Source organism: Achromobacter sp. MYb9 (assembly GCF_002975275.1).
Taxonomy (GTDB): Bacteria; Pseudomonadota; Gammaproteobacteria; order Burkholderiales; family Burkholderiaceae_B; genus Achromobacter.
Genome location: NZ_PCOQ01000017.1, coordinates 1 through 54,182 on the forward strand (window position 1 = coordinate 1; position 54,182 = coordinate 54,182).

Sequence of the window (54,182 nt, forward strand, 5' to 3'; positions counted from 1 at the left end):
GGGGGCGGGGGCGTTGGGGCAGGCGTGGCCGGGTCAGACCAGCGGGTCTTCGGGGCTGGATTCCGCCGGCAGGGGGCCGCCGGTCAGCACACGAACCAGATCAATGACGGTCAGGATGCCCATGGCAACGGACGCGTACAGCGCCGCCGTGTTGAACACCGCCAGGCGCATGCCGGTGACCGGCAGCACGGTGTCCATGCCGATGACGGTCTGCACCCAGCTGCCCTGCGCCATCAGCCACAGCACCCACAGCACCAGCAATTGGCAAAAGATGTGAGACACGCGGCGCGCAGCGGGTCCGAAACGCTCGACCAGCATGGTGACGCCGATGTGCTGGTGTTCGCGCAATGCAATGACGGCGCCTAGGAAGATCAGCCAGACAAAGGCCAGGCGGGATACCTCGTCAGACGCGTTGATGCCGGAATTGAACAGGTAGCGCAGCGCCACGTTGCCGAACAGCAGCACGACCATGACGGCCAGACAGGCCACCATCAGCCAGGTCTGTAGCGCAAAACACCAATCGGCGGCGCGGGCCAGCGGTGACCCGCCGCGCCGCCCGGAAGGGAAGGCTTGCATGTTTGTCTCCTACCCCGTTTTCCGGGGCTTTTTTCGCTTATGCTTTGGCGGATGTTAGCGCTAACATTTCAACTTTGGCAAGCCCCTGTTTTTTGCGTCAGACTACGCGCTTCCCACTCGACCACGAGGGCCAATGTCCGTCCGTAAACCTCGAAGTTCGCACGCTGGCCGCGTCACCATGCAAGAGGTGGCGCGCCGCGCCGGCGTCAGCGCCATCACCGTGTCGCGCGCATTGCGCACGCCGGACAAGGTGGCCGAAGCGCTGCGCCTGCGCATTGCGCGCGTCTGCCAGGAACTGGGCTATGTGCCCAACCACGCCGCCAGCGCGCTGGCGTCGGCGCGGTCGCAAACCATCGTGGTACTGATTCCGTCGCTAAGCAACGTGGTGTTCGTCGACATTATTTCGGGCATCAAGGAAGTGCTGGACCAGCATGGCTATCACATGCTGATCGGGGTGACCGGGTATTCGCCGGACGCCGAGGAAGCCTTGTTGCGCAAGTATTTGCAGCATTCGCCGGATGGGTTGATCTTGACCGGCATCGACCACAATCCCGGTACGTGGGCGTTGCTGCGCACGCAGCGGATGGCCACCGTGCACACGATTGAAACGCTGGCCGACGGCGAAGACATGAGCGTCGGCTTTTCCCAGTTCGACTCGGGCTACGCCGCTTGCCGTCATCTGGTGGAGCGTGGCCGCCGGCGCATCGGCATCATCGGCGCCCAATTGGACCCCCGTTCCTTGCGCCGCTGCGAAGGCGCGCGGCAGGCGTTGCGCGACGCGGGTTGCTACGACGCCACGCTGGAAATCATGACGCCCGAAAAATCCTCCATCAGCCTGGGCGCATCATTGCTGGAAACCTTGCGCCAGCAGCATCCGGATTGCGACGCCGTCTTCTTCTGCAACGATGACCTGGCGCAAGGCGCGGTGTTCCAGTGCGGCAGGCTGGGCGTGCGGGTGCCGGAGCAAATGGCGTTGATCGGCTTTCACGACCTGGCCGGTACGGCCTGGACCACGCCGCCCCTGTCCACCATTGCCACGCCGCGTTACCAGATCGGCGTATCGGCGGCGGGGCTGCTGATGCAGCATCTGTCGGGCGAACCCGTTGCCCTGCGGCACGTGGACCTGGGTTTCACGCTGGTGCAGCGCGAAACCAGCTGAACGGCGGGCCTAGCTTGCGCGGCGCATGGCCAGAAAAACACCCGAAGCCATGATCAGCGCCATGCCCGCCAGCGCCAGGCTGTCAGGGGGGCGCTGGAACCAGAATGTGCTGAACAGCACGGCCAGCAACAGCTGAAAGTAATTCAACGGCGCCAGCGTCGCGGCCGACACCCGCTGAAATGCGGCAATCAACAACACCTGCGCCAGTCCGCTGCATGCGCCCAGCGCGATGATGAGCGCGGTGTCGGCGGGCGTGGGCCAGGGATCCGGCAGGAAGAAAGGTGCTGGCAGCGCCGTGACGACCAGGCAGATGATGGCCGTGTACGCGTACTGCACCGGCCCGGGCACCTTGCCCGACAGCTTGCGCGTCAGCACCTGGAAGATTGCGTAGCAGACGGCCGACACCGCCATCAGCAGCGTGCCCAACAGCGGCAGGTCGGCGCCGGGCCGCACGATCAGCAGCATGCCGGCAAACCCTACGGCCACCGCTAGCCATTGCACGGGCCGCACGCGCTCGCCCAGCAACCAAGGCGACAGCGCCACCATGATGAGCGGCGACGTGAAGTAAATGGCGGTGGCTTCCGACAAGGGCATCCAGATCAGCGCGGTCATAAAGCAGGTGGCCACCGTGGCCAGCGTCACGCCGCGCAGCACCAGCAACGGCTTTTCGGGCGCGTCACGCAGGCGTAGCCCGTTACCGTGACGCCACAGCATGAAGACCGCAAGCACGATCACCGCCAGATACCGCATCACATTCAGGAACGGCGCGGGGTAGCGTTCCAGCATGTGCTTGGACCCCGCGTCAAACGTGGCAAATGCCACCAGCGCGGCGAAAAACAACAGGATCCCGGCGTTGCGGGTGGTGGACGAAGGCGGCAGGACAGCGGAGGGGATGGTGGACATGGCGGGGGACGGGCGTCAGGCGCCGCCGTGTCCCATGCCTTGCAGGAACGCATCCAGCGCCGGGCCGATCGCTTGCACCATGTAGCCGCCTTCCTGCACGACGACGGTGGGCACGCCCAGGCTGGCCACGCGCGCGCCGATGTCGCGGTAGGCGTCGATGTCCAGCTTCAGTACGCTGATGGGATCGTCTTTGTACGTGTCGAATCCCAAAGCCAGCACCAGGGCTTCGGGCGCGTAACGGCCAAGCGCCGTCAACGCCGTGTCCAGCGCGGCCAGGAAGGGGGCGTTGCCCGACCCGTGCGGCAGGGGCAGGTTCAGGTTGTAGCCTTCGCCCGCACCGTGCCCGCGCTCTTCGGCATAGCCCGTGTAGAACGGGTAATAGGCGCCGGGATCCGCATGCAGCGATACGGTCATCACATCCGCCCGGTGATAGAAGATGTTCTGAGTGCCGTCGCCGTGGTGCGCGTCCACGTCCAGCACGGCCACTTTGGACCAGGTCTGCAAGAGCCGGCTGGCGGCCGCGGCGCTGCTGTTCAGATAGCAGAAGCCGCCCGCGCGGTCGCGGTGGGCGTGGTGGCCGGATGGCCGGCACAAGGCATAGGCCATGCCGCCGGTGCTGGCCACGTGATCGGCGGCGGCCACGGCGCTATGGGTAGACCGCAGCGCCGAGCGCCAGGTCTGGGGCCCGATCGGGCAGGACAGGTCGCTAAGGTAGTAGCCCGTCTGCGCCACGATGGACGGCGACGGGCAGGGGCCGCGGCCCGCCTGCTCGATGCGGCCGTTGTAGTACGGAGACAGGTTCGGCAGCACTTCAGGCCCCGGATCCACGCCGGGCGCCTTCTGCGATTGCCAGCGGGCGTAAGCGGTTTCCAGGTAGTTCAGGTAGTCGGCGCTGTGTATGTTCTCTAGCGGCTTGCGGCCGTAGTCGGCCGGCGCTTCGACCTTGATTCCCCTTGCCGCCAGCGCGCCTTGCAGGCTTTCGGCCCGCGACGGCAAGTCGGTGGGCGCGCTGAGGCGGCCCAACCGCATGAATTGCTGCGGGGTGTGCAGCAACTGCTCTTCCGAGAAAAACGCCTTCATGATGGTCCTCGCTGACGCGTCAAGCCTGCTTGATTTCGATTTCGACGAAAACGAACTCGGTTTCGCTGGGGTTGATGACGTTGTGCTCCACGCCAACGGGTCGATAGTAGGCGACGCCGGTCGTAAGCTGGCTGGTGATCGGGCCATCGGGGGTATCCAGCAGCAGGGGGCCGGTGGTTTGCGGCACCACCACGTAGTTCATGCCGTGGCGGTGCCAGCCGGTTTCCCCGCCCGGCGGAAAGCGCCATTCAGTGACGGTGACCTGGTCATTGTCGATCTGCACGGTGGGGACGGCTGCGGGGCGTTGCACGGGGAGTTCTCCTGGTGTTGTGTTCGGGTTCGCGGGGCGTGTTCAGGCCATTGTGGCCTGAGTCGGATCCCAGTGTTGGCCGGGCACGGCGGCGATCAGTTGCCGGGTGTAGGCATGTTGCGGGTTGTCGAAAATCTGCGCGGGCGAGCCGTACTCGACGACTTTGCCCCGATGCATGACCAGTACCGAATTGCAGATCTGCGCGGCGACGCGAAGGTCGTGGGTGATGAACACCAGCGCAATCTGCAGGCGTTGCTGCAGGTCGTGCAGCAGTTGCAGCACCTGGGCTTGCACGGACACGTCCAGCGCCGATACCGATTCGTCGGCGACCAGCACCTTGGGCTCAAGCGCCAGGGCGCGGGCGATGCCGATGCGCTGCCGCTGCCCGCCCGAAAATTGATTGGGATAGCGGTCGAAAGCGGACGGGTCCAGCCCCACCAGCGACAGCAGTTCGCGCACCCGGGTTTCAGCTTGTGCGCGCGGCACGCCGTTGGCGACGGGGCCGTCGCTGATGATGCGTCCGACCGTATGGCGCGGGTTGAGCGACGCGAACGGGTCTTGGAAGATCATCTGGATGTCGTGGCGCAGGGGCCGGAAGCGCGACTCCGACATGGCGGCGATGTCCTGCCCATTGAAGATCAGCTGGCCACCATTGATACCGACCAGTTTCAGCAGGCACTTGCCGATGGTCGACTTTCCCGAACCCGATTCGCCCACGATGCCCAGCGTCTCGCCGCGCCGAACGGCAAAGCTCACGCCATCCACCGCGTGCACCTCGCGCTTTCCACCCAGCCAGCCGTGGCCGATCACATACGTCTTCTTCAGGTCCTTGACCTCGAGCACGGGGTGGTCGTCCGCCGCGGCCACGCGTTCTTCGCCGCGGCGATGCGGCACCGCGGCAATCAGACGTTGGGTATACGGATGGCGAGGGCGGTTCAGCACCTCGTCGGCAGGGCCTTGTTCCACCAGCACGCCCTTTTCCATGACGGCGACGCGATGGGCGATCTCGGCCACGACGCCGAAGTCGTGCGTGACGAACATCACGCCCATGCCTTTTTCCTTCTGAATGCGGGCGATCAGCGCCAGGATCTGCGCCTGGGTGGTGACGTCCAGGGCGGTCGTCGGTTCGTCGGCGATCAGCAGCGCCGGCTCCAGCGCCAGCGCCATCGCGATCATGACGCGCTGCCGCTGCCCACCGGACAGGCGGAAAGGGTAGACGTGATACAGGGTGGCGGGATCCGGCAAACCCACGAAGGCCAGCAGTTCCAGCGTGCGCTTTAGCCGTTCGGCGCCCGGGTAGGCGTTGTGGACGCGCATGACTTCGCTGATCTGGTCGCCCACCGTCATCAGCGGGTTCAAGGCCGACAGGGGCTCCTGGAAAATCATCGCCATGTCTTTTCCGCGCATGGCTTGCAGCGTGGCTTCGTCCTGCCGCAGCAGGTCCTTGCCGCGAAACAGAATGCGGCCTTGTTGCGGTGTCAGGTAGTCGGGCAACAAGCCCATGATGGCGTTGGCGCTCATGGACTTGCCCGAGCCCGATTCGCCGACGATGCACAGGATTTCTCCTGCCCGGATGTCGTACGACACGTCTTGCACGGCAAAGGGGCGATCGCCGCCGCGGGGCAGGGCGATGCTCAGGTTCTGGATGGACAGCAGAGGCGTGGCTTCGGTCATGTCGGCCTCCTATTCGCCGCGCTTGCGCAGTTGCGGGTTCAGGGCGTCGTTCAGCCCTTCGCCGATCAGGTTGATGGCCAGCACGGTCAGCAGGATCGCCACGCCGGGCCAGACGCTCATCCACCAGGCTTCGCGGATCATCGTGCGCGCGGCGCCGATCATGAAGCCCCAGCTCATCAGATTACGGTCGCCCAGCCCCAGGAAGGACAGCGATGATTCCGTCAGGATGGCGGTTGCCACCATGAACGACGCCGACACAATGATGGGCGACATGGCGTTGGGCAGGATCTGAGTGCTGACGATGCGGGCGGGCGTCTGGCCGATGACAATCGCCGCCTGCACGAACTCGCGCTGCTTGAGGGTCATGAATTCCGACCGCACCAGGCGCGCCGCCGGTGGCCATGACACGATGGCGATGGCCCCCATGATGGAATAGACGGACGGGCTCAGGATGGCCACCAGCACGACCGCCATCGCCAGCTGCGGAATGGTCTGGAAGAATTCGGTGAAGCGCATCAGCGCATCATCCACGCGGCCGCCGCAGTACCCTGCGACGGCACCGACCAGGATTCCGAAGAGGAGCGCCACGGCGGTCGACAGAAGACCCACCATCAGCGACACCCGGGCGCCCCATACCAGGCCGGCCGTGATATCGCGGCCCAGCATGTCGGTGCCGAAGGGGTAGTCGGCATTGGTGAAGGGTGGAATCAGCGGGTCCGCCACCATCATCCACGGGGACTCCTCGTACAGCAGCGGGGCGGCCAGCGCCACGACAACCACGACAAGCATGATGGCAAGACCCGCCACCGCGCCGTAGTTGCGCATGTATCGTTGGGCGAATGACTTCATGCGGCGGCTCCTTGCTGCGCACCGGCGCCGATGCGCGGATCGATCAGGCGGTACAGCACGTCGGTCAGCAGGTTGAACACCACCACCATGATGGAGGTGACGAGGAAAATGCCCAGCAGCAGCTGGTAGTCGCGTTGCAACAGGGCGTCGAACATCAGGCGGCCGATGCCGGGCCAGGCGAACACGGTTTCGGTCAGCACCGCGCCGCCGGCCATCTGGCCCAGCTGGATGCCGGCGAATGTGATGACCGGCAGCAGCGCATTGCGCAGCACATGGGTGCGGATGACGCGGCTGGGGCTCACGCCCTTGGCGCGCGCCGTCTTCACGAAATCCATGCCGATGACTTCAAGCATGGAAGCGCGCGTCAGCCGCACGTACACGGCCATGAAGAAGCAGCCCAACGTGATGGTGGGCAAGACCAGGTGCTGGGCGATGTCCGCCGCGCGCGCCAAGCCGGTCAAGCCGGAGCCCACGGTCTCCATGCCGAAGGCCGGCAGCCAGCCCAGCACCACCGAGAACAGCAGAATGCCCATCAGCGACAGCCAGAAGAGCGGCGTGGCGTACAGCAGCAGCGCACCCGTCATGACCGAACTGTCGATCCAGCGGCGCTTGTTCCGGTAGCGGGCCTTTGCGGCGACGACGCCCAGGAAGACGCCCAGCACGATCGAGAACACGAAGGCGCAGGACATCAACAGGAAGGTCGCGGGCAGGCGTTCCACGATCAGGTCCAGCACGGGCACGTGATTGCGGTAGGAAAAGCCCAGGTCCAGCTGGACCACGCCCTTCAGATACAGCATCAACTGGGTCAGGATCGGCTTGTCCAGGCCGAAGGCCACGCGCAACTGATCGACATAGGCGGCGTCGCCCGCGCCGGCCTGGCCCGCCAGCACGGCGGCGGGATCCCCCGGCGCCAGGCGGATCAGGAAGAAATTGATGATCACCACGCCCAGCACGACCACCAGGGCCTTGCCGATGCGAGAAACAAGGAAAGACAGGAATTTCATGCTCTGGGTCCTCTCTGGACGGGCGCGGGCTGCCTGGGCAACCTCCGTCGCGCGGCCGGGATCCGCCGCCGCGGGGACTCCGCGGCGGCGTCTTGCTGCGCTTACTTCTCGATGTACACGTCGTCGAACGACTCGTTCAAGCCGATGGCGGTCTTGACCAGGTTCTTCACGTTGCCGCGATACAGGGTGGGGAACTCCATGTCCACCAGGAAGCCGTTGGCGACTTCATTGACCAGCGTCGTCTGCAGCGAGGTGTAGAGCGCCTGGCGCTTGGCCGGATCGACTTCGGAGGCGGCGGCTTCCCATTGCTTGTCGGTCTCGGGGTTGCTGTAGCCCTGCACGTTGGCGAACGGCGAGCCCTTGACGATGTTGGACGTGATGTACAGCCGCTGCACGCCCAGCGCGGGGTCGCCGTACTGGTAGGTGAAGGTCGTGGTCATGTCGAAATCCCAGTTGCCCGTGCGGCTGGCCCAGCCGCCTGCGTCCGTCGATTCCAGGTTGACCTTGAAACCCAGCTGTTCCAGCGCCTGCTTGGTGTATTCACCCAGGCGGTCCCAGGTGGAGCCGTAAGGGAAGCTCAGCTGGCGGATCGTGTAGTCCTCGGGCTTGATGCCCGATTCCTTGATCAGCGCGCGCGCCTTCTTCATGTCGAAGGGCATGGCCGGCATGTTCTTGTCATAGAACATCTCGGTGGTCACGAAGGGGCTGGTCGACACCTTGCCCAGGCCGAAGAAGATGTTGTTGACGACCATGTTGCGGTTCATCGCGGCCATGACCGCCTGGCGCACCTTCAGGTTGTCGAACGGCGGCTTGCGCATGTTGAAGATCAGGTAGGCCTGCGGCGAGAACATTTCCCAGCCCGCCGTGGTGTATTCCACCTTGGGCAAGGCGCGCAGGCGCTTGATGTCCACGTTGTCCACATCGCCGCCGCGCAGCACGTCCACGCTGCCGCGCTCGAACGCCACGGCGCGCGAAGCCGCGTCGGGAATCACGTTGAACACCAGTTCGTCCAGATACGGCATGCCCGGCTTCCAGTACGCCGGGTTTCGCGTCAGCTTGATGTATTCGCCGCGCTTCCATTCCTTGAACATGAAGGGGCCCGTGCCCACCGGCTTCTGGTTGGCCGGGTTGGTCATGTAGTCGGTGCCGGCATAAAGATGCTTGGGCATCATCGGCGCAAAGCCCGGCTCGAACATCAACATGAAGGCGGGAAAGGGCGTCTTCAGTTTGATGACGACGGTCTTGGCGTCGGGCGCCTGCACCGAATCGACGAACTTGTTCAGGATCACACGGGCGCGTGCATGCGTCTTGGGCAGCATGTCGGCCAGCGAGAACACGACGTCTTCCGACGTGAACGGCTTGCCGTCATGCCACTTGACGTTGTCTTGCAGGTGGAACGTGTAGGTCAGGCCGTCGGCCGCGGCTTCCCACGATTTGGCCAGGCCCGGCTGCGGCTTCAGGTCGGTGGAATAGGTCAGCAGGCTTTCATAGATCTTGCCCGCGACGAATTGCGTGGGGCCTTGCTGGTTGATGGCCGTGACGATCACGGGCGGCTCCGGCTGAACGATCATGTTCAAGGTGCCGCCCTTGGTCTGGGCCAGGGCATGCGTGGCGGGCAGCGCGGCCGCAAGGACCAATGCGCCGAACTTCAAGGAGAACCATTTCTTCGATTTCACTGCGAGCCTCCGGGCTGGAAAGGGACTGACAGGTGACCGCCGTCGCGCGGCGGGATGCCGGGCAATAACAAGCAAACCTCGTGCCACCTGCATTTCTCAGGGGTACTACGGGTGAAGCCGATACAACCATGCTTCATACAGGTGCTGGGTAAGGCGGCCGCGCACCATTGCGGCGAAATCGGCGGTGCTAACGCGCGGCGTTGGCGCGCGCCACCATGGCATCAAGCAGCACGTTGCAGCCTGCTTCCAGATGCTCGGGCTGCGCGTCTTCAATCTCGTTGTGGCTGATGCCGTCCTTGCAGGGCACGAAGATCATCGCCGTCGGGGCGACCGCGGCCATGTAGACCGCGTCGTGCCCCGCGCCGGTCACGATGTTCATGGCGGGCAGGCGGCGGTTGGCCGCGCCCTGGCGCACCTTTTCCACCAGATCCGGGTCGAAGGGCGTGGGAAGGAAGGTCTGCACGTCTTTCACTTCAACCCGCACGCCATGCGCGACGGCAATGTCGTCGCAGGCGCGGCGCCAGGCCTGGTCCATGCGCGCCAGCGTCGCTTCGTCTTCATGGCGAAGGTCCGCGGTGAACCGGACCTGGCCCGGGATGACGTTGCGCGAACCCGGATAGGCGTGAATTTCGCCCACGGTGCCGCGCCCATGCGGCTGGTGCGTGTTTGCAATGTTGATCACCGCTTGCACCAGGAAACTGGCGGCGAACAGCGCGTCGCGGCGAATCGCCATGGGCGTAGGGCCGGCGTGCATCTCCATGCCCGTCACCGTGATGTCGTACCACCGCAGGCCCAGCGAGCCGGTCACCACGCCGATGATCTTCTCTTCATGCTCCAGGATCGGGCCCTGTTCGATATGCGCCTCGAAATAGGCGTCGACCGGCCTTCCACCGACGGGGTCGGCGCCTGCGTAGCCGATCGCCTGAAGTTCATCGCGCACCGCCAGACCCTGGGCGTCTCGCGCCGACAGCGCCGTCTCCAGCGGGAACTTGCCCGCGAACACGCCGGATCCCATCATGACCGGCACGAAGCGCGATCCTTCCTCGTTCGTCCAGATGGCCAATTCCAGCGGCGCTTCGGTCTCGACGCCTGCGTCGTTCAGCGTGCGCATGACCTCAAGCCCGGCCAGCACCCCATAACAGCCGTCGAACTTGCCGCCCGTGGGCTGCGTATCGATATGGCTGCCGGTCATCACGGGCGGCAGATCGTTGTTGCGGCCGGCGCGGCGCGCGAAGATGTTGCCGACCTGGTCCACTCGCACCGTCATGCCGGCGTCGCGCATCCAGCCCGTCACAAGGTCTCGGCCCTGTCCATCCAGCGCGGTCAGCGCCAGACGGCAATTGCCGCCCTTGGGCGTGGCGCCGATCTGCGCCAGATCCATCAGTGATTGCCACAGCCGCTTGCCGTTGATGGAAAGGGAAGACGATGTCATGGGTTGCCTCGAAGGTCTGTGAATGAATCGAAGTCTTCGCGCAGGCGCGCCAGGATGCCCAGCAAGTGCGTATGCATGGCATGCCGTGCCCGGATCGGGTCCCGCGCCACGATGGCATTCAGGATGCGCTGGTGTTCGGCATGGGCGGCGGCCCACGCCTGCGTGGTGACGAAGTAATCCTGCATGCGGCTGTACACCGGGCTCGCCTGGCTGAGATTCCACAAATGCGCGACGGCCGACGCCAACGCCGCGTTGCCGCAAGCGACGGCGATGGCGCTATGGAATTCGCGGTCGTGGCGGCCGGGCGAATCGGTCAGCGACATGTCGGCATGCGCGTCGCGGATGGCGGCGATCTGCGCGGGCGTCGCCTGGTGCGCGGCAAGCGCGGCGCATTCGGGCTCGATCAGCATGCGGGCTTCCAGCAGGTCGAAGGGGCCGAAGTCGTCGCGGTCCGCCGCGGCGTGCGATGCCGAACCGGCGGTCGCTGGAAATCCGGCGCCATCCGGCGCGATGGTCACGAACACGCCAGAACCGACCCGCACTTCCACGTAACCCTCGATCTCCAGGGCGATCAAGGCTTCGCGGATCGACGCCCGGCTGACCTGCAATTGTTCCGCCAGTTCGCGCTCGGACGGCAGCCGCCCGCCGCGGGGGAAATCACCCGCACGGATCCGGCCGGCGATCTGGTCGGCGATCATGCGGTACAGCCGGGTAGCAGCGACAGCCTGGAACGTGCTCATGGCGTGATTGCCAACTTGAATGGCCTGGTGGTCAGGCCACCAATATAGGCATGCCGCCATTGAAATAGAAGAGAAATATCGGTGATTCAGGGAAAACGATCAGAGGGATTTCACGTCTTCCTAGCAAGTGGTCAGGCCAGTTAGGCATGATCTGAAACGCCCCCGGGCTTTACAGTTTTAGAACAATTGGCCAACAAAACCGCCGGGCTTCGGCGGCTCCGCAAATCGATAATTCCGCCGGCCCGATGTCGGGCTGGAGGCCGTCCGCCGATGGGCGGCAGGGAGATGCGGAGTGGGAATGGGGGCAATGCGGGCGGCCCGGCTGGAGGGCTGGGCGATTGGCGTGGGGCTGCTGGTGTTCGCCTTGTGCTGGCTGCCCCTGCTGGACCGGGGGGCGCTGGCGCCGCCCACCGACAATATCGAGCAATTGACCTGGGTGCGCAGCCTGGAATGGGGGTATTACAAGCATCCGCCGTTGCCGACGTGGCTGCTATGGCCGGTGGTCCAGTTGCTGGGATGGTCGGCGTGGGCAACGTATGTCGCGGGTGCGGCGTGCACGTTGGGCGCTTTCGCGCTGCTGTGGCGCCTGATGCGCGAACTGCGCGGGCGCGCCTATGCCATGACCGCTTTGCTGGCCGGCTTGTGCGTCACCTTCTACAACGGCCGCCTGTACTTCTATAACCACGAGATCGTGCTGATTCCGCTGGTGGTGGGCTGCGCGGCTGCCTGTTGGAAGGCCTACACGACGCGCCGTATCGGCTGGTGGCTCGCGCTCGGTGTCTGCCTGGGGTTGGGCGCCTTGGCCAAGTACCAGGTGGCGGTGGCGGGCGTGGCCGTGCTCGTCTTCTGGCTAAGCCAGCGTGGCTGGCGCGACCCGATGCAGGGGTTTGGCTTGCAGGTGGCCGGGCTGACGGCGTTGGCGGTGTTTTCGCCGCATCTGGTCTGGCTGGCAGCCAACGACTTTGAGTCGGTGGGCTACGCCATGTCATCGTCGCTGGCGGCCAGTTTGCCGTGGCCCGCCCGCGCGCAAGAAGTGGTGCGATGGTGGGGCGACCAGTTGCTGAACCGAGCCATGCCGGCATGGGTGCTGTTGGGGGCGGTGTGGCTGCTGGCGCGGCGCCGGCCATGTCGCGGGGTCGTTCCGGGATCGCCAGTCGCTGCGTCTGGCGATCCCGGGCGCGCGCTGTTACTGGCCTTCGGTTTCACGCCGCTGGTCTTTGTCAGCACGATGACGCTGGCCACCGGTTCGCACGTTCAACTGCATTGGGGCACGCCGTATCTGTTGTTCGCGGTCCCGGCCGCGATGGAACTGCTGCGCGGCCGCGCAGGGTGGGGGCGTGTCAGGCCACGGGAAGCAGCAGCGGTGTTCATGCTGATTCAAGTGCTGCTGATGGCGCGCGTGGAACTGACCTCGCCCGCGGGGGCGGGCTTGGCACGCCGTGCGGCGGACTGGCGGTATTTCGATTCCCAGGCGTTGGCGCATGCCCTGCATGGGCGGGCCACGCAAGCCTTGGGCGGGCCGGTCCGGGTGATCTCGGGGCCGCCGGCGGAAGCTGGCGCACTGGCTTTGCGGCTGCCCGAGCAGCCCCTGGTACTGATCGACGGGCAGTTGCGCTTCAGCCCGTGGGTGCCCCCCGGGTTGGCGGCCGCATGCGGAGCGCTGGAACTCAGCATGAATGCGCATCCGCCGGGCTACGAGCCGGTCGGCGCGGGTTTCCCCGGCCTGTACTGGCGGGTGCTTCCGCCCGGCGCCGCCTGCGGCGCAAACGACTAGGCAGGGCCTACTGCGCGTCGCCGTCCGGCTCCGGCGTTTGCGTGAAGGCGCGCACCAGGCGGGCGATGCCGTCCAATTCGTCGTGCGCGCCCACCACCCATTCCGGCTTTTCGAACGGGCTGTCCGACGGCGTCTTGTCCAGGTTCGCCTTCAGGTCATCCAGCAGTTCCAGCGCCATATCGGTCGCCTGGGGGCTGCTGCGGGTGGAAAGGGCGATGGCGATCGCCAACGCCTGGCGCATGGCCAGCAAGCGGCCTTCCAGTTCAGTGTCCATGAGGGTGTCCTTTTTCTGCATCGTGAATGGGCGCATTTTAAGGGCCAGACCGCTCGCGCATTCGCTTGGCTCGAGGTTTGCGCAAGATCAAGGTGGGAAGGGCGCTGCAGGCGAATAATCCGGGTTATGCAAGCCGCCCTACGCCCACTCGTTTCAGAACCACCGGCCCCTGCCGCCGCCGAGCCATTTTTCCCGCCCCAGTTGCTGGCCAGGCTGGACAAAAACGGGCCTCGCTACACCTCTTATCCCACGGCTGACCGCTATCACGCCGGTTTCGGCGAAGAAGACTACCGGCAGGCGTTGCAACAGCGGCGCGCCGCCACGCCCGACGAGCCCCTCTCGCTCTACGTGCACATCCCATTTTGCGATTCGGTCTGTTACTACTGCGCCTGTAACAAGGTGGTGACGCGGCATCACGAACGCGCAGCCCGCTATCTGGATGCGCTGGCCCACGAAATCGCCTTGCATGTTAAGGAACTGGGCGCGGGCGTCCCGGTGTCGCAGCTGCATTTCGGTGGCGGCACGCCCACCTTCCTGTCCGACGACGAACTGACCCGCCTGATGCAAGACCTGCGGGCGGGTTTCCGGTTCGAGCCGGATGCGGAAATCTCGATCGAGGTCGACCCGCGCACGGCCACGCCTGCGCGCCTGGCTCATTTGCGGCAGTTGGGCTTCAACCGGCTGAGCTTCGGTGTGCAGGATTTCGACCCGAAAGTGCAGGTGGCGGTGCACCGGGTGCAGTCCTTCGAAGACGTGCGGGCGCTGATGCAAAGCGCCAGAGCGCTAGGCTACGACTCGGTCAACGTAGACCTTATCTACGGGCTGCCCTTGCAGACGACCCAATCGTTCACGCGCACGATCTCGCAGGTCGTGGCGCTGCGGCCTGATCGCATCGCGTTGTACGCCTATGCGCACTTGCCGGAACGTTTCAAGCCGCAACGCCGTATCAACGACGCCGACTTGCCCGACCGCACCACCCGCGTCGGCCTGCTTAGTTCGGCCATCGACGGCTTCCTGCAGCAGGGCTACACGTACATCGGGATGGACCATTTCGCGTTGAACACCGACGCGCTCGCCATCGCCAAGCAGCGCGGCGAACTCCACCGGAATTTCCAGGGCTACAGCACGCAGCCCGACCGCGATCTGGTTGCGCTGGGCGTGTCGGCCATCGGCCGCATCGGCAATACCTACAGCCAAAACGCCAAAGTCCTGGACGCCTACTACGCCGCCATCGAGTCCGGGCATTTCGCCGTCGAGCGCGGCTTGGCGCTCAATGCCGACGACCTGGCCCGGCGCGAGGTCATCATGGACATCATGTGCCAGGGCCGCGTGGAATTCGCGCGAATCGAGGCGCGCCATGGCCTGCGCTTCGGCGACTATTTCAGCCGCGAATTGCTGCAAATGGCGAACCTGGCCGAATTGGGCCTTGTGAATTTGCGCGCGGGCGAGGTCCAGGTGACCGGGCTGGGCTGGTATTTCGTGCGCGCCGTCGCCATGGCGTTTGACGGCTATTTGCGCAGCGTAAGCACCAGCGCCAGCTATTCCCGCATCATCTGAGCGGCCTGGGCAAGGCGCCTCGGGCGCCTTGCGCATCATTATTCGGCGAACTTCTCGCGCAGGTACAGCGCCAACGACAGGTCGTCGGCCAGCTGCAGCTTGCGCATGGCCCGGCGCTTGTGCGTGCTGACCGTCTTTTTGCTACGCATGAGCCGGACGGCGATCTGCGTCACCGATAACCCCTGACTGATATGCCGAAGAATTTCCACCTCCGAGGTGGTCAGGAGCGCTTGCGGGTGCGTGGGCTGCAGTGGGCGGATCTTGCCTTCTTCGACTGACAGGAAGGGGGCCTTGCCGTTCAGTACTCCGCGGATCATGTCCGGCAGCAAGACCATCCCCCATTGCTTGGCCAGGTACCCGTTGGACCCCGCGCGAAAGGCGGCATACTGCGTTTCATAGAGATTGCCGGCCGAAAACGTGATGATCGCCAGATTGGGGTGGTATCGACGCAGGCGGCGCAGGTAATTGACGCCATCCCAGGGTTCCTGGGGCAGGTAAAAATCTATCAGGGCCACGTCACAGGGCGTTTGGCCGAGCTTTTCCAACAGGGAACGCGCCGAGGTTTCTCGATGGACGACCCGGAAGCCCGGGCGGCTTTCCAGGTAGGCGGCCACCCCCAGCGCCACCACGGGATGGTCGTCCAGCACGGCGACCCGAATGGTGGGGGGAGGGCGCGACAGCAGCAGGTGCCTGCGAGCGCCTGGGCGATCATCGCTGTCGCCGCTGCGAGGCGGAGACGAAAAGAATGACGCCACGGTCACAGGCGTTGAAACAGATTTCATCGATGCCCCATAGGCCGGTAAAAAGGAACGCCGGTTGCGGTTTCATCCGGTTCAGGGCGAAATCCGAAGCATGCGTCGCGGTTGTCTGAAATTTGCGAAGGCAGATTACGTTTTCGTGCGGTTGTCCGGACAGGAAAAGCGCCAAAATCAGACTGTTGCACCCTTGGCCTGATATAGAGCGTAAGCATGTTGAAGAAGATCCTGGTGTTAGGGCGAGACGGTCAATTGGGTTTTGAGCTCAGGCGCAGCCTTGCGCCGCTGGGCATCGTGGCAGCGGTGGGCAAAAGCGAGTGCGACCTGACCTACCCCCTGCAGCTGGCGCGCGTGGTCCGCCGCGAAAAACCCGACGTCATCGTCAATGCCGCCGCGCTGACGTCGGTCGAGCGCGCCGAAGAAGACGTAGTGCGGGCCATGCGGATCAACGGCGAGGCCGCGGGCGAGCTCGCCGCCCTGGCGGCAAGCCGGGGCGCGCTGATTGTCCATTACTCGTCCGATTACGTGTTTGATGGCGCCAAACCGGATCCTTACGTCGAAACCGACACGCCCGCGCCGCTGAATGCCTATGGGCGCAGCAAGCTCGCGGGCGAACGCGCCGTCCAGGTCATGAATCCGGCGCATCTCGTGTTCCGCACGTCGTGGATCTACGGCGTCTTCGGCAACAGCTTCCTGCGATCCATGCTGATGGCGTTGCGGCAGCCCGAGCCGCTGCGCGTTGTCAGCGACCAGCGAGGCGCGCCGACCGGCGCCGCGTTCGTTGCCGACGTGACGGCGTTCGCGGTGGCGCGCTATTTGCGCGGCGGCGACGGATTCCCGTTCGGGCTGTATCACCTTGCGGCCGCAGGCCATGCCTCCTGGCACGAATACGCCTGCTTTGTTGCAGAGCAGGCGCGGATCGCGGGGCTGCCCATCACGCTGACGCCGGCCGACATCCAGCCCGTCCCCTCCAGCCAATACCCCTCCACGGCGCGCAGGCCCTTGAACTCCTGCCTGGACACCGGTTTGCTCGAACGGCAATTCGGAATCCACTCGCCGCCATGGCGGGACGGCGTGCGGCACGCGCTGGCTGCCATCGTGGGCAGCCGCAACCTGGCGTGAGAGGGCGGTTGTCTCGTTTACGCGACGGAAAGGGCGCAAATGGTGCTACAATCGGCAACGATAAACGCAATTGATCCGTTGATCTTGATTGCGCCACTTTGCTTCGCGCCGCCTCGGGCGCGTACCAACAGGCTTAGAACCATGTTTTTCCCGCTGGCACGAACTACGACCCGGAACTTTCGCCCTATGTCGCGTTAGTTTTTCGTGCGTCGGGTTTCACCGTGTCAGGTCAGCGGTAGGACTCAGCAAGACAACCACTAGAACGCGGCTCTCAGGCCGCGTTTTTCGTTTCCGATTTTCGTTTTTTCCAGTTCCAAGAACCCCAGGAAGCACTCCCGATGGTACAGATCACATTGCCCGATGGTTCGCAGCGCCAATATCCGGGACCGGTAACGGTCGCCGAAGTGGCGCAATCGATCGGTACGGGCTTGGCCAAGGCCGCCTTGGGCGGCCGCGTGACGGTCGAAGGCGCGGAATCCAAGCTGGTCGACACCAGCTTCCGCATCGAAGGCGACGCTCGCCTGGCGATCGTGACCTCCAAGGACGCCGACGGCCTTGACCTGATCCGCCACTCCACGGCCCACTTGCTGGCCTACGCCGTCAAGTCCTTGTTTCCTGACGCCCAGGTCACCATCGGCCCCGTGATCGACAACGGCTTCTACTACGATTTTTCGTACAAACGCCCGTTCACCCCGGAAGACCTGGCCGCCATCGAAAAGAAGATGGCCGAATTGGCCAAGAAGGACGAAGTCGTCACGCGCGAAGAATGGTCGCGCGACGACGCCGTCGAATTCTTCAAGGGCATCGGCGAGACCTACAAGGCCGAGATCATCGCTTCGATTCCCTCGAACGAGCCGCTCAGCCTGTACCGCGAAGGCGATTTCATCGACCTGTGCCGCGGCCCGCACGTGCCGTCCACGGGCAAGCTGAAAGTCTTCAAGCTGATGAAGGTGGCGGGCGCCTATTGGCGCGGCGACAGCAAGAACGAGATGCTCCAGCGCATCTACGGCACCGCCTGGGCGACCAAGGAAGACCAGGAAGCCTACCTGCACATGCTGGAAGAGGCCGAACGCCGCGACCATCGCAAGATCGGCCGCGAACTTGATCTGTTCCACTTCCAGGACGAAGCGCCGGGCCTGATTTTCTGGCACCCGAAGGGCTGGGCCCTGTGGCAGCAGGTCGAGCAATACATGCGCGCCGTGTACAACAACAACGGCTACCAGGAAGTCAAAGCGCCGCAGATCCTGGACCTGTCGCTGTGGAAGAAGACGGGTCACTGGGACAATTATCGTGAAAACATGTTCACGACCGAGTCCGAGAACCGGGTCTATGGCTTGAAGCCGATGAACTGCCCGGGCCATGTGCAGATCTTCAATTCCGGCCTGCATTCCTATCGCGAGCTGCCGCTGCGCTATGGCGAATTCGGCCAGTGCCATCGCAACGAACCCTCGGGCTCGCTGCACGGCATGATGCGGGTGCGCGGTTTCACGCAGGATGACGGCCACATTTTCTGTACCGAAGAACAGCTTCAGGACGAATGTGCCGACTTCACGGCCCTGCTGCAAAAGGTCTACCGCGACTTCGGCTTCACTGAAGTGCTGTACAAAGTCGCCACGCGTCCTGAAAAACGCATCGGCTCGGACGAAGTCTGGGATACGGCCGAACAGGCCCTGATGGAAAGCTTGCGCCGCACGGGCTGCGAATTCGAGATTTCGCCCGGGGAAGGCGCCTTTTACGGCCCGAAGGTGGAATACACCCTGAAGGACGCCATCGGCCGTCACTGGCAATGCGGTACCATCCAGGTCGACTTCTCCATGCCCGTGCGCCTTGGCGCCGAATACGTGGACCAGAATGACCAGCGCCGTCCGCCGGTCATGTTGCACCGTGCCATCCTGGGTTCGCTCGAGCGTTTTATCGGTATGCTGATCGAAAACCATGCCGGCGCGATGCCTCCCTGGCTGGCTCCGGTGCAGGCTGTCGTATGCTGCATTTCCGAACCTTCAGCCGATTATGCGGCTGAAACCACACAAAGCCTGAAAAAACAAGGCTTTAGAGTAGAGTCCGATTTGCGTGGTGAAAAAATCACTCGTAAAATTCGGGAGCACAGCCTGCAAAAGGTGCCGTACATTCTTGTCGTCGGCGACAAGGAGAAGCAAAACGGCACCGTAGCCGTACGCGGTCTGGGCGGACTGGACCTTGGCGCCATCGCATACGACGAGTTCGTCGCGCGATTGTCCGAGGATGTGTCCACCCGTCGCGACGTCAATCAACCTGATAGCAGTGCTGCTTAACATTTCTAGGAGCTTTCAACATCGCCACTGAAAAAGCCAATCGCATCAACGGTGAAATCCGCGTCCCCGAGGTGCGCCTGATAGGTCTGGAAGGGGAACAGCTGGGCATCGTCAAGATCGCCGACGCGTTCCGTCTTTCCGAGCAAAGCGACGTGGATCTGGTGGAAATCGCGCCGAACGCCGAGCCGCCGGTCTGCCGTTTGATGGACTACGGTAAGTTCAAGTACCAAGAGCAGAAGCGTCAAGCCGAAGCTCGTTCCAAGCAGAAGGTCATCCAGGTCAAGGAAGTCAAATTCCGTCCGGCCACCGACGAGGGCGACTACCAGGTCAAGCTGCGCAATTTGCGCCGCTTCCTCGAAGAGGGCGACAAGGCCAAGGTGACGCTGCGCTTCCGTGGCCGCGAAATGGCCCACCAGGAACTTGGTATGCGCGTGCTTGAACGTGTGCGTGACGATCTGCTGGAACTTGCCCAGGTCGAAGCCATGCCGAAGCTCGAAGGCCGTCAGATGGTCATGGTGCTGGCGCCCAAGAAGAAGGCCGTGCCCGCTGCGGGCAAGCCTGAGTCGGCGGCGTAAGTTCCAGCCTTGGCCTTCCCTGGAGGGCTAGGCCGCTTCCCATCCGACCCGCCGTCCATTGCGTGACCGGCGGGTTCGCTTATTGGGCGGCTCTGCGCTACGATGTAAAAAAGCCGCCTTCCCACTAGGGAAGGCGGCGTACGTTCAGGGTGTCGCGATGCATGTATTGTTCGTTATTGATCCCTTGCCGCTTCTCAAGGCGTACAAGGACAGTTCGGTTGCCATGATGCGTGCCCTCGTGGCGCGCGGTCACACGCTTAGCGTGGCCATGCAGGGCGACCTCTACATTGAGGCCGGCACGGTCAAGGCCGTCACCACGCCCATCTCGCTGGTGGCGGACGCTGATCTGCACGGCCACGATTGGTGGACGGAGTCCGCCACGCAAGACCTGCCGCTGGCGGATTTTGGCGCTGTGGTCATGCGCAAAGACCCTCCTTTCGACATGGAATACGTGTATTCCACGCATCTGCTCGAATACGCCGAGGCGCAAGGCGCGCGCGTGTTCAATACCGGCGCCGCCATTCGAAACCATCCTGAAAAACTGGCCATCACCGAGATCAGCGAGTTCACCGCCCCGACGCTGGTGACGCGCAACATGGCTCGCCTGAAGGCCTTTCACGACACGCATCATGACGTGATCGTGAAGCCGCTGGACGGCATGGGCGGCACCGGCGTGTTCCGCTTGCAGCCCAAGGATCCCAACCTGAACGCCATCCTGGAAACGCTGACCGACAACGGCGCGCGCACCATCATGGCCCAACGGTATATCCCTGAGATCGTCAACGGTGACAAGCGCATCCTGCTGATCGGCGGCGCGCCCGTTCCGTACTCGCTGGCCCGCATTCCGCTGGCTGGCGAAACGCGCGGCAACCTGGCCGCGGGCGGCCGTGGCGTCGCACAGGAACTGTCGGCGCGTGACCGCGAAATCGCCGAAGCCGTGGCTCCCAAGCTTGCCGCCCGCGGTCTGCTGCTGGTCGGCCTGGACGTCATTGGCGACTACGTCACCGAAGTCAACGTCACCAGCCCCACCTGTTTCGTAGAGATTGCCGAACAGACCGGTTTCGATGTCGCGGGCATGTTCGTCCAGGCGCTAGAAAGCGTCGTGGCGACCACTGCCCGGGCGGCCTGATCTCTCTGGAATCCGTCATGACCACGGGTATTGTTATCGTCGTGCACGCGCCCCTGGGCGCGGCGATGCGCGAATGCGCCAGCCACGTCATGGGCAACCTTGACGGCATGCTGGCCATTCACGATATCCAGCCCGAAGACCGGCCGGACGACCTGGCGCCTGATGTCTTGAAAGACATCCTGGGGCAGGACCACGGCGCCGGCGTGCTGGTGCTGACGGACCTGATCGGCGCCACGCCCGCCAATATCTCCAAGCGGGCGGTGGCCGACGCCCAGGCGCAAGGCATCCAGTGCTGCGTGCTGGCGGGCCTGAATACCCCGATGCTGCTGCGGGCGCTGACCTACCGCAACTTGCCGTTGGCGGAAACCCGCGAGAAGGCCTTGGCCGGCGGGGTGCAGGGCGTCTTGCGTGTAGACTGACGGGCAGGAATTTGCCCTATTATGTCGGCTGGCAATTCAAGCCGAAAAGCAGTTGGCGGTTTGGCGTTTTGCTGTGATCAACACTGCGGCGTTCATCCGCGGTCATAATATTTCCTATGCCTACTACAGACATCGTCATCAGCAATAAATTGGGTTTGCATGCGCGGGCGGCCGCCAAGCTGACGCAGCTTGCCAGCAAGTTCTCAAGCGAGATCTTCATCTCGCGCGGTGCGCAGCGCGTAAACGCCAAGAGCATCATGGGCGTCATGATGCTGGCGGCCGGGCTGGGCGTGACGGTCAAGCTGGAGGCTTCGGGCGGCGACGCCGAGCAAGCCCTTTCCGAAATCGAAACTCTGTTCGACAGCAAATTCGGTGAGCAGGAATAGACCCCCCCCTGAATCCGCCGGCCTGAGCGTTGCCCAGGCCGGATCGTCCTCGACCCGGGACCCCGCTTACGACGGATCTGGCGCTGCCAGCCCCGTCGTTTGTCTTTACGGCAAGGGGGTTGCCAAGGGATACGCCATCGGGCGGGCCGTCGTCATGGGCGCCGCTGCGCTGGAAGTGGCGCACTACCGGATATCTCCGGAAGACGTTCCTTCGGAAAGTGCCCGCCTGACCGACGCCCTGGACTCGGCGCAGCACGAGCTTCGGCAATTGGCCGACACCTTGCCGGCGGATGCGCCGCGCGAGCTGGGCGCCATGCTGAACGTGCACAGTTTGCTGCTGGGCGATCCGTTGCTGGCCGAGCAGACCCTCGCCCTGATCGCCGAGCGCCATTACAACGCCGAATGGGCGTTGACCACGCAAGGCCAGATTTTGGGGCAGCAGTTCGACGCCATGGAGGACGAGTACCTGCGCGAGCGCGGGGCCGACGTCCGCCAGGTCATCGAACGCGTGCTGCATGTACTGGCCGGCACGTCCGCCATCTTGCCCGACATGTCTCATATGGGCGGCGACGATGCGCTGGTGGTGGTGGCGCACGACATCTCGCCGGCCGACATGCTGCGCTTGCGCGGCGGCCGCTTCGCGGCGTTCGTGACCGACCTGGGGGGCCCGACCTCGCATACGGCAATCGTCGCGCGCAGCATGGGCGTGCCTGCCGTTGTGGCCATGGGCAACGTGCGCGAGCTGGTCCGCGACGGCGACATGTTGATCATCGATGGCGCTGCGGGCGCCGTGGTCGTCAACCCGTCTGACCGCATCCTTCAAGAATATCGCCGTCGTCAGGCCGCCTACGCCGACGAACGGGCCGAACTCGGCCTGTTGCGCGACGAGCCCTCGGTCACGCTGGACGGCATCGATGTGGTGCTGCACGCGAATATCGAGCTGCCCGACGAGGCTGCGCTGGCGCTGGCCTCGGGGGCGGACGGCATTGGTTTGTTCCGCAGCGAATTCCTGTTCATGGGGCGTCCGGACCTGCCCAGCGAAGAAGAGCAGTACGAAGCTTATTCGTCGGTCGTGCGGGTCATGGCCGGCCGGCCCGTCACCATTCGCACACTGGATATCGGGTCGGACAAGACGCTGGACGGCGAGGCCACCGTGGCCACCAATCCTGCGCTGGGCCAGCGCGCAATCCGCTACTGCCTGGCGCGTCCGGAAATGTTCGCGACGCAGTTGCGCGCCATCTTGCGGGCTTCGGCCCACGGGCCGGTGCGTTTGCTGATCCCGATGATCGCCCACATGCACGAAGTGGTGGCGACCAAGGCGGCGATCGAGTCCGCCCGGCGCGAGCTTGATGCACGCGGGCAGGCGTATGCGCCACACATGGAAGTCGGCGCCATGGTCGAGGTGCCCGCCATTGCCATCGCGATCGAGCCCTTCGTCCAGGCGCTGGACTTCCTGTCCATCGGCACCAACGACCTGATTCAGTACACCCTGGCGATCGACCGCGGCGACCATGACGTGGCGGCGCTTTACGATCCCCTGCATCCCGCCGTGCTGCGCCTGGTGGCCAACACCATCAATGCAGGCGAGCGTGCAGGCAAGCCAGTGGCGGTCTGCGGTGAAATGGCGGGCGATTCCCGTATGACCCGCCTGCTGCTGGGCCTGGGTCTGACCGAGTTCTCGATGCACCCGCAACAGTTGCTGGACGTGAAGCGCGAGGTGCGCCGGGCGCATTCCAACGCGTTGCGGATCAAGGTCGCCACCGCGCTGAACCGCGCCTTGCCGGTGGATCTGGACGCGCTGGATCCGGCCTGAACCAGCGTTGCGCTTCGGCGCCGCCAAGCAGCGGAATGGAAAAAGCCCGGACCTTGCGGTCCGGGCTTTTTTGTCCTTCACAACCCGATTGCTGTGATCAGCTGTGGTACGCCGATTCGCCGTGGCTCGTGACGTCCAGGCCTTCGCGCTCCTGGTCTTCGGGTACACGCATGCCGCACAGGGCATTGGCGATCTTGTAGGCAATCCACGCCACCACGCCGGACCAGACGATGGTCAGCAGCACGCCTTCCAGCTGGACCCACAGTTGGTGGGCGATCATGCCGGGCTCGGCCAGGCCGGGGCCACCCAGGACTTGTGCATTGAACACCCCCGTCAGCAGGGCGCCGACGATACCGCCCACGCCGTGGATGCCGAACACGTCCAGTGCATCATCGGCACGCAGCAGGCGCTTCAGGCCATTCACGCCCCAGACGCAGACGATACCGGCAACCACGCCGATGATCAGTGCACCCACCGGGCCAACCAGGCCGGCGGCGGGGGTGATGCCCACCAGGCCGGCAATCGCGCCGGAGGCGGCACCCAGCATCGAGGGCTTGCCCTTGATGGCCCATTCCGTGAACAGCCAGGCCAGGACGGCGCCAGCAGTCGCGATCATCGTGTTGAAGAAGGCCAGGGTGGCGTTCTCGTTGGCGGCCAGGGCCGAACCCGCGTTGAAGCCGAACCAGCCCACCCACAGCAGGGCGGCGCCCACGAAGGTCATCGGCAGGTTGTGCGGCTGCATGGCTTCGCGGCCGTAGCCCACGCGCTTGCCCACCACATAGGCGCCCACCAGGCCGGCCACACCGGCGTTGATGTGCACCACGGTGCCGCCGGCGAAGTCCAGCGCGCCCTTGGCATTCAGCAGGCCAGGCGCCGTTTCGGAGGCGAACCACACCATGTGGGCGATTGGCACGTAGGCAAACGTGAACCAGATCACCGTGAATACCAGCACGGCCGAAAACCGGGCGCGCTCGGCAAAGCTGCCCACGATCAGCGCGCAGGTGATGCCGGCGAACGTCGCCTGGAACGAGGCGAACAGCAGCTCGGTCAAGGTGTTCGACATGGCGTACTTGCCGTCAGCCGGTGTGAACATGCCAGAGAAGAAGGCGCGCGACAGGCCGCCGAAGAACGCGTTGCCTTCGGTGAAGGCAAGCGAATAACCGTAGATGAACCAGAGAACCAGGCCCAGCACGAACGTGCACAGCACTTGCAGCAACACAGACAGCACGTTCTTGCTGCGTACCAGGCCGCCATAGAACATCGCCAGACCGGGTACGGCCATCATCAATACAAGCAGGGTAGAGACGAGCAACCAGGAGATATCTGCTTTATCCATTTTCAGGCTCCAATGAGTCTTTCTTTATTTATTTACAGCGCAGCTTCGCCAGCTTCACCTGTGCGGATACGGATCACCTGTTCCAGCGGGGCGGCAAAGATCTTGCCGTCGCCGATCTTTCCGGTACGGGCGGCTTGTTCGATCGCTTCGATGACTTGATCGACAAGGTGGTCTGGCACCGCGGCTTCGACCCGCAGCTTGGGCAAAAAGTCGACGGCGTATTCCGCGCCGCGATACAGCTCGGTGTGACCCTTCTGGCGTCCAAATCCCTTGACTTCAGTGACGGTCAGACCTTGGACGCCGATTCCGGATAGAGCCACCCGCACTTCGTCGAGCTTGAAGGGCTTGATGATGGCGATGATGAGTTTCATGGCATTTCCTCTCATGGTTGCACGTTGGCCTCGACTATCAAGCAAATTTCATGCCATGTTGGTGGAACCCGGGTGAGCGGGGGGCAGGCGCTTGAGTTGTGCCTGTTTGCACCAAGACGGTGCTTCATGCACCACGCCACGGCCTCAAATTGGTGCGTAACGCGGGGCATCCCGGGCTTGAAACGAAATATGTTTCAACGCCCCCATTTGTAGCCAGTTGATGCTGGGCGTGTTGCGGTTTGTAGTGGATTGCGAAGCGGGCGCGCACGTTACCTGTTCCAGCACTGCGGGCCGGACAGCGTTACGGGCCGTGGGTGTCGAGGAAATGGGAGGCGATTCAGCCGCCCCTATTTTTGGGGTCGGAGCGGCGCAAAAATAGGGATGTGCTTGATACCGGGGTTTACACGGATACGCTTGTTACGGAGGGGGCACTGAAGAAGAATCAACAACAGCCCATGGCTTATCCAGAAAGAGCCAGGGCGAATCGGGCTGCCGGAGAGACGTTACCGGTGTGGCGGCCCGCCCAAATAAAAAGCAAGAACGGAAAGAGGGCACCATGAATATTCAACGCAAGATGATCGGCATGTTGGTGTTGGCGGCATCGGTCGGCGTACTGGCCGGCTGCAACAAGAGCGACGAAAAGGCGGCTGCGCCTGCTGCTTCCTCTGCGCCGGCTCCGGCCGCCACGACGCCGGCACCGACGACGCCCGCGCCTTCCGCGACGACGCCGCCGGCGACGGGCGCCACGGCTTCTGTTCCGGCCGAATGCGAGGCGTATCTGGCCAAGGTCAATGCTTGCATGGACAAGCTGGGCAGCAGCAACCCGGCGGCTGCCAGCATCAAGCAGCAGCTCGAGTCGGCCAAGTCGCAGTGGGCGGCGATTCCCGACAAGACTCAATTGGCAGCGCAGTGCAAGCAATCGTCGGACCTGTTCGCGCAATCGGCAACCCAGATGGGTTGCCCGTAACGATGTTGGTAGGGGGTTGCCGCCATGGCAGCCCGGTTTTCTCCTGTGCTTTGATGGGCGGTCACCGCATGCGGCCCGCCCTCTTTTTTGCCCGTTCGTCCTGCAGCGTGGCGCTTGAAGCACTACACTCGAGGCATCAAGAACACCCAGAGGCCGCTATGAATAACCGCACCCAATGGATGGAAGACATCCAGAAAAACATTTCCGACCTGATCGCCCGCAGCCCTGCGGCTGACGTTGAAAAGAACGTGCGCGCGATGATGGCCCAGGCTTTCACCAAGATGGATCTGGTCACGCGCGAGGAATTCGACGTGCAGGCCGACCTGCTGGCGCGCACCCGTGCTCGCGTGGACCAGTTGGCGGCGCAGGTGCAGCAGTTGGAAGAGCGCTTGTCGGCATTGGACAAGTAGGCTGGCGCCGCTCGGCGCTGGCACGACGACGACCGCCCGGAGCGGTCGTTTTTTTTGGCCTTCTTTTTTAGTCGTCTCATGTGCCGCGATCATCAACGGAATGATCGTCACGGCGCCTTGGGTAGCGGTTGTTTTTGTCACGCTCCCGCCTGCGGGCGCGGTGTAATTGCGGATACTGATGCTCTTGTTCCCTTCGGGAGAGCGTCTTGACGCTTGCCGTTCTTGCCAGCCGGGCGCTTAGTGGGCTGCATGCGCACGCCGTCCGGGTTGAAACCCATCTGGGTCCGGGGCTGCCCAGTTTCAATGTCGTGGGGTTGCCCGACACCGAAGTGCGCGAAAGCCGTGAACGCGTGCGCGCGGCCATTCTCAATAGCGGCTTTGGCTTTCCGCCCGGGCGTATCACGGTGAACCTGTCGCCCGCCGATATTCCCAAGGAATCGGGCCGGTTCGATCTGCCTATTGCGCTGGGGTTGCTGCTGGCCTCCGGCCAACTGGCCGCGCCCTCGGACGGTAGCGGGCCGGATCTGCCTGTAGCCGACCTCACGCTGGCCGGCTTGGTGCTGGCGGGCGAATTGTCCTTGACCGGCGCGCTGGTGCCCGTTGCGGCCCCGTTGGTGATTGCGTTGAGCGTGGCCCGCGAAGCGCCCGATGCCACGCTGATCCTGCCGGCGGGCAGCGCGGAACAGGCGGCTTGGGTGCCGGGGCTGAATGTGTTGTCGGCACGCAGCCTGGCGGACGTGGCCGCGCACGTCACGGGGGCATGCCGGTTGCCGAACGCGGTGCCCAAGGCGTGGCCGCCGGCGCCGCCCACGCCCTGCTTGTCGGACGTGCGGGGGCAGCCTGGCGCGCGGCGTGCGCTGGAAGTGGCCGCGGCCGGCGGCCATAGTCTGCTGATGATCGGGCCGCCCGGCGCAGGCAAGAGCATGCTGGCATCCCGCCTTCCGGGCTTGTTGCCGCCCTTGCAGCGTAGCCAGGCCCTGGAAGCGGCCGCGGTGGCCGCGCTGGCGGGAATGCCCGAGGCGCTGATGGGCCATCCTCCGTTCCGATCGCCACATCATTCGGCTAGCGTCGCGGCGCTGGTTGGCGGCGGCAGCCGTCCCCGGCCGGGCGAGATCAGCCTGGCGCACCATGGCGTGCTGTTCCTGGATGAACTCCCGGAGTTCAGTCGACGCACGCTGGAAGCGTTACGTGAACCGCTTGAGGCGGGCAGGGTGGTGATCGCCCGTGCCTTGCATGCCGCCCAATTTCCTGCGCGCTTCCAATTGGTCGCGGCCATGAATCCCTGTCCTTGTGGCTGGCGTGGGCATCCGGCGCGGGCCTGTCTTTGCTCGCCCGATCAGGTGACGCGCTATGTTGGCAAGATATCGGGGCCGTTGCTGGATCGCATCGACCTGCATGTGGCGTTGCCGCCATCCGACCCCGAGTCCATGGGCGGCCCTCCCGGCGAGGCGTCCGGCCCTGTCCAGGAGCGGGTGATACGTTGCCGGGACCGCCAGCAAGCCCGGCAGGGCAAACTGAACGCCGCCTTGACGGGGACAGAGCTGGACCGGCATTGCGTCATGGACGGCGAGGCGCAGGCGCTGCTGTTTCAAGCCATGCGCCGCATGGCGGGGTCCGGGCGGGCGTTACACCGGGCGCTGCGGGTGGCGCGCACAATCGCCGATCTCGACGGGGCGGACGTGCTGGCTGCCGGGCACGTGGCGCAGGCGGTGCAGTACCGCCGCCCTGGCGTGTGATGGCCCGCGGGAACCCCCGGGTGGGCTCGCTTGGCTTTTTGCCGCACCCGACTCGACAAAGACCAGGAAATCACCATATAATCAAAGGCTTTCCCGGATCTCGGCCATTTTTTGCCAAGAGCTGGGGGAGGCCGTGCGTGGCAGCAATGCCATGGCGGAGGGGAATAACCCCGAGGGAAATGACCCAGAGGGAAGTAACCCAGCAAGACCCCGAAGTACCCCAAGAAGTGGCAACAGGTCTACAAGTTTTGCCGTCGCATCGGTGCTAGCCCTAGGGCTTTCGGCCAGCAACGCCAAACACCTCGCGTCATGTCAAATCAACAATGAGTTTAGTTTAGGGAATCATCATGCCCAAGATGAAAACCAAGAAAAGCGCCTCCAAGCGCTTTAAGGTTCGCGGCAGCGGCTCCATCAAGCGTGGTCAGGCGTTCAAGCGCCACATTCTGACCAAGAAGACCACCAAGGCCAAGCGTCAACTGCGTGGCTCGGCAGCGGTTCATGAATCCAACGTGGCCTCCGTCAAGGCCATGATGCCTTTCGCTTGATAAGGGAGATCTAATATGCCTCGCGTCAAACGCGGCGTAACTGCCCGCGCACGTCACAAAAAAGTCATTGCCGCCGCCAAGGGTTACCGTGGTCGCCGCGGTAATGTGTTCCGTATTGCCAAGCAAGCAGTCATGCGCGCTGGCCAATACGCCTACCGCGACCGTCGTAACAAGAAGCGCACGTTCCGTGCTCTGTGGATCACGCGTATCAACGCTGCCGTCCGCGAACATGGCGTTAGCTACAGCGTGTTCATCGCTGGTCTGAAGAAGGCTTCGATTGAACTCGACCGTAAGGTCCTGGCCGATCTGGCCGTGCGCGACAAGGCCGGCTTTGCCGCCATCGTGCAGCAAGCCAAGGCTGCCTTGGCTGCCTGATCGCGCGCTTTAACTCATCGCGCATCGCTGCAAACGGGGCTGTAATAGCCCCGTTTGCGTTTTGAAGGCTGGATTTCATGACTCTATTGGTTGACGACCTGGTCTCCCAGGCGCAAGAACGGTTCGCCGCGGCTACGGATGCCGCCGCGCTTGAGAACGCAAAGGCTCGATTCCTGGGTAAGGAAGGCGCACTGACGGTGCTGCTGAAAGGCCTTGGCAAACTCGATCCCGAGCAGAAGCGCGAAATGGGCGCCCGGATCAATCAGGCCAAGCAACAAGTCGAAGAGCTTCTGACCGCTCGCCGCGCCGCGTTGGCGCAGGCGGAGTTGGATGCCCGGCTGGCCTCGGAAACCATTGACGTCACGTTGCCTGGACGCGGTCGCGCGCCGGGCGGCATCCATCCGGTGATCCGGACCTGGGAACGCGTGGAAGCCATCTTCCGTTCCATTGGCTTCGATGTGGCCGACGGTCCCGAAGTGGAAAACGACTGGACCAATTTCACCGCGTTGAACAACCCGCTGGACCATCCGGCGCGTTCGATGCAGGACACGTTCTACGTCGACATGAACGACGCCGACGGCCTGCCGCTGCTGCTGCGCACGCACACCAGCCCCATGCAGGTGCGCTACGCCCGCATGCACAAGCCGCCCATCAAGGTGATTGCACCCGGGCGCACCTACCGCGTCGACAGCGACGCCACGCACTCGCCCATGTTCCACCAAGTGGAAGGGCTCTGGATCGCCGAGGACATCTCGTTTGCCGATCTGAAAGGCGTGTATACCGATTTTCTGCGTTGCTTCTTTGAAAGCGACGATCTCGTCGTGCGCTTCCGTCCGTCGTTCTTCCCGTTCACGGAACCGTCCGCCGAAATCGACATGATGTTCACGTCGGGACCCAACCGTGGCCGTTGGCTGGAAATTTCCGGCTCGGGCCAGGTGCACCCCGAAGTGGTGCGCAATTTCGGCCTTGATCCCGAGCGCTACATCGGCTTTGCCTTCGGTTCCGGACTTGAGCGCCTGACGATGTTGCGCTACGGCGTCAACGATCTGCGCCAGTTCTACGAAGGCGATTTGCGCTTCTTGCGCCAGTTCAACGAATAACAGACGGCTGATCATGCAATTTCCCGAATCCTGGCTGCGTACGCTGGTCAACCCTCCGATCGCAACCGATGAACTCGCGCACCGGCTCACCATGGCCGGCCTGGAAGTCGAAGACACCGTGCCCGCCGCGCCTGCCTTTACCGGTGTGGTCGTGGGCCATATCGTCGACATCGCTCCGCACCCCGACGCCGACAAGCTGCGCGTCTGCCAGGTGGACGATGGTTCCGGCGAACGCCTGCAAATCGTGTGCGGCGCGCCGAACGCGGCTGCCGGCCTGAAAGTGCCGCTGGCCCGCGTGGGCGCGGAGCTGCCTGGCGGCATGAAGATCGGCGTGGCCAAAATGCGCGGCGTGCAATCGTCGGGCATGCTGTGCTCGGCCCGCGAACTGGGCCTGTCGCAAGACCACGCCGGCCTGCTGGAACTGCCCGCCGACATGGTGCCCGGCGAATCCATCCGCGAAGCGCTGGACCTGGACGACACGCTCTTCACGCTCAAGCTCACGCCCAACCGTGCCGATTGCCTGTCGATCCTGGGTGTGGCGCGTGAAGTGGCTGCCCTGACGGGTGCGCCGCTGTCCGTGCCGACCGCCGTCGCCGTGCCCGTCACGCTGGACGAGCGCCTGCCCGTCAAGATCGAAGCCCCTGATCTGTGTGGCCGTTTTGGCGGCCGCGTGATTCGTGGCGTGAACGCCCGTGCGGCAACGCCGGGCTGGATGAAGACGCGCCTGGAGCGCGCCGGCCAGCGCTCGTTGTCGGCGCTGGTGGATATCTCCAACTACGTCATGCTGGAACTGGGCCGTCCGTCGCACGTGTTCGATCTGGATAAGATCGGCGGCGACATCAGCGTGCGCTGGGCGCATGAAGGCGAAACGCTGGAACTGCTGAACGGCCAGACCATCACGCTCGACCCGAAGGTGGGCGTGGTGGTGGCGGGCGATCAGGTGGAAAGCCTGGCGGGCATCATGGGGGGCGAAGCCACCTCCGTGACGCTGGATACGCAGAACATCTATCTGGAAGCTGCGTTCTGGTGGCCGCAAGCCATTGCGGGCCGCGCACGCCGCTACAAGTTCAGCTCGGAAGCCAGCCACCGCTTCGAGCGTGGCGTGGATTACGCCAGCATCCCCGAGCACCTGGAATTCATCACCCGCCTGATCGTCGATATCTGCGGCGGCCAGGTCGGCCCCATCGACGACCAGATCGTCAACCTGCCGGCCCGTCCGCCCGTGCGCATGCGCCTGGCGCGTTGCCACCGCGTGCTGGGCGTGCCCGTCACGCAGGAACAGGTCGCGAAGATCTTTGGTAGCTTGGGCCTGGATTTCACGGTCGAAGGCGATGACTTCATCGTCAGCCCGCCGTCGTACCGTTTCGACCTTCAGATTGAAGAAGACCTGATCGAGGAAGTGGCCCGCATCTACGGTTTCGAGAGCATCCCCGATGTGCCGCCGATGGCGCGCGCCAAGATGTTCTCGCAGCCGGAAGTGCATCGCGGCGCGCATGCGCTGCGCCGCCTGACCGCCGCGCAGGACTACCAGGAAGTCGTGAACTACAGCTTCGTCGAAGCGGATTGGGAACGCGACTACGCCGGCAACGAAACGCCGGTTCGCCTGGTCAACCCGATCGCCAGCCATCTGTCGGTCATGCGTTCCAGCCTGATCGGCGGCCTTGTCGCCAACATCCGCCACAACGCCAACCGCAAGCAGTCGCGCGTGCGCCTGTTTGAATTGGGCCGCGTGTTCATGCGCGACGCGTCCGTAGAGGACGGTCCGCTGGAAGTGGCCGGCGTGAGCCAGCCGATGCGCTTGTCTGGCGCGGCCTGGGGGCCGGCAGTGGAAGAGCAGTGGGGCGTCGCGACGCGCCAGGTGGACTTCTATGACGTGAAGATGGATGTCGAAGCGCTGTTCGGCGCACGCGGCCGCCGCCTGCGTTTCGAAGCCGCCGCGCATCCCGCGTTGCATCCGGGCCGTAGCGCTCGCATCGAACTGGACGGCCGCGCCATCGGCTGGATCGGCGAACTGCACCCGCGTTGGGCGCAGCAAGCGGACCTGGCGCACGCGCCAGTGGTTTTCGAATTGAACGTTGACGCCTTGTCCGAAGGCGAGCTGCCCGAAGTGCGCGAACTGTCGCGTCAACCCGTGGTGGTGCGCGATCTGGCATTGTGGGTGGATGCGCCCGTGTCCACGCAGTCGATGCTGGACACGGTGGCCGCGGCCGTCAAGGCGGATGTGCAATTGGCCGTGGTGCAGGATGTGCGCGTGTTCGACGTGTGGCGCGAGAAGGCCCACGGCAGCGAACCCGTCACCGAGAAAAGCCTTGCTTTCCGTTTCTGGCTACAGGACACTGAAGTTACTCTGGACGAAGCCCGTGTGGCCGATTGCCTGTCCCGCATCAAGGATGCATTGGTCAGTGCCCACGGCGCGCGCCAGCGTGCTTGAACCATGGGGAACAGTATGCTTGCTGCCGAGCCGCGCACTCTGACCAAGGCTGAGCTTGCCGAACTGCTCTTCGAGCGTGTCGGCCTGAACAAGCGCGAAGCCAAGGACATCGTCGATACCTTCTTCGAAGAAATCCGCGATGCCCTGGCTCGCGGAGATTCGGTCAAGCTCTCGGGCTTTGGTAATTTCCAGGTGCGGGACAAGCCGCCGCGCCCTGGCCGCAATCCCAAGACCGGCGAGACCATTCCCATCGCCGCACGCCGCGTGGTCACGTTCCACGCCAGTCAGAAACTCAAGAGCGTGGTGGAGCAGGCGACCCCTGCTGCGCCCGATGCCGCGGACGCCGCGGAGTGATACGCTTTGTCGGTAATTGTTATCGGCTTCCTGCGCCCGCGCGGCATAAAATTCGCTTATGACACGTACTGAACCCACCGTTACCTTACCGCCCATCCCCGCCAAGCGTTACTTCACCATCGGCGAAGTCAGCGAGTTGTGTGGCGTCAAGCCCCACGTCTTGCGGTACTGGGAACAGGAATTCACGCAGCTAAAACCCGTGAAGCGCCGCGGCAACCGCCGCTACTATCAGCATCACGAAGTGCTGCTCATCCGGCGCATCCGCTCCTTGCTGTACGAGCAAGGCTTCACGATCAGCGGCGCGCGCAATCGCCTGGGCGACGCGCGCGACACGCCGCATGATCAAGATGCCGCGGTGCGTCTGTCGGGCGCCGAAATGCAGGCCTTGCGCAACGAACTCGGTAACGTCTCGACGATGTTGGCCGATGCGTTGGGCTTGCCGCCAAACGCAGCGGCGAGCGTACCGGCCAACGCAAGCGCAAGCACCGTCGGCACCGCCGCTTAAGCGGTGAAGGCGCAGTCGTCCAAGATCGTTTGATCGAACGTAGTACCTGCATCGCGCGTGGCGCTTGAAGCGACGCGCGATGTCAGCAAACCGTACGTTGCGCTTCGTGCGCCGCCTTGCACACCGCTTGTGCAGGCGGCGAACATGAGGCGCAAATTTTTTTGAGTATTCAGCACTTTTTTTGCACCAATGCGTGCAAACAAATTTTTGTTCTGCTATACTCTTTTTCTTTCGGGGCGTAGCGCAGCCTGGTAGCGCACTTGCATGGGGTGCAAGGGGTCGCGAGTTCGAATCCCGCCGTCCCGACCAGAAGTTCCAAGGCCGTTAGTGAGAAATCACTAACGGCCTTTCTCATTGGTTTTTCGTATTCGTATTTCGTATTTCGTATTTCGTATCTCGTATCTCGTATTTCGTATTTCGTATTTCGGAAGCGGTGGTGCATTGACCTTCGCAGGGTACCTCTATGAGCAATGGTCGCTGGGCAGGGCCCTAAGATGTGTTATTGCGAAACAGCGATATCTTTATGGAGGCGAATCGCCCATAGTGGCCCCGGGAATATTTTTTCCCTGTACCTCTAGGACATACATTGAAGATTGAAACTGGTATCGTGAAGTGGTTCAACAACGACAAGGGCTACGGCTTTATTTCCCCGGAACTGGGTGGTAAAGACCTCTTCGCGCATTACTCCGAAATTCAGGGTGACGGGCACAAATCGCTTGAAGAGAATCAGCGCGTTTCGTTCGTCGCCGGCCAAGGGCAGAAAGGTCCTCAGGCGACCATGATCAAATTGATCTAATTATGCTGAGCTGCTTGCCGTAGCGTAAGCAGCTTGATGGCAGATTGGCAGGGCCGGATCCTTTGAAACATTGGATCCGGCCCTTTCGTTTTGGGCTTTACGTCAGTCAAAAACGTCGAAAAGCACATCGGCGACGATAGCGGTAGCCACCGCTACGAGAATCAGATCCGAACCGGCGACTCTCCATTCATAGCCGGGATAAACCGGCAGACGAGCCAGCATCGGGCCGGGGACCATCTTCTTTGCGATGCCGGGGGGCAGGGGCTTGCCGCGAGCCAGGTTCTTGCGGACCCCTGGCGGCAACGAGCTGTAGCCGGACATCCCATATTCCGTGGCGTAGCCTCTGGCGGTGGTGATCGTGATGCCGGCGTGGCGAAGCGTGACATTCACGTCACCGGAACCGCCTCCGCCGCCTTTCGATGAACCGCCATTGCCGCCATTGCCGTTATTGCCCTTGTTTGAGCTGTTGCCGTTGCCGTTGCCGTTTCCGTTGCCCTTGCCCGAGCCTTTGCCGTTGCTTGAATTCCCCTGGCCTTGACCCGAGTTGTCGGATTTGCCTTTCCCTTCAGGAGGAGCGGCCAGGGCATTGCCGCCCAGGAACACACAGCAAATGGCCGCAGTAATGAATCTTTTGGTTGTGAGGGCGCTCATGGATGGCTCCTGGTTGGCGGTCTAGCCGAAATACAGCAATCCAATTCTAGGGCTGGCTAGCCTTTTGTCGTAGATGCCAAACTGATAAAGATGTAAGTAGGTCTGGAGCCAGTAGACGAAAGAATTGGAGGGCGGTCTGGCCGCGCGCGGTTTGCGTGGCATGCTGAATGGGCAAAGTGCTGGTATAACTTCCGCGCATCAGAGCAAAGCCAATCGTGCAAAGGATCCCCGTGTCGAGCAACCTCCCGGCAAACCGCTATTTCGCGTTGACCGCAAGTGCGCTCCGGCAGCAAGGCGGCCGGCTATTGAAATCGACGCCATGGGCGCTTGCCGTGTTTGTCATGACGCTTCCGGTCGCGCTGCTGTTGCCGCATCGGTCCTTGGTGCCTTCGGCATTTTTCCTGTTTATCGTCGTAAATTTGCTGGCATTGACGCGCGTGTCGGTCGCCTGGCTTCGGCAAGTCGTTCCCGGCGGTCATGCGAACAGCCCGGACTGGCGCTTGGGCAAGCCCGAGTGGATGTCTCTTGGCCTGCTGGCGCTGCTTATCGCGATAGGCACGGGTTTGATGTACGCCACCGCCCGGGTGCCCGTGGTTCTTTATTTTGCGTTGGACGGCGTTCTCGATAGCGTGTTCTTCGTAAGCCTGTTCCTGGCGCTGGCGGCTATCTGGTTGCCGGTACTGTACCTGGTCAGCACGTTTTTCCAGAGCCTTGCGCGGGCGGCCGTATCGGGGCGCTACGATTTTTGGCGGACGCGCCAGGAAGGGCAGACACCGGCTTGGCCCATGATGAGCGTGCTGTTCTTGCTGGCGGTATTTTTGGTGCTTACGGGCGCCTTGCTGTCGAAGGCGATATCCAACATGTCGGTTGCCGCGATTGCGCTTGGCCTGTTGGGCATCCTGCTCTGTCTCGGAATGGTGATGATGGTCACGACGATGTGCGCCATTGCGTACCGCGAGCGTCGGTAAGGTCGATCCCGTTATCTTCCTGCATCCGGCGATTTAGGATCGCCGGAGGTGGCGGGCGCAGATGGGAGTGACGGGCACGGCCCATTTGCCTACCCTGGATCAGCCAGACGCGGTTTCACGCCTGCTGACGGGCTTCATTTAACGGCGCTTGTCTGCCCGCCGCGGCGCGGGCGGCAGGGGATTGCCGACGTGGCTGGCCAGCCAGTGTTCGATTTTGTCGTCCCTGCGGGCAGCCCAATCGCGGCCAATTTCCAGCACCAGCATATTGCGGGTATCGCCGTAGTCTTGGCCGGGTTCCTTCTGGAACATTTCCCGCCAGATGTCCGAGGCGACCAGATCCGTCGTCAGCAGGACGCCAATGCCCTTGGCGTCGATCCACAGCGGCGCGGCGCGCTCGTCGACGTGTTTCTTCAGGTTTTCGAGCAGCTTCTGTGCGAGCGAGGCGTTGTCTTTCGATGCCGAAATCAGGACCAGATATTGCCGGTGGTCGCTGGAGGGTTCGTCGGAGTCGCCAAAAGGGTTTTCCATGGTGCATTCCTTTCGGGTAAGCGTGCATTGGGGCGCGAATGCGTCCTTGGCGGACAGGTTACTCGACCCGGGCGCCGCGCCGTGCTGTTATGGCGAAAGTTCTACCGTTCTGTGCCTGTCGCGCGGTGGCCGCGCCCTTGCATACTGCTGCCTTTCCTTCGCACAAAGAGAAGCCTGCATGCGCTACCGATATGTCACTGCCGATGTCTTTACCACCGAGCCCTATAGCGGCAATCCGTTGGCGGTTGTGCTTGACGCACAGGGGCTGGAGTCCGCGCAGATGCAGCGCATCGCGCGCGAATTCAATTATTCGGAAACCAGCTTCGTGTTGCCACCGAAAGACCCGGCGCATACTGCCTGGGTGCGCATCTTCACGCCTGACCGCGAAGTGCCGTTCGCCGGGCATCCCAATGTGGGTACCGCGGCAGTGCTGGCGCGCGAAATGATCACCGCCGGGCGTCCCGCGCCGGACGCATTCGTTTTCGAAGAGGCGGCGGGCCTGGTGCGGATCTCGGTGAAGACGGGCGCAAAGGGTGTGGAGGGCGTGGAACTGTTGGCGCCGCAGCCGTTGTCGCGCGCTAGCGAAGCGCCGGTGGCGGCAGTGGCCCGGGCCTTGAAATTGGAGCCCGCCGACATCGACACGTCGACGCACGCGCCGCAGGTGGTCTCGGTGGGGCTGATCTTTCTGGTCGTGCAGTTGCGCAGCCGCGATGCGCTGCGCCGCGCGGCGCCGGACGTTGATGGCTATGCCGCGCTGCTGCCGCTGGACGGCGCGAAGTCCATCTATGCCTATACCACCGACACGGCCGCAGACGCCGGCCACGCGCCGGCGGACATCCAGGCCCGGATGTTCACCGGACGCATGACCGAAGACCCCGCCACGGGCAGCGCGACGGCGGCGATGACGGCGTTGCGCGCGGCACTGCGAGGCGACGGGATGTTGCGGCTACGCGTGAAGCAGGGTGTGGACATGGGCCGGGCAAGCTTGCTGCTGGCGCACGCCGAATCTCGGTCCGACGGCGTCTGGGCGGGCGTTGCGGGCCAAGCGGTCATCGTCATGGAAGGCACGCTGCCTGCGCCCGAGGCGTCTTGATGGCTCAAGCCGCGTTGCATGGTGTTGCCTGCCGCGCAAGGGCTCGTGTATGCTCGTTTGCATGAACGCAATGCACTTCGCGCCGGCACGCCGGGCAGATAACCGACGAATCACTCGACGTCTACGTTGAGTGGCAAGTCACGTTCAGGCGCTGAATTTTCGGCGCTTCATCCTGAAGGCCACGATACCCCTCGTGGTCTTTTTGTTTGTGCTTTGCCGTTCCCGCTCGCGAGGCGTATCTCCAGGCTTTCGTCCTCTATGTCAAAGGAACGAAGCATGACCCCTCAAGATCTTTCCATCCGGCCCTACCATGCCGCCGATGAGTGCGCCATCGTTCAGCTATGGCACGATTGCGGCCTGACGCGACCCTGGAACGATCCGGTGAAAGACATCGCGCGCAAGCTGACCGTGCAGTCCGATCTCTTCCTGGTGGGTGAGGCCCAAGGCGCGCTCGTGGGCACGCTTATGGGGGGCTATGACGGCCATCGCGGTTGGATCAACTACCTGGCGGTTTCGCCCGCGCATCAGCGGCGCGGCTACGCCACCGCGCTGATGCGCGCGGTGGAGCGAAAGCTGCTGGAAATGGGGTGCCCCAAGATCAATCTGCTGATCCGCACGGGCAACGTGGCGGTGCAAGGGTTTTACGAATCGCTGGGGTTTCAGCAAGACGAGGTGGTCAGCCTGGGCAAGCGGCTGATCCCTGACCTTTAAGCGGAACGGATCTGGCACGGGGATGTGCCGGATCCGTCCGCGGCCGACGCAGCCGTTGCTTAGATCGCGACGGTCAGGTAGACGGCTTCGCGGCCGATGATCGGCATGCGGGTCGGCATGAAGATCGTGCAGCGGTCGCATGGCGAGCGGATTTCTTCGGTGCCGTTCATGGCGATCAGCTCGTCCTTGTCGAAGGTTTCGAAACCGATGACCGGGCGCGTGAAGCGGAAGTCGTCGGACTTCACCATGTGGACCTCCAGCAGGCGGTACCGCTGCGGGGCCGGGGGCGGCACGGCGCCGGCCGGGGTATCGATCAGGCCCGTGTGCGCCAGGAAGCGCATCGAGACATCGGTGGCCAGGTCGGCGGCGGACTTGGCGAAGTGCTGCCCGCATTCCACCACCAGCGAACCGCCGCTGTCAGATAGCGGATCGCCGTGATGGCCATAGCCCATGACGCCCGTGCCCGGGAACTTGTGCTGCGGCATGACCAGGTGCACCAACGGCGCGCCCACGGCGGCGGCCAGCGCGGTGTTGCGGTCCATCTCGTTGTAAACCCAGAATGGCTGGACCGGCGCGCGGGTCGAATGGATGTCCAGGACGAAATCGGCGGCATCCAGCACCGGGCGCAGTTCGCGGGCGCGGCGCAATTCGGGGCTGTCTTCAGTGCCGTCCAGCATGGCTGCGGACCAGATGCGGTTCAGGTTGTGCACCAGCTGGCGATTTTCGTAGGGCTGGTCGATGTCGAACGCCTCATACGCTTCGACGTGAGCGAAGCTGACCGTGAGCGTGCCAATCTTCGGCCGCACCCCGGTGTCCAGCAGATGGGTCGCGGCGACCATGCCACAGATCTCATTGCCGTGGGTGATGGCATTGATGAGCACGTGCGGGCCGGGTACGCCGGACTCGAAGCGGTGGACGTAAGGGATGCCGGTGTTGCCCTCCCGGTAGGCCGAGAGGTCGCGGGGCAGGACTTCAAGGGGGGCGGTGTCGGGTTCGAAAGCGGGATTTTGCATGGGATGGGGCCTATTCGGGGCGGATGCCGGCGCGGTCGATCAGGTCTTTATACAGCGCCAGGCGTTCGGTCATCATGGTGGTGAACTGTTGCGGAGTCTGGTTTTCTGGCGGCAGGGCGCCGGCCTTCTCCAGCGCTTGCGGCATGCCGTCCTGACTGGCGGCGGTGCGCACGGCGGCAAGCAGGGTCTGGACGATGTCGTCCGGCGTGCCGGCCGGGGCAGCCAGCCCGATCCACGACATTGCGTTCAGGACCGGGTAGCCTAATTCGGCGAAGGTCGGCACGTCGGGCAGGGCGTCCAGGCGCTTGGGCGCCGCCACGGCCAGCGCGCGCATCTTGCCTACCTGGATGTGGGGCAGGAAGGGCGCCAGGTTGTCCAGCGCGAATTGCGCCTGGTTGGACAGCAGGGCGTTGATCAAGGGCGCGCCGCCACGGTACGGCACATGCATGGCCTGCACCTGCAGGGTGTTCTTGAACAGTTCCGCGTTGAGCTGGCCCATGCTGCCGATGCCGGCCGTTGCGTAGTGCAGCTCGTCGGGACGGGCCTTCAGCAACGCGACGAATTCCGTCAGGGTCTTGGCTGGCACGTCGATGTTCGTCACCAGCACATTCGGCGTGCGCGACAACTGCGAGATCGAAATGAAATCCTTGATCGGGTCGTAGCCCAGATCATTGCGCATCAGCGGGTTGGCCAGATGCGAGCTTTGCGACGAGGCGACCAGCGTGTAGCCGTCAGGCTTGGCGCGCGCCACGCGCTGGCTGCCGATGGCACCGCCTGCGCCATCGCGGTTTTCGATGACGATGGTCGTGCCCAGCGCCCGGCCCAGCGCGTCCGCGTAGATACGGCCGATCAGGTCGACGGATCCGCCTGCGGGAAACGGCACGACCAGCGTGATGGGACGGGAGGGGTAGGCATTGGCCCGTGCGGCCAGGGGCAGGACGGCTGCGCCCAGCCCGGCAAGGACGAGGCTGCGGCGCATCAGGGACGGCGCAGCGGAGGGGTGCTTCATGGCGCTCTCTTGTGGTCGAAGTCGGATTGGTCTATTTTGCAATACTCGTTGCAGGCAAGAATATAAGATGCAATGAATATTGTGAAATTTGGGGTTATCACCTAGTGCCGCCTATTGTGGAATCGCTGCCATCATGAATCTGAACCAACGCATCGCCACCTACGCCAAGAAGCTCAGCAAGGCCGAAAGCCTGCTGGTCGAGGAGATGCAGGCGCGCTATCCGCAAAGCCTGCTGGAATCGGCGACTGCGCTAGCCAAGCGCGTCGGCACCAGCGCGTCCACCGTTGTCCGCTTATTGGCCAAGCTGGGCTATGAGAGCTATGCGCAGGCGCAGATGGAGGCGCGTTCGGAAGTGACGGCGCGCCTGGCTTCACCGGGCGAACGCGCCGACGCGGTCAGCGGCGACAATCCGTCGGCGCGGGCCTGCCTGCACAACGCGTTGCTGCATGATCAGCACAATCTGCAGGAGACGTTCGCCGCCCTCGACGTGGGGGCATTCGAAGGCGCCGTGCGCCTGCTGACGCAGCGCAAATCCCGCGTGCATGTGCTGGGCTTGCGGCAAGCGGCGCCTCTGGCCAGCCATGTGGCGCTGTACCTGAATCTGTGCCTGCCGGCGGTCAGGCCGATAGGCGGGCCGGGGCCAATGTTCCTGGAAGACCAGTTGCTGTGGATCGGCCCCGACGATGTGCTGCTGGCGTTCACCTTCAGGCGGTATTCGGTTGCCACGGCGAATGCGGTGAAGGTCTTCAGGCAGCGGGGCGGCAAGGTGGTGCTGATCACGGACGCTGCGTCGGCGCCTGCGGCCGCATCGGCGCACCATGTGCTGGTCGCGCGCAGTTCAAGCGCGTCCCCGTTCGATTCCTATACGGCGGCGTTTTCAGTGTGCAACGCGTTGTTGGCCGCTGTCGCGCAGCGCAGCCGCAAAGCGCTGGGCGCGGCCTTGGAACGCGGGGAAGATCTGTGGGAGTCGAAGTGGATCCGACCAGCGGGCGAAGACCTGGCACCGAAGTAGGGCGCCGGCCCCTCATTTCCCGCCATCCCGAAAAACGCGCCGGGGGGTCAAAAAGTCCGAATTCGCGTGGTTTTTTACCCTCTGCAAGATGCGCCCGCACTACCTCGATTAGTGCGTCATGACCCGTTGAAAGGACTCCTTTTCAAGCGCTTCTATTTTTGGCATATTGCGCCCGGATACAACCGTTTCAGGAGCAATAAGCATGAGCGCGTGGCCGCAGCGCCATATCGATGGTTTTCAAGTGGGATGCGAGATCGTGAGCCTGGATACTGGCGTGCTGGCCATCGAAGTGACGGTCCGACGGTCGGGCGACGGCGAAGGCCTCCAGCGCTGGTCCTTGCCCAGATTCGTGACGTTCGCGGATGCGGCGGTAGCAAGGCGCCATGCCGAATTGGTGCTGTCGGGGATTGTTTCGGTGGACAAGGCCACGGGCGAGCCCCGTTATGGCATTCTATAAGGGCGCGGACCCCGCAATTGTCCCGCCATCGCCCTACCAAATGTTGCTGGTTTTCGACAGCTTCGATGGGTCTGGCAGGCGCATGACATTTGAGGACGGCACGCGTTAAGGGAAGCGGCAACCGTAGGTTTTGTTTCGTTTATCACAATCGCGTGCCGTATACCGGTGGGTTTGGCCGGTACAGTGGTAGCGGATGACAACAAAAAGGAGAGTTCCATGTTTGATACTTTTCCTGTCCTGCGTCGTGTTGGCCTGGCGGCGGCGACGATCGGTGTAGCGAGTCTGCTGTTCGCAGGCTGTTCCACCACCAGCCCCAAAGACTCCGCGACATCCTCGGAGAAGCGCGAGTCGATGAACAGCGCGGCCAACGCCACGTTGACCAAGCTGTACGAGGCCTCGCCGCAATCCAAGGAATTGGTGGCGCGCGCAAGAGGCGTGCTGGTGTTTCCTGACGTGCTGAGCGGCAGCTTCATCGTAGGCGCCGAGCATGGCAATGGCGTGCTGCGAGTCGGCGGCGCCAATGCGGGCTACTACAGCACGACCGCGGGTTCGATCGGCTTCCAGGCCGGTGCGCAATCCAAGGCCATGGTGTTGCTGTTCATGACGGATGATGCGCTGAACAAGTTCCGCAACAGCAGCGGCTGGACCGTCGGCGCCGATGCCACGGTGGCGGTCGTGAATGTGGGCGCGAACGGCCGTATCGATACCAATACGGCGCAGCAACCGATTGTCGGTTTCGTGATGAACAACGGCGGCCTCATGGCTGGCGTCTCGCTGGCCGGCACCAAGATCTCCAAGCTCAACTGGTAAGCGCGTAGCGCTCAAGACAAAACGCCGCGGAATTTCTCCGCGGCGTTTTGTTTTTGGGTCGGCGTGCTTAGCCGAGCAGGGTGTCGCCATTGGTGCGCACGGCGTTTTCGCGCTGCATTTCGGCTTCTTCGATATCCGGATCCAGGCCGCGCCAGCGCACGATGCGTCCGCGGTCTTGCTCGGGTTCCCAACCCAGCATGCCGTAGCGCGTGATTTCAGTTTCGCCTGTGTCGAATTCCACTTCAAAGTAGCCCTGACGATCGGGTAGCGTGCCACCGGGGAACCATTCAGTTTCGGGCATGGTTTGCTCCTTGCTAAGCGATGGGAGGGATGCCGGCGTGATAGCAGCCGACGCGCTCATTGTGCGGGGGGCGGCGGCATCCCGCAAGTTTCCGAAAAGCGACGCGCGGTATCGTCAAGCGAGCGGAACCGCGGTGGTGTACAGCACCTGCTTCAACGCGAAGCTTGAACGGATGCTGGCGACGCCCGGGATGCGGGTGATGTGCTCGACGATCAGGCGTTCCAGCGCGTCCACATCCGGCACCAGTGCCCGGATCAGATAGTCGGCGTCTCCCGACATCAGATAGCACTCCATGATTTCCGGCAGGACGGCGATTTCGCGCTCGAAGACGTCCAGGGCGGCCTTGCGCTGCTTGTCCAGCGAGATCTGGATGAACACGTTGACTTTCAGCCCCAGTTTGCGCGCGTTCAGCAGCGTGACGCGGCGATCGATCAAGCCCTCGGTTTCCAGGCGGCGAACACGAGCCAGGCAGGGCGAGGCTGACAGGTTCACGCGGGCGGCAAGCTCGACATTCGTCAGTCTCGCATCGCGCTGAAGTTCGTTGAGGATTCGGATGTCAGTGGCATCCAGGTTGATTTCCGGCATAAGTTACCTAGGTCTGGTGAATGTGCAGTCGCTTTGTGCTGTGGGAAGAGTTTATCGAAGTGAATTGAAGTGAAATATGCCGGGGTTTACCCTATAGACTATTTCTTCCTTTGGTTAATCGGCCAAAGTGCAGAATAATCAAGCAGTAGACCGGGCAGTAATGAGTCAGCAAAGCACGTTGCGCAAGTTTTTGCCATTGATCGGCGCGGTCATGGTCTGGGGCGGGAATTGGCCGGTCATGAAGTTGGGGCTGACGCACATGAGCCCGCTGTGGCTGGCCGCCAGCCGCTTCGGGTCGGCGGCGCTGATCAGCGTGCTGGTGCTGGGCGCCATGGGACGCCTGCGCCTGCCGACGCGGCAGGAATGGCCGTTGGTAGCGGGCGTGGCGCTGTTGCAGATGGGCGCATTTACCGCGTTGGCGCTGTGGGCGCTGCAATACGTGGCGCCCGGACGCGCATCCGTCATCGCCTACGCCACTTCGATCTGGGTCATTCCGTTGTCGGCGCTGATCCTGAAAGAGCGCTTGTCGGCCGGCCAATGGTTGGCCACCGCGTTGAGCTACGCAGGCATCGGCGTGATCGTCGCGCCGGCGTTCAGCCCGTGGCAGGCGCATACGGTGATCGGCCTGGTCATGCTGCTGGGCGCCTCGTTCGCGTGGGCCTGCAACATCATCCAGCTGCGCGGCAACCGGCATGTGCGCCTGGGGGCGGACATGATCCCTTGGCAAACCGCGATCGCGACGGTGCCGCTGGCTGCTCTGGCGTGGATGCGCGACGGTACGCCGGATTTTCTGGCCGTGCCCGAGGCGTGGCCCATCATCCTTTATACGGGCCCGCTGGCCACGGCGTTGACCTTCATCGTGGTGCTGGGCATGACGCAGAAGATGCCGCCTGTCGCCACGTCGATTGCGATGCTGTGCGTGCCGGTGATCGGCCTGATCGTGTCCTCGCTGGTGTTCCATGAACGCATGTCGGGCGATTTGGTGTTGGGCCTGTCGCTCATCGGCGCAAGCGTGGCCGCGTCCGCCGTGGCCGCCCGATTCAAGCGGGCGATGGTGCTGCGTCCTTCCTAGAACGCCCTGGAATGGTTGCTGGCCTGACCCTGGGGCGGGAAGGCGGGCGTGCTATCGTTGAGGGATTCAAGAGAGAACCACGCATGGCATTGCATCGTTTCCAAAAAGGCGAATTGAGTCGTTGGCTGCGGCTGGTGGCTGACAGTTCCGAACCCGGCACCGCTCAAGTCGACGTGCCCGATGAAGTCGCGAAGGCGCTGGTCACCCTGCGTTGCGTTCAGGCCGGCGTCGACGGCCGCTGGACGATCACCGAAAAGGGCAAGCTTGCCCTGCGTATGGAAGAGCCGGGCGCAATACACGTGCGTTGACCGGCAAGCACGCTGGCAGGTGTGCCAGGCGCTGCCATCCCGTCCTGGCTGCCATCCGGTCCCGGCTGCCAATCAATCGTCCCCGCATCGCGGCTGCCCGTGGTCCTTGGCCCGAATATCGGCATAGTTTGCGAATGATTTCGCAGTATGTCGCCCGTTCGCGGCTATTGGCCGGACAGTACGGGAATCTCCTGAGACGGAATGTTCGGTTTGGCATCTTCCAGACGTATCGCACGGGCTTTGTCGCCAGTAAGATGAACTTGCGTGACGCTTTCAGGTCTATTTATTTATGCGGGATTTTCTCCACCCGCCACGTCACGCGTGGTTCACGCGTTTAGGTAACCGACTGGGAGGTAGCACATGCAGCATCGTGACCAGGAAGTACTGATCGACGTTTCCACAGCGGCCATGGATACCGGCGGATATGGCGTTTTGCTGACGGTAACGGCCGAGGGCGGCACCGAAGTGGATGCCGCGTTTTCCCACTTGGGCAACTGCGCTTCGTTGGACGAAGCACGTGATCGCGCGGAAATTTTCGCGCAGAACTGGGTTGAGGAAAATATCTTCCGATAGGGCATTGCGCCTTGGGCGAAGCTAAGCGGTTGAACCGGTCTGTGCGTGCATGACGCTGCGGAGAATGCTCGAAAGTTTGCGACGAAAATTTCGGTTATCGTTGCTGCTCCAAAACCTGGGGCCCTATTCGGGCATGCGTCGTTCCAAGATGACTGCCGCACAGACCAACCACTCTCTCGCGGATCATGTCCGCGCGTTGCGCGAACATTTCGATAGCGTCATTCTGCCCTTGTGGATGGGGCAGGGTTTCAATGACGCGGCCGGTCTCCCTTACGAATCGCTGGATGCCGCGACGGGTGCGCCGCTTGCACCGGTGCGCTACCGTGCCATGGCCTGCGCGCGCCAACTGTACGTGTTTTCGCAGGCGCCCGGCGCGGCCGCCGGCCAGCATGCGGACCGCCTGTTCGAATCGTTGCGCCGCGTGTTCCGCGACGACGCACAGGGCGGCTGGCGGTACAGCGTGGACGCCGATGCGCGGCCGCTGGACGAAACCCAGGATCTCTATACCCATGCGTTTGTCGTGCTGGCGTGCGCCGCCTATTTTCAGCGCAGCCGCCAAGCCGATGCCCGCAAGTTGATGCTGGCCACCGCATCAACCATCGAGGCGCGTTTCAAGACCCGCGACGGGCTGTACCACGCTGCGCTCAGCCCCGACTTTAGCCAGCCGTTGCGCCCGCCCGCGCAGAATCCCATGATGCACCTGACCGAGGCGTATCTGGCGGCGGCGCAGGTGGCCGAGCCCGCGCTGTTCGCACAGCATTTGCGCAGTTTGGCGCAGGCGATCAGCCAGTTTTTCGTCCATGCGCCAACGCAGTGCATTTCGGAAGCGTTGCAAGGCACGGCGGATAACCGCCTTGAACCGGGGCACCAGTTTGAATGGCTGTCGCTGGTGCATGGCGCCGCCGAGGTTTTCGATGGGCTGGACCTGGTGGAATCGCTGCCGCGCGCCGTGCTGTGGTCGCGCCAGCATGGCGTGGATGTTGCCGGGCCGGGCGTGCTGGCGTCATTGGACGAATCGGGCGCCGTTATCGACGGCACCCGGCGCATCTGGGCGCAGACGGAATATCTGCGCGCCTTGGCGGTGCTGGGCGATCGGTCCGCGCTGGCGTCAGGACTGGCCGATTTCCGCGCCCGGTTCCTGCATGACGGGGGCTGGTTCGAATGCCTGGACGCAAGCGGGGCGGTGGTGCGCGCCGACATGCCCTCGACGTCGCCCTATCATCTGGCAACCTGCCTGGCCGCCTTGCCGGGCGTTGTTTAATTGCGGCGTTAACAATTATTGTCGCTCTATTGTTAGGATTTGATAGAAAAACATTGGTGAAATCCCTTACAATTTGCTAACACTGTTTGTAGGGAAGCATCAATGAGCGTTATGTGCTTGGCTTGCCAACGCATTAACCCGGGGCTGTCGGGCGTTGCGCCGCATTCGCACCTGGGGCATCAAGGTTTCACCAATCCCACCCAGAAAGGGCGTGAGGAAAGCCGTGAAGACCACTTCCGCTGCCTGAGCTGCGGGGCGAAATGGCTGCGTGAAACGGACAAGTGGGGCGTGGACCTGGGTTTCAAGCTCGCGCCTTGATCGCGCTGCGTTACCGTATGCCGACCGGGCCTCTGAGAAGAGGCCCGTTTCATTTTGAAATTGTTCGCAGGGTATTTGTGAAACGTTATGGTTCCGCGCCGCTGGCTCAAGCCGCCTGCCGGCCGGGGCTGGCGGCCACGACGTCGGGATCCGCGCTGGCGGTTTGCTGCAGCCATTGCCGAAAGCAGGCCAGGGCGTAGTGATCCCGGCGCTGGGCGGGCGCGCACAGGTGGTAGCCGCGGCTGAGGCGGATGGGCAGATCGGGAAATGGAGCGGCAACACGGCCGGATTGGAGCTCGTCGCGCACCAGGCAGCGTTGCAGTACCGCGATCCCCATATCGGCCATCACGGCACGGACCAGGATGGAAACTTGATCGAAACCGTTGGATAGCGTGACGGCGTCGCGGGGCACGCCTGCCGCGGTGAACCATTGCGCCCAGTTGTCCTTGCCGTTCGAGTGATACAGCAGCGGTTCGCCGAGCAGGCCGTGCGGCGTGTTCCACAGGCCCTGGGTCTGCCTTGCCGCCAACCGGCCCGGGTGGCAGATCACCACCATTTCCCGACCGATTACGTAATCGGCCTGCCAGCCCGGCCACTGTTCGGGCGTCCCGGACAGGATGCTGGCATCCGGCGTTGCGCCTGAAAAGTCCTCATTGCGCCGATAGGCCGCGAAACTCAGCTGGATCTCGGGATGGCGCTGGTGGAAATCCGGCAGGTGCGGCACCAGCCAGGCGCTGGCCAGCGTGGGAACGGTAGACAACGTCAGGCGGAAGCGGCGGTCGTCGGCCCGCAGTTCGGTACTGAGCAGTTCGATCGCCTGCAATGGCGCCTGGGCCCCTTCGTAAAGCCGCTTGCCCGTGTCGGTCAAGGTCAGCCCGTGCGCGTTCCGGTGCATCAAGGGCTGGCCAAAATGTGCTTCCAGGCGGGAGATGGCCCGGCTGATGGCGCCCTGGGTCACGCATAGTGTCTGCGCCGCTTGCGTGAAGCTACCCAGACGCGCGGCCGTGATGAAGGCGTGCAACTCTGACATGGACGGCGAGTGCAGGCGCATTGAGCATGACCTTTGGTAATGAAGGAGTGCAATATAGTCGTTTGAAAGGGGATCGTAAAGTTTGGACACTGGCGGCCGTATCTGCAGACCCACAACGACTTTTCAATTTTCGGAGTAGCTCCATGTCCCGCCGCCTGTTGGGCCGGTCCGCGCGTTTCGCGCTTGCCGGCATGTTTGCCACGCTGTCCTTTGCCGGTGTCGCCCAAGCCGCCGACTATCCTTCCCGTCCCATCAAGCTGGTGGTGCCGTTCGCCGCTGGCGGCTCGACCGACATCGTCGCCCGCCTGGTGGCGGAATACGCTGGCCGCGACCTGAAGCAGACCATCGTTGTCGAAAACAAGGCGGGCGCGGGCGGTTCGATGGGTATGGAGCAAGTGGCCCGGTCCACGCCCGATGGCTACACGATCGGCATGGCCACGATGAGCACGCATGGCTCGAACCCGGCCGTGTATCGCAAGATGAATTACGACCCGGTAAAGGACTTCGTTCCGGTGGCCAATGTGGTGGCCGTGCCCAGCATCTTTGCGATCAACCCGAACCTGCCAGCCAAGAACATGGCCGAATTCGTGGCGCTGGCAAAGCGCGCGCCGGCCGACCGCTACAGCTTCGCGTCGCCGGGCGTGGGTTCGTTGGGCCACGTGAACATCGAGAATTTCATGATGCTGTCGGGCATCAAGCTGCTGCACGTGCCGTACCGTGGCGCGGGCCCGGCCTTGAACGACGTGATGGGCGGGCAGGTGGATGCGATCACCGACAACCTGTCGTCGACGTTGCCGCAGGTGCTGGGCGGCAAATTGCGTCCGCTGGCCGTGTTGGGGGCCGAGCGTTCGCCGCTGTTGCCGGACGTGCCTACCTACATCGAACTGGGCTATCCCGACATGGGCACGGGCGGCTGGTTCGGCCTGGTGGCGCCGGCCGGCACGCCGTCCGCCGTGGTCGACCGCTTGAACCAGGCGGTGCGCGCCGCGATGAAGGACCCGGAGTTCCGCAAGAAGGCCGAGGACGTGGGTGGTACGCTGATGCCGACGACTCCGCAAGAGTTCCAGGTCCAGATCGAACAGGCCCTGGCCCGCTACGCCAAAGTGGCCAAGGCCGCCAACATCCAGGCTGACTGACGATGAGAAACGCCGATTTCAACGCGGTTTCCGTGCATGAACCCCAAGGGCCGGCCCTGCCGCTGGTCTGTGATTCGCCCCATAGCGGTGAACGCTATCCCGATGACTTCGGGGCCGCGGCGACGCGCGCGCAGCTACGCCAGGGCGAAGACACGCATGTGGACGCGTTGTGGTCGGCGGCCCCCGCGTTGGGCGCCACGCTGATCGCAGCGAATTTTCCGCGCGTGTATATCGACCCCAACCGGACGTTGCAGGACCTGGACCCCGAGCTGTTGGCCGAGCCCTGGCCCGAACCGCTGTCGCCGGGCGAGAAGACGCGGCTGGGCAAGGGCTTGATCTGGCGCCGGATGGACAAGGCCACGCCGATCTACGATCGCAAGCTGTCGCTGGACGAAGTTCGGCACCGCATTCAGGCGTACTACGCGCCGTACCATGCGGCCCTGTCGCAGGCGATCAACCGGGTCGAGCAGCGTTTCGGCGCCGTCTGGCACCTGAACCTGCATTCCATGCCCAATGACGCCTACGAACGTCTGGGGCGGCAGAGCGAACATCCGTTGGCGGACTTCGTGTTGGGCGACCGCGACGGTACGACCTGCGAGCCCGAATTCATCGCGCTGATCGAGAAGGCGCTGCGTGATCTGGGCTATACGGTCGCGCGCAACGATCCCTACAAGGGCGTGCAATTGATCGCGCAGATCGGGCAACCGGCATTGAACCGTCACAGCCTGCAAGTGGAAATCCGGCGTCCGTTGTACATGGACGAGGCCACGCGCGAGCGCAACCCGGGCTTCGAACAGCTTCGGGGTCATCTGTCGCAAGTGCTGGAGCAGGTGGCCGATTACGTGCGGGTCCGCATGAACGCCGTTACGTCGACAAAATAGACTCGCGTGTGCGTAAACGCGCCAAAAAGCCGGAATTGATGTGGATCAATTCCGGCTGTTTTTTTCGTGGGGCCGCCCCGAGAAAAAAAAGCCCCCTTGGGGGGCAGCAAGGCCGCGTCAGCGGCTGCGGCGTGGGGGCCACATTTTCAGAGACTTAAGTTTTCTTCCGCCGGGCCGTTGTCGCTAACAACGAGCTGCGCCGCCTTCGGCTGTGGCGATAGGAAACCGTAATGCTAGAGAAGACGATCAACGGATTTTCGGTGGTGGCGTACGCGACGCAACCCGAGGGCCGCACGCCGCCGCGGGCGTTCCTGGAGACGAGGCGTCTTGCGCCAAAGCCCAAGCCCGGAGAGGCGGACGGGGACGCAGGCGGCCAAGGGAGGGAAGCCGCGGAACCGGATGCGGCCAAGTCCGAAGGCCAGCCCTTCGAGATCTTCGTCAGCCGACGTTTCCGCAGCACGATCGAAGCCATGTCGGCGGCGCGCAACGCATTGGACCGCGTGAAAAGCGTGGACGAGGACGGCGTGCCCGACCACCTGCCGGAGTAGCGCGCAAGACAGGCCCAGGCGGGCCGGCTGCGTGATGTCCGGCGCAGCGCCCCATATTGTTATCCCGACTTTGTATTTGTCGAACGCCTGAGCGCAGGCTGATGATGCCGCATGGCAATCATCGCCATTCACAGTCTGCTCAAAAGGAAGGTTGATGAATACGAACGTCCATTTCGCCGCGCTTACCGCGCGGGGAGTCTCACGCCGCGCCCTGTTGCGCGCGGCAAGCGTCGCGGGATTGGCCGCGCCGCTGGGCATGCTGGGTTCGCGCGTGCTGGCGGCCGATTCGGCTCCGCGCGCGTTCAAGATTGCATGGAGCCAGACGGCGGTCTGCCAGTCGCCCGTGTCCGTGGCGCTTGAGCGTGGCTTCTTCGAAAAGTACGGGTTAAAGGTCGAACGCATCAACTTCAGCGGCTCGACCGATCAGTTGCTGGAAGCGATCGCCACGGGCCACGCCGATGGCGGCATCGGCATGGCGTTACGTTGGCTCAAGCCTCTGGAGCAGGGTTTTGACGTGAAGCTCGCCGTGGGCACGCACGGCGGCTGCATGCGCTTGCTGACCGCTGACGATTCGCCCATCAAGAGCGTGAACGACTTGAAGGGCCGCCGCGTCGCGGTGTCGGATCAAGCCAGCCCGGTGAAGAACTTCTTTGCGATCCGCGTCGCGCAACTGGGCATCGATCCCGATTCTGTCGATTGGCGTCAGTATCCGCAGGACCTGTTCGGCGAGGTGCTGAGAAAGGGCGAGGTGGACGCGATTGCAGGCGACGACCCGCTGATTTACACGCTGCGCGAAGACAACAACCTGCGCGAGATCGCGACCAACATTGAGGGTGACTACGAGAACCGCACGTGCTGCGTGCTGGGCTTGCGCGGCGACCTGGTTCGCAAGGATCCCGAAGCCGCAGCAGCCATCACGCGCGCGGTGATCGACGCGCAGCGCTGGACCGCGTCCAACCCCGACGAGACGGCGCGTATCTTCGCGCCGTACGTGCCCGGCAAGGTGCCCCCCGAACGCGTGGCGGCGATCTTGCGCAGCCATAGCCACGGGCACGCGTCCACGGGGTCTGCGCTGCGCGAGGAAATCGTGGGTTACGCCAAGGATCTGAAGACGATCAAGGTGCTGAGCGCGAACCTGGACATCAATAAGTATGCGAAAGTGGTGGTGCCCGATGTTCTCGGTTGACGCATTGCCTGATCGCGTGGCGGGCATCGCGCCGGCGCCACGCTGGCGTTTGTGGAAGACGGGCATGACCGCCGCCGTCGTGTGGGCGGGCGTGGGTGGCGTGACGCTGGGGTGGCCGAACGTGGAGGTGGGCTTTTCTTCTTGGGGCTATACGCGGGAGTTCGGCGTGGCGGCCTTGGGGCTGGCGGCGCTACTTCTGCTGGCGGCGGTGTCGGGCGTCGAGCAGGCACGGCCGGTGCGCGCCTTGAGGCGCGCCGGGCCGTGGCTGCTGGCGCTTGCCTTCGCGGTCGGCGCTTGGGAAATCGCGACGGCGAAGCTGGCGCTGTTGCCTAGCCCATTCTTCGCCCCGCCGCAGTCGTTGATCGAGGTGTACGTCACCGACTACAAGCGCCTGGCGGACAGCCTCGTCAATTCGCTGTGGCTGCTGGCCAATGGCTTCCTGCTTGGGGCGGCCGCTGGCTTCCTGACGGGCGTGGCAATTGGGTGGTCGCGCGGGCTGGGCTATTGGGTGCATCCGGTGCTGCGCTTTCTGGGGCCGGTGCCGTCCACCGCGTTACTGCCGATGGCGTTCTTCTTCTTTCCTTCCAGCTGGTCGGCGGCGGTGTTCCTGATCGCGTTGGCGACGTGGTTTCCCGTTACGGTGCTGACGTGGTCCGGCGTGGCGGGTGTAAACCGCGCCTATTACGACGTGGCGCGCACGATGGGCGCGAATAAATGGTTCCTGGTGTTGCGCGTGGCGATTCCTGCTGCCTTGCCCCAGGTCTTCGTGGGCCTGTTCATGGGGCTGGGCGCGTCGTTCTCGGTACTGGTGGCCGCGGAAATGATGGGCGTGAAGTCCGGTCTGGGCTGGTACTTGTCGTGGGCGCAGGGCTGGGCGTCCTACGCCAACATGTATGGCGCGCTATTCGTCATGGCGCTGGTGTTCTCGGGGCTGATCACCTTGTTGTTCGCGGGGCGCGACCGCCTCTTGGCGTGGCAGAAAGGAGTGGTGAAATGGTAGCGGCAGCCGTGGCGCAAGCGCCCGGTTCGCGCGGCGCGGCACTGACCGTGCAGGGCGTGAATCATCATTTCGACCTGGACGGCGCGGCTTTGCCGGTGCTGGACAACATCGATCTCGACGTCAAACCGGGCGAGTTCGTGGCGCTGCTGGGCCCCAGCGGCTGCGGCAAATCGACATTGCTGCGGCTGGTGGCGGGTTTGGAGCCGCCGGTACAAGGCGGCTTACTGGCGGACGGCGAACCGATCGATGGGCCGTCGCCATCACGCATTGTCGTATTCCAGGATCCCACGTTGTACCCCTGGCGCACCGTGTGGAACAACGTGGCACTGGGCTTGCAGGCGCGCGGCCTGTTGAACACCGAACGTCATCGCGTGGACGACGCGTTGCGGCGGGTCGGTCTGGCGTCGTTCGGCAAGGCGTATCCGCATCAACTGTCGGGAGGCATGGCGCAACGCGCGGCGCTGGCCCGCGCCCTGGTCAATGATCCCCGCATCCTGATACTTGACGAGCCCTTGGGCAAGCTGGATTCGCTGACGCGCATCGCCATGCAATCCGAACTGGTCGAGCTGTGGCAGCGCGCGGGATTCACGGCCTTGCTGGTGACGCACGACGTGGAAGAGGCCCTGTTCATGGCGTCGCGCATCGTGGTGCTGAGCGAGCGGCCCGCGCGGATCAAGGACGAGATCGTCAACGACCTGCCGTATCCGCGGCATCGCGGCGACCCCAGGCTGGCGGTATTGCGTCATCGCGCACTGGCCTTGCTGGGGCTGGATGCGACGTGGTGAGGCGACTGGGGCTGGCGTTGGCCGTGCTGGGGTTAGCGGGGCTGGCTTTTGCCGTGGCGATTTTGCGGCAGCCGCAGGCGTTGCTGACCGTGTCTTACTGGCCGTTCGCGTGGCGCTATGACCCGGACCTGCCCGTCAGCGCGCACACGTGGCGGCAGCTATGGCTGGCGTTGGCGCAGTCTGCCGTTGCCCTGGCGCTACTGGTGTGCGCCTTGCTTTTACGGCGCTGGCAGTACGGGCTGACGGCGTTGGCGGGCGTGCTGGCGCTTAGCGCGCCGTGGCCGCGGCTACAGATGCTGCTGACGGAGGCGCACACCACGTCTTACCAGCGTTCGCCATTGGAGTTTTCGGACGCCAACGTGCTGCAGGGCGGGCGGCTGTATCAGACACATTGCGCCGCCTGCCATGGTGTGGCGGCGGACGGCCGGGGACCGCGTGCAGCCGGTCTGCCCGTATGGCCCAGCGTGTTGGGCGCGCCGCTTTTCGACAACCGTCTTGAAGGCGAATTGCATTGGCGGGTGG

General features: G+C 63.7%; 59 protein-coding genes and 1 tRNA gene (1 of these 60 running past the window's edge). 39 read left to right on the plus strand and 21 right to left on the minus strand.

The features are described 5' to 3' along the window. Nucleotides 1-33: 33 nt before the first annotated feature. Entirely contained in the window at nt 34-576 is a 543-nt protein-coding gene (locus CQ050_RS21300; protein ID WP_105558824.1) for a TRAP transporter small permease, read from the minus strand. A 133-nt stretch (nt 577-709) separates the two neighbouring features. Here CQ050_RS21300 and CQ050_RS21305 point away from each other — a divergent pair, with 133 nt between their 5' ends. Continuing rightward, nucleotides 710-1,735 carry a LacI family DNA-binding transcriptional regulator gene (locus tag CQ050_RS21305; RefSeq protein ID WP_105558825.1) on the plus strand — a complete coding sequence of 342 codons (1,026 nt, stop codon included), beginning with the start codon at nt 710-712 and terminating at the stop codon, nt 1,733-1,735. Between the two features lie 9 nt (nt 1,736-1,744). On the opposite strand, the gene CQ050_RS21310 is transcribed toward CQ050_RS21305, so the two are convergent. The 9 genes from CQ050_RS21310 to CQ050_RS21350 all read right to left on the minus strand — a co-directional run bounded on the left by CQ050_RS21310 (nt 1,745) and on the right by CQ050_RS21350 (nt 11,403). Continuing rightward, nucleotides 1,745-2,638 (minus strand): DMT family transporter, encoded by an 894-nt coding sequence (locus CQ050_RS21310; RefSeq protein WP_105558826.1) that lies wholly within the window; start codon nt 2,636-2,638, stop codon nt 1,745-1,747. A gap of 15 nt (nt 2,639-2,653) precedes the next feature. After that, nucleotides 2,654-3,718 (minus strand): histone deacetylase family protein, encoded by a 1,065-nt coding sequence (locus tag CQ050_RS21315; RefSeq protein ID WP_105558827.1) that lies wholly within the window; start codon nt 3,716-3,718, stop codon nt 2,654-2,656. 19 nt (nt 3,719-3,737) lie between these two features. Beyond that, the gene (locus CQ050_RS21320) at nt 3,738-4,028 is read right to left on the minus strand and encodes a cupin domain-containing protein (RefSeq protein WP_105558828.1); all 291 of its coding nucleotides are present in this window, start codon (nt 4,026-4,028) and stop codon (nt 3,738-3,740) included. Between the two features lie 42 nt (nt 4,029-4,070). Further along, nucleotides 4,071-5,702 carry an ABC transporter ATP-binding protein gene (locus tag CQ050_RS21325; RefSeq protein WP_105558829.1) on the minus strand — a complete coding sequence of 544 codons (1,632 nt, stop codon included), beginning with the start codon at nt 5,700-5,702 and terminating at the stop codon, nt 4,071-4,073. A 9-nt stretch (nt 5,703-5,711) separates the two neighbouring features. Beyond that, on the minus strand, nt 5,712-6,551 hold the full coding sequence (locus tag CQ050_RS21330) for an ABC transporter permease (protein ID WP_105558830.1): 840 nt from the start codon (nt 6,549-6,551) through the stop codon (nt 5,712-5,714). Beyond that, the gene (locus CQ050_RS21335) at nt 6,548-7,555 is read right to left on the minus strand and encodes an ABC transporter permease (protein WP_006226975.1); all 1,008 of its coding nucleotides are present in this window, start codon (nt 7,553-7,555) and stop codon (nt 6,548-6,550) included. Before CQ050_RS21335 ends, CQ050_RS21330 begins: the two co-directional genes overlap by 4 nt. A 101-nt stretch (nt 7,556-7,656) precedes the next feature. Further along, entirely contained in the window at nt 7,657-9,231 is a 1,575-nt protein-coding gene (locus CQ050_RS21340) for an ABC transporter substrate-binding protein (protein ID WP_105558831.1), read from the minus strand. 187 nt (nt 9,232-9,418) lie between these two features. After that, entirely contained in the window at nt 9,419-10,663 is a 1,245-nt protein-coding gene (locus CQ050_RS21345) for a Zn-dependent hydrolase (protein ID WP_105558832.1), read from the minus strand. Further along, nucleotides 10,660-11,403: a FadR/GntR family transcriptional regulator gene (locus CQ050_RS21350; RefSeq protein WP_105558833.1), complete on the minus strand. Its 744-nt coding sequence runs from the start codon at nt 11,401-11,403 to the stop codon at nt 10,660-10,662. Before CQ050_RS21350 ends, CQ050_RS21345 begins: the two co-directional genes overlap by 4 nt. A gap of 298 nt (nt 11,404-11,701) precedes the next feature. Here CQ050_RS21350 and CQ050_RS21355 point away from each other — a divergent pair, with 298 nt between their 5' ends. Further along, the gene (locus CQ050_RS21355; protein WP_233214211.1) at nt 11,702-13,177 is read left to right on the plus strand and encodes a glycosyltransferase family 39 protein; all 1,476 of its coding nucleotides are present in this window, start codon (nt 11,702-11,704) and stop codon (nt 13,175-13,177) included. A 7-nt stretch (nt 13,178-13,184) separates the two neighbouring features. Here CQ050_RS21355 and CQ050_RS21360 read toward each other — a convergent pair whose 3' ends face one another. After that, nucleotides 13,185-13,451 carry a hypothetical protein gene (locus CQ050_RS21360; RefSeq protein ID WP_105558931.1) on the minus strand — a complete coding sequence of 89 codons (267 nt, stop codon included), beginning with the start codon at nt 13,449-13,451 and terminating at the stop codon, nt 13,185-13,187. A gap of 126 nt (nt 13,452-13,577) precedes the next feature. On the opposite strand from CQ050_RS21360, the gene hemN reads away from it, so the two are divergent. Beyond that, complete coding sequence (gene hemN, locus CQ050_RS21365) at nt 13,578-15,008, plus strand: oxygen-independent coproporphyrinogen III oxidase (RefSeq protein ID WP_199196888.1); 1,431 nt, start codon at nt 13,578-13,580, stop codon at nt 15,006-15,008. Nucleotides 15,009-15,046: 38 nt separating this feature from the next. On the opposite strand, the gene CQ050_RS21370 is transcribed toward hemN, so the two are convergent. Then, nucleotides 15,047-15,790: a response regulator transcription factor gene (locus CQ050_RS21370; RefSeq protein ID WP_105558836.1), complete on the minus strand. Its 744-nt coding sequence runs from the start codon at nt 15,788-15,790 to the stop codon at nt 15,047-15,049. 186 nt (nt 15,791-15,976) lie between these two features. Here CQ050_RS21370 and rfbD point away from each other — a divergent pair, with 186 nt between their 5' ends. From rfbD to ptsP, 7 genes are all read left to right on the plus strand, one after another. Beyond that, nucleotides 15,977-16,885, plus strand: coding sequence for a dTDP-4-dehydrorhamnose reductase (rfbD, locus tag CQ050_RS21375; protein WP_105558837.1), 909 nt, complete (start codon nt 15,977-15,979; stop codon nt 16,883-16,885). A gap of 338 nt (nt 16,886-17,223) precedes the next feature. Next, on the plus strand, nt 17,224-19,176 hold the full coding sequence (gene thrS / locus CQ050_RS21380) for a threonine--tRNA ligase (RefSeq protein ID WP_105558838.1): 1,953 nt from the start codon (nt 17,224-17,226) through the stop codon (nt 19,174-19,176). A gap of 20 nt (nt 19,177-19,196) precedes the next feature. Continuing rightward, nucleotides 19,197-19,751, plus strand: coding sequence for a translation initiation factor IF-3 (gene infC / locus CQ050_RS21385; protein ID WP_081534364.1), 555 nt, complete (start codon nt 19,197-19,199; stop codon nt 19,749-19,751). Between the two features lie 157 nt (nt 19,752-19,908). Then, nucleotides 19,909-20,880, plus strand: a complete 972-nt coding sequence (gene gshB / locus CQ050_RS21390; protein ID WP_105558839.1) for a glutathione synthase — start codon at nt 19,909-19,911, stop codon at nt 20,878-20,880. A gap of 17 nt (nt 20,881-20,897) precedes the next feature. Further along, entirely contained in the window at nt 20,898-21,299 is a 402-nt protein-coding gene (locus CQ050_RS21395) for a PTS sugar transporter subunit IIA (protein WP_006226963.1), read from the plus strand. A 116-nt stretch (nt 21,300-21,415) separates the two neighbouring features. After that, on the plus strand, nt 21,416-21,685 hold the full coding sequence (locus tag CQ050_RS21400) for an HPr family phosphocarrier protein (RefSeq protein WP_006226962.1): 270 nt from the start codon (nt 21,416-21,418) through the stop codon (nt 21,683-21,685). Next, entirely contained in the window at nt 21,672-23,498 is a 1,827-nt protein-coding gene (gene ptsP / locus CQ050_RS21405) for a phosphoenolpyruvate--protein phosphotransferase (RefSeq protein WP_255410194.1), read from the plus strand. The genes CQ050_RS21400 and ptsP overlap by 14 nt, the downstream gene beginning before the upstream one ends. Nucleotides 23,499-23,595: 97 nt before the next feature. On the opposite strand, the gene amt is transcribed toward ptsP, so the two are convergent. Both amt and CQ050_RS21415 read right to left on the minus strand, forming a co-directional pair. After that, nucleotides 23,596-24,834, minus strand: coding sequence for an ammonium transporter (amt, locus tag CQ050_RS21410; protein WP_105558840.1), 1,239 nt, complete (start codon nt 24,832-24,834; stop codon nt 23,596-23,598). 32 nt (nt 24,835-24,866) lie between these two features. After that, the gene (locus CQ050_RS21415; RefSeq protein ID WP_006218735.1) at nt 24,867-25,205 is read right to left on the minus strand and encodes a P-II family nitrogen regulator; all 339 of its coding nucleotides are present in this window, start codon (nt 25,203-25,205) and stop codon (nt 24,867-24,869) included. 556 nt (nt 25,206-25,761) lie between these two features. Between CQ050_RS21415 and CQ050_RS21420 the strand changes: the two genes are divergently transcribed. The 11 genes from CQ050_RS21420 to CQ050_RS21470 all read left to right on the plus strand — a co-directional run bounded on the left by CQ050_RS21420 (nt 25,762) and on the right by CQ050_RS21470 (nt 34,424). Continuing rightward, nucleotides 25,762-26,172: a DUF5339 family protein gene (locus CQ050_RS21420; protein ID WP_105558841.1), complete on the plus strand. Its 411-nt coding sequence runs from the start codon at nt 25,762-25,764 to the stop codon at nt 26,170-26,172. A gap of 158 nt (nt 26,173-26,330) precedes the next feature. Further along, complete coding sequence (locus CQ050_RS21425) at nt 26,331-26,582, plus strand: accessory factor UbiK family protein (RefSeq protein WP_105558842.1); 252 nt, start codon at nt 26,331-26,333, stop codon at nt 26,580-26,582. A 206-nt stretch (nt 26,583-26,788) separates the two neighbouring features. Then, nucleotides 26,789-28,318: a YifB family Mg chelatase-like AAA ATPase gene (locus tag CQ050_RS21430; RefSeq protein WP_105558843.1), complete on the plus strand. Its 1,530-nt coding sequence runs from the start codon at nt 26,789-26,791 to the stop codon at nt 28,316-28,318. A 347-nt stretch (nt 28,319-28,665) separates the two neighbouring features. Then, on the plus strand, nt 28,666-28,863 hold the full coding sequence (rpmI, locus tag CQ050_RS21435; protein WP_006226956.1) for a 50S ribosomal protein L35: 198 nt from the start codon (nt 28,666-28,668) through the stop codon (nt 28,861-28,863). Nucleotides 28,864-28,878: 15 nt separating this feature from the next. Beyond that, nucleotides 28,879-29,238, plus strand: coding sequence for a 50S ribosomal protein L20 (rplT, locus tag CQ050_RS21440; protein ID WP_006218741.1), 360 nt, complete (start codon nt 28,879-28,881; stop codon nt 29,236-29,238). A 77-nt stretch (nt 29,239-29,315) separates the two neighbouring features. After that, the gene (pheS, locus tag CQ050_RS21445) at nt 29,316-30,338 is read left to right on the plus strand and encodes a phenylalanine--tRNA ligase subunit alpha (protein ID WP_105558844.1); all 1,023 of its coding nucleotides are present in this window, start codon (nt 29,316-29,318) and stop codon (nt 30,336-30,338) included. Between the two features lie 13 nt (nt 30,339-30,351). Next, nucleotides 30,352-32,769 (plus strand): phenylalanine--tRNA ligase subunit beta, encoded by a 2,418-nt coding sequence (gene pheT, locus CQ050_RS21450; RefSeq protein ID WP_105558845.1) that lies wholly within the window; start codon nt 30,352-30,354, stop codon nt 32,767-32,769. Nucleotides 32,770-32,772: 3 nt separating this feature from the next. Then, on the plus strand, nt 32,773-33,123 hold the full coding sequence (locus CQ050_RS21455; RefSeq protein WP_105558846.1) for an integration host factor subunit alpha: 351 nt from the start codon (nt 32,773-32,775) through the stop codon (nt 33,121-33,123). A 58-nt stretch (nt 33,124-33,181) separates the two neighbouring features. After that, nucleotides 33,182-33,628, plus strand: a complete 447-nt coding sequence (locus tag CQ050_RS21460) for a MerR family transcriptional regulator (protein ID WP_105558847.1) — start codon at nt 33,182-33,184, stop codon at nt 33,626-33,628. Nucleotides 33,629-33,860: 232 nt separating this feature from the next. Next, nucleotides 33,861-33,937: transfer RNA gene (locus CQ050_RS21465), tRNA-Pro, on the plus strand. 277 nt (nt 33,938-34,214) lie between these two features. Next, nucleotides 34,215-34,424: a cold-shock protein gene (locus tag CQ050_RS21470; RefSeq protein ID WP_105558848.1), complete on the plus strand. Its 210-nt coding sequence runs from the start codon at nt 34,215-34,217 to the stop codon at nt 34,422-34,424. A 102-nt stretch (nt 34,425-34,526) separates the two neighbouring features. Here the strand turns inward: CQ050_RS21470 and CQ050_RS21475 are convergent, their stop codons facing one another. After that, a complete protein-coding gene (locus CQ050_RS21475; RefSeq protein WP_105558849.1) occupies nt 34,527-35,075 on the minus strand; it encodes an anti-virulence regulator CigR family protein in 549 nt (182 codons plus the stop codon). A 215-nt stretch (nt 35,076-35,290) separates the two neighbouring features. Here CQ050_RS21475 and CQ050_RS21480 point away from each other — a divergent pair, with 215 nt between their 5' ends. Then, nucleotides 35,291-36,043 carry a hypothetical protein gene (locus CQ050_RS21480; protein ID WP_146121058.1) on the plus strand — a complete coding sequence of 251 codons (753 nt, stop codon included), beginning with the start codon at nt 35,291-35,293 and terminating at the stop codon, nt 36,041-36,043. A gap of 138 nt (nt 36,044-36,181) precedes the next feature. Here CQ050_RS21480 and CQ050_RS21485 read toward each other — a convergent pair whose 3' ends face one another. Next, entirely contained in the window at nt 36,182-36,571 is a 390-nt protein-coding gene (locus CQ050_RS21485) for a hypothetical protein (RefSeq protein WP_105558851.1), read from the minus strand. A gap of 178 nt (nt 36,572-36,749) precedes the next feature. Here CQ050_RS21485 and CQ050_RS21490 point away from each other — a divergent pair, with 178 nt between their 5' ends. Further along, on the plus strand, nt 36,750-37,664 hold the full coding sequence (locus CQ050_RS21490; RefSeq protein ID WP_105558852.1) for a PhzF family phenazine biosynthesis protein: 915 nt from the start codon (nt 36,750-36,752) through the stop codon (nt 37,662-37,664). A gap of 276 nt (nt 37,665-37,940) precedes the next feature. Next, nucleotides 37,941-38,375, plus strand: coding sequence for a GNAT family acetyltransferase (locus CQ050_RS21495; protein ID WP_105558853.1), 435 nt, complete (start codon nt 37,941-37,943; stop codon nt 38,373-38,375). 59 nt (nt 38,376-38,434) lie between these two features. Here the strand turns inward: CQ050_RS21495 and CQ050_RS21500 are convergent, their stop codons facing one another. Both CQ050_RS21500 and CQ050_RS21505 read right to left on the minus strand, forming a co-directional pair. Further along, nucleotides 38,435-39,388: a succinylglutamate desuccinylase/aspartoacylase family protein gene (locus CQ050_RS21500; RefSeq protein ID WP_105558854.1), complete on the minus strand. Its 954-nt coding sequence runs from the start codon at nt 39,386-39,388 to the stop codon at nt 38,435-38,437. A gap of 10 nt (nt 39,389-39,398) precedes the next feature. Then, nucleotides 39,399-40,397, minus strand: coding sequence for a tripartite tricarboxylate transporter substrate binding protein (locus tag CQ050_RS21505; protein WP_105558855.1), 999 nt, complete (start codon nt 40,395-40,397; stop codon nt 39,399-39,401). A 133-nt stretch (nt 40,398-40,530) separates the two neighbouring features. Here CQ050_RS21505 and CQ050_RS21510 point away from each other — a divergent pair, with 133 nt between their 5' ends. From CQ050_RS21510 to CQ050_RS21520, 3 genes are all read left to right on the plus strand, one after another. Then, on the plus strand, nt 40,531-41,409 hold the full coding sequence (locus tag CQ050_RS21510; RefSeq protein WP_105558856.1) for a MurR/RpiR family transcriptional regulator: 879 nt from the start codon (nt 40,531-40,533) through the stop codon (nt 41,407-41,409). Between the two features lie 202 nt (nt 41,410-41,611). Then, nucleotides 41,612-41,866: a hypothetical protein gene (locus CQ050_RS21515; protein ID WP_105558857.1), complete on the plus strand. Its 255-nt coding sequence runs from the start codon at nt 41,612-41,614 to the stop codon at nt 41,864-41,866. A gap of 216 nt (nt 41,867-42,082) precedes the next feature. Continuing rightward, on the plus strand, nt 42,083-42,676 hold the full coding sequence (locus tag CQ050_RS21520; protein WP_105558858.1) for a YSC84-related protein: 594 nt from the start codon (nt 42,083-42,085) through the stop codon (nt 42,674-42,676). A 67-nt stretch (nt 42,677-42,743) separates the two neighbouring features. Here CQ050_RS21520 and CQ050_RS21525 read toward each other — a convergent pair whose 3' ends face one another. Beyond that, nucleotides 42,744-42,977 (minus strand): hypothetical protein, encoded by a 234-nt coding sequence (locus tag CQ050_RS21525; RefSeq protein WP_105558859.1) that lies wholly within the window; start codon nt 42,975-42,977, stop codon nt 42,744-42,746. A 114-nt stretch (nt 42,978-43,091) separates the two neighbouring features. After that, the gene (locus tag CQ050_RS21530; RefSeq protein ID WP_006226939.1) at nt 43,092-43,562 is read right to left on the minus strand and encodes an Lrp/AsnC family transcriptional regulator; all 471 of its coding nucleotides are present in this window, start codon (nt 43,560-43,562) and stop codon (nt 43,092-43,094) included. Nucleotides 43,563-43,722: 160 nt separating this feature from the next. Between CQ050_RS21530 and CQ050_RS21535 the strand changes: the two genes are divergently transcribed. From CQ050_RS21535 to CQ050_RS21555, 5 genes are all read left to right on the plus strand, one after another. Beyond that, complete coding sequence (locus CQ050_RS21535) at nt 43,723-44,634, plus strand: DMT family transporter (RefSeq protein WP_105558860.1); 912 nt, start codon at nt 43,723-43,725, stop codon at nt 44,632-44,634. Between the two features lie 83 nt (nt 44,635-44,717). Next, nucleotides 44,718-44,942 carry a hypothetical protein gene (locus tag CQ050_RS21540; RefSeq protein ID WP_105558861.1) on the plus strand — a complete coding sequence of 75 codons (225 nt, stop codon included), beginning with the start codon at nt 44,718-44,720 and terminating at the stop codon, nt 44,940-44,942. Between the two features lie 360 nt (nt 44,943-45,302). Beyond that, nucleotides 45,303-45,515 carry a hypothetical protein gene (locus tag CQ050_RS21545; RefSeq protein ID WP_006218759.1) on the plus strand — a complete coding sequence of 71 codons (213 nt, stop codon included), beginning with the start codon at nt 45,303-45,305 and terminating at the stop codon, nt 45,513-45,515. A 148-nt stretch (nt 45,516-45,663) separates the two neighbouring features. After that, the gene (locus CQ050_RS21550) at nt 45,664-46,776 is read left to right on the plus strand and encodes an AGE family epimerase/isomerase (RefSeq protein WP_105558933.1); all 1,113 of its coding nucleotides are present in this window, start codon (nt 45,664-45,666) and stop codon (nt 46,774-46,776) included. A 102-nt stretch (nt 46,777-46,878) separates the two neighbouring features. Next, nucleotides 46,879-47,094: a hypothetical protein gene (locus CQ050_RS21555; protein ID WP_082386981.1), complete on the plus strand. Its 216-nt coding sequence runs from the start codon at nt 46,879-46,881 to the stop codon at nt 47,092-47,094. Between the two features lie 106 nt (nt 47,095-47,200). Here the strand turns inward: CQ050_RS21555 and CQ050_RS21560 are convergent, their stop codons facing one another. Beyond that, nucleotides 47,201-48,145, minus strand: coding sequence for a LysR substrate-binding domain-containing protein (locus CQ050_RS21560; protein WP_105558862.1), 945 nt, complete (start codon nt 48,143-48,145; stop codon nt 47,201-47,203). A gap of 122 nt (nt 48,146-48,267) precedes the next feature. Between CQ050_RS21560 and CQ050_RS21565 the strand changes: the two genes are divergently transcribed. From CQ050_RS21565 to CQ050_RS21595, 7 genes are all read left to right on the plus strand, one after another. Further along, complete coding sequence (locus tag CQ050_RS21565; protein WP_105558863.1) at nt 48,268-49,260, plus strand: tripartite tricarboxylate transporter substrate binding protein; 993 nt, start codon at nt 48,268-48,270, stop codon at nt 49,258-49,260. A gap of 2 nt (nt 49,261-49,262) precedes the next feature. Further along, nucleotides 49,263-50,141 (plus strand): N-formylglutamate amidohydrolase, encoded by an 879-nt coding sequence (locus tag CQ050_RS21570; RefSeq protein WP_105558864.1) that lies wholly within the window; start codon nt 49,263-49,265, stop codon nt 50,139-50,141. A 230-nt stretch (nt 50,142-50,371) separates the two neighbouring features. Then, nucleotides 50,372-50,689, plus strand: a complete 318-nt coding sequence (locus CQ050_RS21575; RefSeq protein ID WP_105558865.1) for a hypothetical protein — start codon at nt 50,372-50,374, stop codon at nt 50,687-50,689. 154 nt (nt 50,690-50,843) lie between these two features. Continuing rightward, nucleotides 50,844-51,875 carry an ABC transporter substrate-binding protein gene (locus CQ050_RS21580; RefSeq protein WP_105558866.1) on the plus strand — a complete coding sequence of 344 codons (1,032 nt, stop codon included), beginning with the start codon at nt 50,844-50,846 and terminating at the stop codon, nt 51,873-51,875. Continuing rightward, complete coding sequence (locus tag CQ050_RS21585) at nt 51,862-52,875, plus strand: ABC transporter permease (protein WP_105558867.1); 1,014 nt, start codon at nt 51,862-51,864, stop codon at nt 52,873-52,875. Before CQ050_RS21580 ends, CQ050_RS21585 begins: the two co-directional genes overlap by 14 nt. Next, complete coding sequence (locus CQ050_RS21590; protein WP_105558868.1) at nt 52,869-53,660, plus strand: ABC transporter ATP-binding protein; 792 nt, start codon at nt 52,869-52,871, stop codon at nt 53,658-53,660. The genes CQ050_RS21585 and CQ050_RS21590 overlap by 7 nt, the downstream gene beginning before the upstream one ends. Further along, on the plus strand, nt 53,654-54,182 hold the start of the coding sequence (locus tag CQ050_RS21595; protein ID WP_233214212.1) for a cytochrome c. 599 nt of this gene lie beyond the right edge of the window; 529 of the gene's 1,128 nt are visible here — the first part of the coding sequence; its start codon is at nt 53,654-53,656; its stop codon lies beyond the right edge, outside the window. The genes CQ050_RS21590 and CQ050_RS21595 overlap by 7 nt, the downstream gene beginning before the upstream one ends.

Bases quoted from the DNA above. Each gene is read 5' to 3' on its own strand.
- CQ050_RS21590 (WP_105558868.1), top strand. From the start codon at position 52,869: ATGGTAGCGGCAGCCGTGGCGCAAGCGCCCGGTTCGCGCGGCGCGGCA.
- CQ050_RS21325 (WP_105558829.1), bottom strand. From the start codon at position 5,702: ATGACCGAAGCCACGCCTCTGCTGTCCATCCAGAACCTGAGCATCGCC.
- rfbD (WP_105558837.1), top strand. From the start codon at position 15,977: ATGTTGAAGAAGATCCTGGTGTTAGGGCGAGACGGTCAATTGGGTTTT.
- CQ050_RS21580 (WP_105558866.1), top strand. From the start codon at position 50,844: ATGAATACGAACGTCCATTTCGCCGCGCTTACCGCGCGGGGAGTCTCA.
- thrS (WP_105558838.1), top strand. From the start codon at position 17,224: ATGGTACAGATCACATTGCCCGATGGTTCGCAGCGCCAATATCCGGGA.
- CQ050_RS21545 (WP_006218759.1), top strand. From the start codon at position 45,303: ATGCAGCATCGTGACCAGGAAGTACTGATCGACGTTTCCACAGCGGCC.
- pheS (WP_105558844.1), top strand. From the start codon at position 29,316: ATGACTCTATTGGTTGACGACCTGGTCTCCCAGGCGCAAGAACGGTTC.
- rpmI (WP_006226956.1), top strand. From the start codon at position 28,666: ATGCCCAAGATGAAAACCAAGAAAAGCGCCTCCAAGCGCTTTAAGGTT.
- CQ050_RS21395 (WP_006226963.1), top strand. From the start codon at position 20,898: ATGACCACGGGTATTGTTATCGTCGTGCACGCGCCCCTGGGCGCGGCG.
- CQ050_RS21350 (WP_105558833.1), bottom strand. From the start codon at position 11,403: ATGAGCACGTTCCAGGCTGTCGCTGCTACCCGGCTGTACCGCATGATC.
- amt (WP_105558840.1), bottom strand. From the start codon at position 24,834: ATGGATAAAGCAGATATCTCCTGGTTGCTCGTCTCTACCCTGCTTGTA.
- CQ050_RS21335 (WP_006226975.1), bottom strand. From the start codon at position 7,555: ATGAAATTCCTGTCTTTCCTTGTTTCTCGCATCGGCAAGGCCCTGGTG.
- CQ050_RS21575 (WP_105558865.1), top strand. From the start codon at position 50,372: ATGCTAGAGAAGACGATCAACGGATTTTCGGTGGTGGCGTACGCGACG.
- CQ050_RS21565 (WP_105558863.1), top strand. From the start codon at position 48,268: ATGTCCCGCCGCCTGTTGGGCCGGTCCGCGCGTTTCGCGCTTGCCGGC.
- CQ050_RS21455 (WP_105558846.1), top strand. From the start codon at position 32,773: ATGGGGAACAGTATGCTTGCTGCCGAGCCGCGCACTCTGACCAAGGCT.
- CQ050_RS21300 (WP_105558824.1), bottom strand. From the start codon at position 576: ATGCAAGCCTTCCCTTCCGGGCGGCGCGGCGGGTCACCGCTGGCCCGC.
- hemN (WP_199196888.1), top strand. From the start codon at position 13,578: ATGCAAGCCGCCCTACGCCCACTCGTTTCAGAACCACCGGCCCCTGCC.
- CQ050_RS21520 (WP_105558858.1), top strand. From the start codon at position 42,083: ATGTTTGATACTTTTCCTGTCCTGCGTCGTGTTGGCCTGGCGGCGGCG.
- CQ050_RS21345 (WP_105558832.1), bottom strand. From the start codon at position 10,663: ATGACATCGTCTTCCCTTTCCATCAACGGCAAGCGGCTGTGGCAATCA.
- CQ050_RS21530 (WP_006226939.1), bottom strand. From the start codon at position 43,562: ATGCCGGAAATCAACCTGGATGCCACTGACATCCGAATCCTCAACGAA.
- CQ050_RS21560 (WP_105558862.1), bottom strand. From the start codon at position 48,145: ATGCGCCTGCACTCGCCGTCCATGTCAGAGTTGCACGCCTTCATCACG.
- CQ050_RS21535 (WP_105558860.1), top strand. From the start codon at position 43,723: ATGAGTCAGCAAAGCACGTTGCGCAAGTTTTTGCCATTGATCGGCGCG.
- CQ050_RS21505 (WP_105558855.1), bottom strand. From the start codon at position 40,397: ATGAAGCACCCCTCCGCTGCGCCGTCCCTGATGCGCCGCAGCCTCGTC.
- CQ050_RS21525 (WP_105558859.1), bottom strand. From the start codon at position 42,977: ATGCCCGAAACTGAATGGTTCCCCGGTGGCACGCTACCCGATCGTCAG.
- CQ050_RS21485 (WP_105558851.1), bottom strand. From the start codon at position 36,571: ATGGAAAACCCTTTTGGCGACTCCGACGAACCCTCCAGCGACCACCGG.
- CQ050_RS21415 (WP_006218735.1), bottom strand. From the start codon at position 25,205: ATGAAACTCATCATCGCCATCATCAAGCCCTTCAAGCTCGACGAAGTG.
- CQ050_RS21425 (WP_105558842.1), top strand. From the start codon at position 26,331: ATGAATAACCGCACCCAATGGATGGAAGACATCCAGAAAAACATTTCC.
- rplT (WP_006218741.1), top strand. From the start codon at position 28,879: ATGCCTCGCGTCAAACGCGGCGTAACTGCCCGCGCACGTCACAAAAAA.
- gshB (WP_105558839.1), top strand. From the start codon at position 19,909: ATGCATGTATTGTTCGTTATTGATCCCTTGCCGCTTCTCAAGGCGTAC.
- CQ050_RS21555 (WP_082386981.1), top strand. From the start codon at position 46,879: ATGAGCGTTATGTGCTTGGCTTGCCAACGCATTAACCCGGGGCTGTCG.
- CQ050_RS21500 (WP_105558854.1), bottom strand. From the start codon at position 39,388: ATGCAAAATCCCGCTTTCGAACCCGACACCGCCCCCCTTGAAGTCCTG.
- CQ050_RS21460 (WP_105558847.1), top strand. From the start codon at position 33,182: ATGACACGTACTGAACCCACCGTTACCTTACCGCCCATCCCCGCCAAG.
- CQ050_RS21510 (WP_105558856.1), top strand. From the start codon at position 40,531: ATGAATCTGAACCAACGCATCGCCACCTACGCCAAGAAGCTCAGCAAG.
- CQ050_RS21305 (WP_105558825.1), top strand. From the start codon at position 710: ATGTCCGTCCGTAAACCTCGAAGTTCGCACGCTGGCCGCGTCACCATG.
- CQ050_RS21495 (WP_105558853.1), top strand. From the start codon at position 37,941: ATGACCCCTCAAGATCTTTCCATCCGGCCCTACCATGCCGCCGATGAG.
- pheT (WP_105558845.1), top strand. From the start codon at position 30,352: ATGCAATTTCCCGAATCCTGGCTGCGTACGCTGGTCAACCCTCCGATC.
- CQ050_RS21310 (WP_105558826.1), bottom strand. From the start codon at position 2,638: ATGTCCACCATCCCCTCCGCTGTCCTGCCGCCTTCGTCCACCACCCGC.
- CQ050_RS21585 (WP_105558867.1), top strand. From the start codon at position 51,862: ATGTTCTCGGTTGACGCATTGCCTGATCGCGTGGCGGGCATCGCGCCG.
- CQ050_RS21315 (WP_105558827.1), bottom strand. From the start codon at position 3,718: ATGAAGGCGTTTTTCTCGGAAGAGCAGTTGCTGCACACCCCGCAGCAA.
- CQ050_RS21475 (WP_105558849.1), bottom strand. From the start codon at position 35,075: ATGAGCGCCCTCACAACCAAAAGATTCATTACTGCGGCCATTTGCTGT.
- CQ050_RS21370 (WP_105558836.1), bottom strand. From the start codon at position 15,790: ATGAAATCTGTTTCAACGCCTGTGACCGTGGCGTCATTCTTTTCGTCT.
- CQ050_RS21540 (WP_105558861.1), top strand. From the start codon at position 44,718: ATGGCATTGCATCGTTTCCAAAAAGGCGAATTGAGTCGTTGGCTGCGG.
- CQ050_RS21550 (WP_105558933.1), top strand. From the start codon at position 45,664: ATGACTGCCGCACAGACCAACCACTCTCTCGCGGATCATGTCCGCGCG.
- CQ050_RS21330 (WP_105558830.1), bottom strand. From the start codon at position 6,551: ATGAAGTCATTCGCCCAACGATACATGCGCAACTACGGCGCGGTGGCG.
- CQ050_RS21515 (WP_105558857.1), top strand. From the start codon at position 41,612: ATGAGCGCGTGGCCGCAGCGCCATATCGATGGTTTTCAAGTGGGATGC.
- CQ050_RS21400 (WP_006226962.1), top strand. From the start codon at position 21,416: ATGCCTACTACAGACATCGTCATCAGCAATAAATTGGGTTTGCATGCG.
- CQ050_RS21360 (WP_105558931.1), bottom strand. From the start codon at position 13,451: ATGGACACTGAACTGGAAGGCCGCTTGCTGGCCATGCGCCAGGCGTTG.
- CQ050_RS21570 (WP_105558864.1), top strand. From the start codon at position 49,263: ATGAGAAACGCCGATTTCAACGCGGTTTCCGTGCATGAACCCCAAGGG.
- CQ050_RS21355 (WP_233214211.1), top strand. From the start codon at position 11,702: ATGGGGGCAATGCGGGCGGCCCGGCTGGAGGGCTGGGCGATTGGCGTG.
- CQ050_RS21490 (WP_105558852.1), top strand. From the start codon at position 36,750: ATGCGCTACCGATATGTCACTGCCGATGTCTTTACCACCGAGCCCTAT.
- CQ050_RS21420 (WP_105558841.1), top strand. From the start codon at position 25,762: ATGAATATTCAACGCAAGATGATCGGCATGTTGGTGTTGGCGGCATCG.